Source organism: Streptomyces sp. NPDC048560, from assembly GCF_040650955.1.
In the GTDB taxonomy this organism is placed as follows: Bacteria; Actinomycetota; Actinomycetes; order Streptomycetales; family Streptomycetaceae; genus Streptomyces.
On the sequence record NZ_JBEZIJ010000001.1, the window covers coordinates 1,341,029 to 1,394,207 of the forward strand.

General features: G+C 69.2%; 54 protein-coding genes, 1 tRNA gene and 2 pseudogenes (1 of these 57 only partly in view). 22 read left to right on the plus strand and 35 right to left on the minus strand.

The features are described from left to right. Positions 1 to 207: 207 nt before the first annotated feature. Positions 208 to 726 (plus strand): GNAT family N-acetyltransferase, encoded by a 519-nt coding sequence (locus tag AB0C82_RS06075; RefSeq protein WP_362836693.1) that lies wholly within the window; start codon positions 208 to 210, stop codon positions 724 to 726. Positions 727 to 750: 24 nt separating this feature from the next. On the opposite strand, the gene AB0C82_RS06080 is transcribed toward AB0C82_RS06075, so the two are convergent. From AB0C82_RS06080 to AB0C82_RS06090, 3 genes are all read right to left on the minus strand, one after another. Then, positions 751 to 2,154: a M1 family metallopeptidase gene (locus AB0C82_RS06080; RefSeq protein ID WP_362837083.1), complete on the minus strand. Its 1,404-nt coding sequence runs from the start codon at positions 2,152 to 2,154 to the stop codon at positions 751 to 753. Between the two features lie 119 nt (positions 2,155 to 2,273). Further along, complete coding sequence (locus tag AB0C82_RS06085; protein ID WP_362836695.1) at positions 2,274 to 3,446, minus strand: hypothetical protein; 1,173 nt, start codon at positions 3,444 to 3,446, stop codon at positions 2,274 to 2,276. A gap of 193 nt (positions 3,447 to 3,639) precedes the next feature. Continuing rightward, a complete protein-coding gene (locus AB0C82_RS06090) occupies positions 3,640 to 4,197 on the minus strand; it encodes a heme-binding protein (protein WP_362836697.1) in 558 nt (185 codons plus the stop codon). Positions 4,198 to 4,439: 242 nt separating this feature from the next. On the opposite strand from AB0C82_RS06090, the gene AB0C82_RS06095 reads away from it, so the two are divergent. The 3 genes from AB0C82_RS06095 to AB0C82_RS06105 all read left to right on the plus strand — a co-directional run bounded on the left by AB0C82_RS06095 (position 4,440) and on the right by AB0C82_RS06105 (position 7,098). After that, a complete protein-coding gene (locus AB0C82_RS06095) occupies positions 4,440 to 5,741 on the plus strand; it encodes a sensor histidine kinase (protein ID WP_362836699.1) in 1,302 nt (433 codons plus the stop codon). Continuing rightward, on the plus strand, positions 5,738 to 6,376 hold the full coding sequence (locus AB0C82_RS06100) for a response regulator transcription factor (protein WP_362836701.1): 639 nt from the start codon (positions 5,738 to 5,740) through the stop codon (positions 6,374 to 6,376). The genes AB0C82_RS06095 and AB0C82_RS06100 overlap by 4 nt, the downstream gene beginning before the upstream one ends. A gap of 221 nt (positions 6,377 to 6,597) precedes the next feature. Then, a complete protein-coding gene (locus AB0C82_RS06105) occupies positions 6,598 to 7,098 on the plus strand; it encodes a hypothetical protein (RefSeq protein ID WP_362836703.1) in 501 nt (166 codons plus the stop codon). A 40-nt stretch (positions 7,099 to 7,138) separates the two neighbouring features. Here the strand turns inward: AB0C82_RS06105 and AB0C82_RS06110 are convergent, their stop codons facing one another. Continuing rightward, a complete protein-coding gene (locus tag AB0C82_RS06110; RefSeq protein ID WP_362836705.1) occupies positions 7,139 to 7,852 on the minus strand; it encodes a pentapeptide repeat-containing protein in 714 nt (237 codons plus the stop codon). A 117-nt stretch (positions 7,853 to 7,969) separates the two neighbouring features. On the opposite strand from AB0C82_RS06110, the gene AB0C82_RS06115 reads away from it, so the two are divergent. Together AB0C82_RS06115 and AB0C82_RS06120 are read left to right on the plus strand one after the other, a co-directional pair. After that, positions 7,970 to 9,163 (plus strand): NAD(P)-binding protein, encoded by a 1,194-nt coding sequence (locus AB0C82_RS06115; RefSeq protein ID WP_362836707.1) that lies wholly within the window; start codon positions 7,970 to 7,972, stop codon positions 9,161 to 9,163. Positions 9,164 to 9,246: 83 nt separating this feature from the next. Then, positions 9,247 to 10,248, plus strand: coding sequence for a zinc-binding dehydrogenase (locus AB0C82_RS06120; RefSeq protein WP_362836709.1), 1,002 nt, complete (start codon positions 9,247 to 9,249; stop codon positions 10,246 to 10,248). Positions 10,249 to 10,355: 107 nt separating this feature from the next. Here AB0C82_RS06120 and AB0C82_RS06125 read toward each other — a convergent pair whose 3' ends face one another. Then, complete coding sequence (locus tag AB0C82_RS06125; RefSeq protein WP_362836711.1) at positions 10,356 to 10,832, minus strand: GNAT family N-acetyltransferase; 477 nt, start codon at positions 10,830 to 10,832, stop codon at positions 10,356 to 10,358. Positions 10,833 to 11,034: 202 nt separating this feature from the next. Between AB0C82_RS06125 and AB0C82_RS06130 the strand changes: the two genes are divergently transcribed. Further along, positions 11,035 to 12,435: an FAD-dependent oxidoreductase gene (locus tag AB0C82_RS06130; protein WP_362836713.1), complete on the plus strand. Its 1,401-nt coding sequence runs from the start codon at positions 11,035 to 11,037 to the stop codon at positions 12,433 to 12,435. Between the two features lie 2 nt (positions 12,436 to 12,437). Here the strand turns inward: AB0C82_RS06130 and AB0C82_RS06135 are convergent, their stop codons facing one another. From AB0C82_RS06135 to AB0C82_RS06145, 3 genes are all read right to left on the minus strand, one after another. Further along, positions 12,438 to 12,995 (minus strand): DUF1990 domain-containing protein, encoded by a 558-nt coding sequence (locus tag AB0C82_RS06135; protein ID WP_362836715.1) that lies wholly within the window; start codon positions 12,993 to 12,995, stop codon positions 12,438 to 12,440. A 54-nt stretch (positions 12,996 to 13,049) separates the two neighbouring features. Further along, on the minus strand, positions 13,050 to 13,211 hold the full coding sequence (locus tag AB0C82_RS06140; protein WP_362836717.1) for a hypothetical protein: 162 nt from the start codon (positions 13,209 to 13,211) through the stop codon (positions 13,050 to 13,052). A gap of 214 nt (positions 13,212 to 13,425) precedes the next feature. Beyond that, entirely contained in the window at positions 13,426 to 14,004 is a 579-nt protein-coding gene (locus AB0C82_RS06145; protein ID WP_362836719.1) for a TetR/AcrR family transcriptional regulator, read from the minus strand. A 91-nt stretch (positions 14,005 to 14,095) separates the two neighbouring features. On the opposite strand from AB0C82_RS06145, the gene AB0C82_RS06150 reads away from it, so the two are divergent. Next, positions 14,096 to 14,542 carry a DUF1772 domain-containing protein gene (locus AB0C82_RS06150; protein ID WP_362836721.1) on the plus strand — a complete coding sequence of 149 codons (447 nt, stop codon included), beginning with the start codon at positions 14,096 to 14,098 and terminating at the stop codon, positions 14,540 to 14,542. Between the two features lie 216 nt (positions 14,543 to 14,758). Here AB0C82_RS06150 and AB0C82_RS06155 read toward each other — a convergent pair whose 3' ends face one another. Further along, positions 14,759 to 15,676, minus strand: coding sequence for an NADP-dependent oxidoreductase (locus AB0C82_RS06155; protein ID WP_362836723.1), 918 nt, complete (start codon positions 15,674 to 15,676; stop codon positions 14,759 to 14,761). Positions 15,677 to 15,801: 125 nt separating this feature from the next. On the opposite strand from AB0C82_RS06155, the gene AB0C82_RS06160 reads away from it, so the two are divergent. Then, a complete protein-coding gene (locus AB0C82_RS06160) occupies positions 15,802 to 16,251 on the plus strand; it encodes a helix-turn-helix domain-containing protein (protein ID WP_362836725.1) in 450 nt (149 codons plus the stop codon). Between the two features lie 122 nt (positions 16,252 to 16,373). On the opposite strand, the gene AB0C82_RS06165 is transcribed toward AB0C82_RS06160, so the two are convergent. Continuing rightward, positions 16,374 to 16,447, minus strand: a tRNA-Thr gene (locus AB0C82_RS06165). Positions 16,448 to 16,626: 179 nt separating this feature from the next. On the opposite strand from AB0C82_RS06165, the gene ugpC reads away from it, so the two are divergent. The 3 genes from ugpC (at position 16,627) to AB0C82_RS06180 (ending at position 19,172) form a co-directional block, all read left to right on the plus strand. Continuing rightward, positions 16,627 to 17,763: a sn-glycerol-3-phosphate ABC transporter ATP-binding protein UgpC gene (gene ugpC / locus AB0C82_RS06170; RefSeq protein ID WP_362836727.1), complete on the plus strand. Its 1,137-nt coding sequence runs from the start codon at positions 16,627 to 16,629 to the stop codon at positions 17,761 to 17,763. A gap of 237 nt (positions 17,764 to 18,000) precedes the next feature. Further along, positions 18,001 to 18,417 carry a hypothetical protein gene (locus AB0C82_RS06175; RefSeq protein ID WP_362836729.1) on the plus strand — a complete coding sequence of 139 codons (417 nt, stop codon included), beginning with the start codon at positions 18,001 to 18,003 and terminating at the stop codon, positions 18,415 to 18,417. A gap of 35 nt (positions 18,418 to 18,452) precedes the next feature. Further along, positions 18,453 to 19,172, plus strand: coding sequence for a nucleotidyltransferase family protein (locus tag AB0C82_RS06180; protein ID WP_362836731.1), 720 nt, complete (start codon positions 18,453 to 18,455; stop codon positions 19,170 to 19,172). 105 nt (positions 19,173 to 19,277) lie between these two features. Here AB0C82_RS06180 and AB0C82_RS06185 read toward each other — a convergent pair whose 3' ends face one another. Then, complete coding sequence (locus tag AB0C82_RS06185) at positions 19,278 to 20,876, minus strand: DoxX family protein (protein ID WP_362836733.1); 1,599 nt, start codon at positions 20,874 to 20,876, stop codon at positions 19,278 to 19,280. 161 nt (positions 20,877 to 21,037) lie between these two features. On the opposite strand from AB0C82_RS06185, the gene AB0C82_RS06190 reads away from it, so the two are divergent. Continuing rightward, positions 21,038 to 22,519 carry a hypothetical protein gene (locus AB0C82_RS06190; protein WP_362836735.1) on the plus strand — a complete coding sequence of 494 codons (1,482 nt, stop codon included), beginning with the start codon at positions 21,038 to 21,040 and terminating at the stop codon, positions 22,517 to 22,519. A 34-nt stretch (positions 22,520 to 22,553) separates the two neighbouring features. Beyond that, entirely contained in the window at positions 22,554 to 23,186 is a 633-nt protein-coding gene (locus tag AB0C82_RS06195) for an NUDIX hydrolase (RefSeq protein ID WP_362836737.1), read from the plus strand. A gap of 31 nt (positions 23,187 to 23,217) precedes the next feature. Here AB0C82_RS06195 and rlmB read toward each other — a convergent pair whose 3' ends face one another. From rlmB to AB0C82_RS06220, 5 genes are all read right to left on the minus strand, one after another. Beyond that, positions 23,218 to 24,174: a 23S rRNA (guanosine(2251)-2'-O)-methyltransferase RlmB gene (gene rlmB, locus AB0C82_RS06200; protein ID WP_362836739.1), complete on the minus strand. Its 957-nt coding sequence runs from the start codon at positions 24,172 to 24,174 to the stop codon at positions 23,218 to 23,220. 106 nt (positions 24,175 to 24,280) lie between these two features. Then, the gene (gene cysS, locus AB0C82_RS06205) at positions 24,281 to 25,681 is read right to left on the minus strand and encodes a cysteine--tRNA ligase (protein WP_362836741.1); all 1,401 of its coding nucleotides are present in this window, start codon (positions 25,679 to 25,681) and stop codon (positions 24,281 to 24,283) included. Between the two features lie 196 nt (positions 25,682 to 25,877). Further along, entirely contained in the window at positions 25,878 to 26,381 is a 504-nt protein-coding gene (ispF, locus tag AB0C82_RS06210; protein ID WP_362836743.1) for a 2-C-methyl-D-erythritol 2,4-cyclodiphosphate synthase, read from the minus strand. Continuing rightward, positions 26,371 to 27,135 (minus strand): 2-C-methyl-D-erythritol 4-phosphate cytidylyltransferase, encoded by a 765-nt coding sequence (gene ispD, locus AB0C82_RS06215; protein ID WP_362836744.1) that lies wholly within the window; start codon positions 27,133 to 27,135, stop codon positions 26,371 to 26,373. Before ispD ends, ispF begins: the two co-directional genes overlap by 11 nt. Positions 27,136 to 27,425: 290 nt before the next feature. Further along, entirely contained in the window at positions 27,426 to 27,908 is a 483-nt protein-coding gene (locus AB0C82_RS06220) for a CarD family transcriptional regulator (RefSeq protein WP_006380568.1), read from the minus strand. A 573-nt stretch (positions 27,909 to 28,481) separates the two neighbouring features. Here AB0C82_RS06220 and AB0C82_RS06225 point away from each other — a divergent pair. Continuing rightward, positions 28,482 to 29,153 (plus strand): DUF461 domain-containing protein, encoded by a 672-nt coding sequence (locus tag AB0C82_RS06225; protein WP_362836746.1) that lies wholly within the window; start codon positions 28,482 to 28,484, stop codon positions 29,151 to 29,153. Positions 29,154 to 29,355: 202 nt separating this feature from the next. On the opposite strand, the gene AB0C82_RS06230 is transcribed toward AB0C82_RS06225, so the two are convergent. Then, on the minus strand, positions 29,356 to 30,036 hold the full coding sequence (locus AB0C82_RS06230; RefSeq protein WP_014047499.1) for a response regulator transcription factor: 681 nt from the start codon (positions 30,034 to 30,036) through the stop codon (positions 29,356 to 29,358). Continuing rightward, on the minus strand, positions 30,033 to 31,295 hold the full coding sequence (locus AB0C82_RS06235) for an ATP-binding protein (protein ID WP_362836748.1): 1,263 nt from the start codon (positions 31,293 to 31,295) through the stop codon (positions 30,033 to 30,035). Before AB0C82_RS06235 ends, AB0C82_RS06230 begins: the two co-directional genes overlap by 4 nt. A 201-nt stretch (positions 31,296 to 31,496) precedes the next feature. On the opposite strand from AB0C82_RS06235, the gene phoU reads away from it, so the two are divergent. Then, a complete protein-coding gene (phoU, locus tag AB0C82_RS06240; protein ID WP_362836749.1) occupies positions 31,497 to 32,180 on the plus strand; it encodes a phosphate signaling complex protein PhoU in 684 nt (227 codons plus the stop codon). 464 nt (positions 32,181 to 32,644) lie between these two features. Here phoU and AB0C82_RS06245 read toward each other — a convergent pair whose 3' ends face one another. Further along, the gene (locus AB0C82_RS06245) at positions 32,645 to 33,958 is read right to left on the minus strand and encodes an MFS transporter (RefSeq protein WP_362836750.1); all 1,314 of its coding nucleotides are present in this window, start codon (positions 33,956 to 33,958) and stop codon (positions 32,645 to 32,647) included. A gap of 203 nt (positions 33,959 to 34,161) precedes the next feature. Between AB0C82_RS06245 and AB0C82_RS06250 the strand changes: the two genes are divergently transcribed. Then, positions 34,162 to 34,923 (plus strand): phosphoglyceromutase, encoded by a 762-nt coding sequence (locus AB0C82_RS06250; RefSeq protein WP_362836751.1) that lies wholly within the window; start codon positions 34,162 to 34,164, stop codon positions 34,921 to 34,923. Positions 34,924 to 35,476: 553 nt separating this feature from the next. On the opposite strand, the gene AB0C82_RS06255 is transcribed toward AB0C82_RS06250, so the two are convergent. The 8 genes and pseudogenes from AB0C82_RS06255 to AB0C82_RS06290 all read right to left on the minus strand — a co-directional run bounded on the left by AB0C82_RS06255 (position 35,477) and on the right by AB0C82_RS06290 (position 41,141). Beyond that, a complete protein-coding gene (locus AB0C82_RS06255) occupies positions 35,477 to 36,724 on the minus strand; it encodes a site-specific integrase (RefSeq protein WP_362836753.1) in 1,248 nt (415 codons plus the stop codon). Beyond that, positions 36,724 to 36,924, minus strand: a complete 201-nt coding sequence (locus tag AB0C82_RS06260) for a helix-turn-helix domain-containing protein (protein WP_362836755.1) — start codon at positions 36,922 to 36,924, stop codon at positions 36,724 to 36,726. The genes AB0C82_RS06255 and AB0C82_RS06260 overlap by 1 nt, the downstream gene beginning before the upstream one ends. Before the next feature lie 2 nt (positions 36,925 to 36,926). Continuing rightward, positions 36,927 to 38,300: pseudogene (repSA, locus tag AB0C82_RS06265) on the minus strand (replication initiator protein RepSA). A 128-nt stretch (positions 38,301 to 38,428) separates the two neighbouring features. Then, complete coding sequence (locus tag AB0C82_RS06270; protein WP_362836757.1) at positions 38,429 to 38,725, minus strand: SpdD-like protein; 297 nt, start codon at positions 38,723 to 38,725, stop codon at positions 38,429 to 38,431. Between the two features lie 23 nt (positions 38,726 to 38,748). Then, positions 38,749 to 38,904 (minus strand): hypothetical protein, encoded by a 156-nt coding sequence (locus tag AB0C82_RS06275; RefSeq protein WP_106972203.1) that lies wholly within the window; start codon positions 38,902 to 38,904, stop codon positions 38,749 to 38,751. Between the two features lie 12 nt (positions 38,905 to 38,916). After that, positions 38,917 to 39,108: a mobile element transfer protein gene (locus AB0C82_RS06280; RefSeq protein ID WP_014047488.1), complete on the minus strand. Its 192-nt coding sequence runs from the start codon at positions 39,106 to 39,108 to the stop codon at positions 38,917 to 38,919. 18 nt (positions 39,109 to 39,126) lie between these two features. Beyond that, on the minus strand, positions 39,127 to 39,792 hold the full coding sequence (locus tag AB0C82_RS06285) for a DUF2637 domain-containing protein (protein WP_362836760.1): 666 nt from the start codon (positions 39,790 to 39,792) through the stop codon (positions 39,127 to 39,129). Between the two features lie 74 nt (positions 39,793 to 39,866). Continuing rightward, complete coding sequence (locus AB0C82_RS06290; protein WP_362837085.1) at positions 39,867 to 41,141, minus strand: FtsK/SpoIIIE domain-containing protein; 1,275 nt, start codon at positions 41,139 to 41,141, stop codon at positions 39,867 to 39,869. 365 nt (positions 41,142 to 41,506) lie between these two features. Between AB0C82_RS06290 and AB0C82_RS06295 the strand changes: the two genes are divergently transcribed. Beyond that, positions 41,507 to 42,424, plus strand: a complete 918-nt coding sequence (locus AB0C82_RS06295) for a hypothetical protein (protein ID WP_362836762.1) — start codon at positions 41,507 to 41,509, stop codon at positions 42,422 to 42,424. Positions 42,425 to 42,904: 480 nt separating this feature from the next. Further along, the gene (locus AB0C82_RS06300) at positions 42,905 to 44,941 is read left to right on the plus strand and encodes an AAA family ATPase (protein WP_362836764.1); all 2,037 of its coding nucleotides are present in this window, start codon (positions 42,905 to 42,907) and stop codon (positions 44,939 to 44,941) included. 196 nt (positions 44,942 to 45,137) lie between these two features. Here AB0C82_RS06300 and AB0C82_RS06305 read toward each other — a convergent pair whose 3' ends face one another. After that, entirely contained in the window at positions 45,138 to 45,404 is a 267-nt protein-coding gene (locus AB0C82_RS06305) for a hypothetical protein (RefSeq protein ID WP_362836766.1), read from the minus strand. Positions 45,405 to 45,616: 212 nt separating this feature from the next. Here AB0C82_RS06305 and AB0C82_RS06310 point away from each other — a divergent pair, with 212 nt between their 5' ends. After that, positions 45,617 to 46,018: a hypothetical protein gene (locus tag AB0C82_RS06310; RefSeq protein ID WP_362836768.1), complete on the plus strand. Its 402-nt coding sequence runs from the start codon at positions 45,617 to 45,619 to the stop codon at positions 46,016 to 46,018. Positions 46,019 to 46,236: 218 nt separating this feature from the next. Then, complete coding sequence (locus tag AB0C82_RS06315; RefSeq protein ID WP_362836770.1) at positions 46,237 to 46,527, plus strand: hypothetical protein; 291 nt, start codon at positions 46,237 to 46,239, stop codon at positions 46,525 to 46,527. A 279-nt stretch (positions 46,528 to 46,806) separates the two neighbouring features. Here the strand turns inward: AB0C82_RS06315 and AB0C82_RS06320 are convergent, their stop codons facing one another. The 3 genes and pseudogenes from AB0C82_RS06320 to AB0C82_RS06330 all read right to left on the minus strand — a co-directional run bounded on the left by AB0C82_RS06320 (position 46,807) and on the right by AB0C82_RS06330 (position 48,748). Beyond that, entirely contained in the window at positions 46,807 to 47,142 is a 336-nt protein-coding gene (locus tag AB0C82_RS06320) for a hypothetical protein (protein WP_362836772.1), read from the minus strand. Next, positions 47,139 to 47,870 (minus strand): GntR family transcriptional regulator, encoded by a 732-nt coding sequence (locus AB0C82_RS06325; protein ID WP_362837087.1) that lies wholly within the window; start codon positions 47,868 to 47,870, stop codon positions 47,139 to 47,141. Before AB0C82_RS06325 ends, AB0C82_RS06320 begins: the two co-directional genes overlap by 4 nt. A gap of 600 nt (positions 47,871 to 48,470) precedes the next feature. Beyond that, positions 48,471 to 48,748: pseudogene (locus AB0C82_RS06330) on the minus strand (hypothetical protein). A 77-nt stretch (positions 48,749 to 48,825) separates the two neighbouring features. Here AB0C82_RS06330 and AB0C82_RS06335 point away from each other — a divergent pair. Continuing rightward, a complete protein-coding gene (locus tag AB0C82_RS06335) occupies positions 48,826 to 49,581 on the plus strand; it encodes a GntR family transcriptional regulator (protein WP_362836774.1) in 756 nt (251 codons plus the stop codon). A gap of 38 nt (positions 49,582 to 49,619) precedes the next feature. Here the strand turns inward: AB0C82_RS06335 and AB0C82_RS06340 are convergent, their stop codons facing one another. From AB0C82_RS06340 to AB0C82_RS06355, 4 genes are all read right to left on the minus strand, one after another. After that, positions 49,620 to 50,378 (minus strand): hypothetical protein, encoded by a 759-nt coding sequence (locus AB0C82_RS06340; protein ID WP_362836776.1) that lies wholly within the window; start codon positions 50,376 to 50,378, stop codon positions 49,620 to 49,622. Positions 50,379 to 50,701: 323 nt separating this feature from the next. Next, positions 50,702 to 50,977, minus strand: coding sequence for a ribosomal protein L7/L12 (locus tag AB0C82_RS06345; protein WP_362836778.1), 276 nt, complete (start codon positions 50,975 to 50,977; stop codon positions 50,702 to 50,704). 136 nt (positions 50,978 to 51,113) lie between these two features. After that, positions 51,114 to 51,524 carry a hypothetical protein gene (locus AB0C82_RS06350; RefSeq protein WP_362836780.1) on the minus strand — a complete coding sequence of 137 codons (411 nt, stop codon included), beginning with the start codon at positions 51,522 to 51,524 and terminating at the stop codon, positions 51,114 to 51,116. Between the two features lie 247 nt (positions 51,525 to 51,771). Next, on the minus strand, positions 51,772 to 53,179 hold the 3' portion of the coding sequence (locus AB0C82_RS06355; RefSeq protein WP_362836782.1) for an MFS transporter. It continues 200 nt past the right edge of the window; 1,408 of the gene's 1,608 nt are visible here — the last part of the coding sequence; the start codon falls outside the window, past its right edge; its stop codon occupies positions 51,772 to 51,774.

Here is a 53,179-nt window from a genome sequence, read left to right on the forward strand (position 1 = left end):
CTGTCGGCCGGGGGCTCCCGCGCGTCGGCCCTTAAGGGCTGTCCCGTAACTCCTGGTGGATCAGCGCGCGGCGTCAGATGCGGTGCATCGCAAGGCGGAGGGACGTCCGCATACTGGATGTATTCGGGCGTTCCGACAACGCGGCGAGGTGCCGTAGCTGTCGTCGTGCGCCCGCCAGGGGTTACGGGACAGCCCTAGGGTGCCCACATGATCATCGAACCGCTGGTGCCGGCCGACCACGACATCCCCGGCCCGCTGCTCACCGAACTCACCGCGCTGTACGCGTCGAACCGGGCGTTCCAGCAGCTCAGCGGGGACTTCCCGGACCCGGACGACATCCGGCCCGCCCAGGTCGCCGTGGCGCTCGCCGAGGAACTGGCCCACCCGGACGCCGAAGTGCTCCTCGCCCGCTCGCGAGGCCGTCTGGTGGGCATCGCGATCACCCTCGCGCACCACCCCGACCCGGCCGACCCGGATCCGTGGATCGGACTGCTGATGGTCGACGCCGGTCAGCACCGGTCCGGACACGGGAAGGAACTGGCGGAACGCGTCGAGGACCGCTTCCGGGCGGCGGGGCGGGACGGGGTGCGGCTCGCGGTCCTGGAGAACAACCCGAAGGCGCTCGCGTTCTGGACGGCCCTCGGCTACGAGGTCATCGCCCACCGCCCCGACCTGCGGAAGAACCGCCCGTGCGCGGTCCTGCGCAAGCCTCTCGGGGCGCGATGAGCACCACGGCGTGAAGGTGGAGGGTCAGCGCGTGACCGGGGCGTCCGGGTCGTCCGGGCGCCCGTCGCCGTACAGCCAGACCTTCCACAAACCGCTCAGGTCCCGCCCCGTCCGCTCCTCGGCGTAGGCGGTGAAGTCGTCCGTCGACGCGTTCGCGTGCCGGTGCGCCCGCGCCCAGCCCTTGAGCAGGGCGAAGAACTCCTTGTCGTCGTCCACCGCCTGCCGGAGCTTTTCGAGCACCATGGCCCCGCGGCCGTACACCGGAGGACCGGAGAGATCCGCGGCGCTCGGCGGATCCGCGGGCGGAAAGTCCCAGTTGACGTCGGCCTGGAAGGCCGCGTCGAAGCTCACCCGGGTCGGGGTGTCCTCCATGTCCTCGGCCCAGAGCCACTCCGCGTACGTGGCGAAGCCCTCGTTGAGCCACATGTCCTGCCAGGTCTCGGGCGTGACCGAATCCCCGAACCACTGGTGGGCCAGCTCGTGGACGAGGAGCCCGGTGGCGGGAGGGCCGGGGAAGACCGGTCTGTTCTGGGTCTCCAGCGCGTACCCGGCGTCCCCCACGCGTTCGATGATCGCGCCGGTGGAGGAGAAGGGGTACGGCCCGAACCTGCCGGCCGCCCACTTCATCACCTCGGGGATACGGGCCAGGGCCGAGGCACTCCCCCGCGCCACCTCCGGGTCCACGGCGGTGAACACCTGAACGCCCTCGGGGGTCTTCGAGCTCTTCGTCGTGTAGCGGCCGATGGCGACCGTCGCCAGGTAGCTCGCCATCGGCTCGGCGGTGCGCCAGCGGAAGACGGTGCGGTCGCCGGCCGTCCGGCGGGACACCGGTTCGCCGTTGGAGACGGCCGTCAGGCCCTTCGGGACGGTGACGGCGATGTCGTACGCCGCCTTGTCGCTCGGGTGGTGGTTGCCCGGGAACCATGCCATGGACCCGGTCGGCTGGCCGAGGGCGAGTGACCCGTCCGCGGTCTTCAGCCAGCCCTCCTTCGACCGGTCCCGGTCGATGACGGTCTCGGGGGCGCCGGAGTACCGCACAACCGTGCGGAACGTCCGGCCCGTGCGCAGCCGGTCCTCGACGGCGGCGTCAGGGCGCAGGGTCACTTCACTGCCCGCGCGGTTCACGGCTGCCGGGCGGCCCTCGACGCTCGCGCTCCTGACGTCCAGGCCGGTCAGGTCGAGGTTGAAGGAGCTGAGGTCCTGGGTGGCGCGGGCGGTGATCGTCGCGGTGCCGCGCAGATCGTCCCGGCCGGGGCGGACGTCCACGTCCAGGTCGAGGCCGTAGTGCGTGACGTCGTAACCGCCGTTGCCGAGCCTCGGGAAGTAGGGGTCGCGCAGCCCGGCCGCACCGGGCTTGCCCTCCACCCCGGCGGTGACGGCGGTGACGGCGGTACACGCGGTGGCGAGGGTGATCAGCACGACCAGCATGGCCGCCGCGGGCGCCGTGCGCCGTATCGGAGTTCGCTGATCCACACCCATGATCCTATGTGCGGAATGTCGGGTCGCGCGCGTCCGCGCGGTCCCCGCACGGGCTCCGCGGCCAGTGGTCAGAGCACGGCGATGCCGAGGGGGCGCTCGCCGCCACGGATCCTGACCGGCTCACGGTCGCCCGTGAGGTCGACGACGGTGATTCCGTTCCAGTAGCCGTCACGCGTGAACCCCCCGGTGACGTACGCCGTCCGGCCGTCCTCGGACACCGCCACGTCCTCGTGCGGCCCGTCCAGGGGGACGACGCGCTCCTTGCCGTCCGGCGCGCGGACGGTGAGGGATGCGGCCCGGTCGTCGGAGGCGATCGGGCCGGTGCCGACGACGAGAAGGGTGCCGTCAGGGGTGAGGGCCGCGCCGTGCTGATGGGTGCCGGCGGTCATGCCCTCGATCGCGACCTTCCCGGTGCGCGGGTCGAGAACGGCGAGCCGCTCGCCCTCGAAGGGCAGGAGCAGCTTGCCGTCGCCGGGGCGTACGACGGCGTAGTGCGGCTTGAGCCAGGAGGCGAGGCCGCCATCGGTGCCGTACGGGGCGACCTCCATGCGCCGGCTCTTCAGGGTGTCCGCGCGGACCGCCGTGACGTCGAAGGAGTCGTGGCCGGTGGCGTACACCTCGCGGCCGTCGGCCGAGACGTCCACGTCGAAGGGGCGGCGGCCGACGGGGACGGTGCCGGTGACCTCGCGGGTCGCGGTGTCGATGACCTCCAGGGTTCCGTTGCCGCCGGGGACGTTGACGCCGACGTAGACGTGTTCGCCGTCGGGGGCCATCGCGATGCCCATGCCGCCGCCCCGGTACTCACCGGTCGTGACCGGTCCGGTATCCGTCTCGTACGGGATGAGGGCGAGCCGGGTCCGGGTGGCCGTGTCGACGACCGCGACGCCTTCCGCGGTCGCCACCCAGGCACGTCCGTCCTTGCCGACTGCGAGGCCGTACGGGGCGGTGCCGGCCTCGACGGACTCCTCGGCGAACCCGTCGGTCCCGGGCGTCAGGAACGTGACCGTGTCACTGCCGAAGTCGGTGACGAGGAGGGGGCCGTCCGGCGGCTCTCCTGGGGCCACGGTGGCGGACGCCGTCGGCCCGGAGGCACCGGGCGCCTCCGTCGAGCTCGCGGCGGTCCTCTTCGGCGTACCGGCGGTTCCCGTCGCCGGGTCCGCCGCCCCGTCCGTCGTGCCCGCCGCGCACCCGGCGAGCGCCGCCGCCAGCACGAGGGAGGCCACGGCACGGCGGGCGCTCATCGGGCGCTCCCGACGTCCCGGAGCAGCGGGGAGCGGGGTACGCGACTCCTCCGCGCGACCGCCGACGCGCGCGCCGCCCCCGATCGCGGCGCGCACACCGTCGCTGTCGCCGGTGCGGGCTGCTCCGGCAGTTCGTGATCGAGGGCTTTCACGCGTCTTCTCCCTGGGTGTCGCGGTCCTGTGCGGGCAGCCCTCAGCCGGTGAGGGAGGCGACGCCCGCCCGGGCGAACTTCTCGTCGAGGTCGCCGCTCGGGGCGCCGGCCACACCGATGCCCGCGACCGGGGCGCCCTTGACCTGGACCGGGGCACCGCCGCCGAGGAACAGGGTGCCGGGGATGTCCTTGAGCGTGGGGGCCTGCTCCAGGCGCTTGACCAGTTCGGAGGTCGGCGCGTTCCAGGAGACGGCGGTGAACGCCTTCTTCTCGGCCGCCTCGTACGACTGCGGGCCCGCGCCGTCGCCGCGCAGCGTCACGAGGGTGTTGCCGTTGCGGTCGACCACCGCGACGGACACCCGCTGGTTCTCCTTCTTCGCGGCGTCCAGCGTCGCCTGCGCGGCCTTCGTGGCAGCGGCCACGGTGAGGTGCGTGGTCTGCTGGAGGTTCTTGTCGGTGGCGTCGGCCGCGATGGCCGCGGCGGGGGCCGCGGCCGGGGCGGAGGCGCTCGCGGACATCGCACCGAAGGTGCCGGCGCCCAGGGCTGCGACGGCGACGCCGCCGGTCAGGACTCGGGTGCGCATCGACATCTTCTTCATGGTGGTCTCCTCGGGTTACGTCGTTCGGCGGTTTCGCTCTGCTATCGATCCTCCGGCCGGAACCGGCCCCGTGCCGTCGGCGTACCGGCTCGACGAAGTGCCCGGGACGGTTGACGGCCCCATCGGCCGATCGGTTGATGCGGGAGTCGCCCCAAGGGGTCACCATGGAGGTGTCTGCGCAGGTCAGCGCCGGAAACAGCGGTCAGTCACAGGGCGATACGCGGCAGGGACGGGGTAACGCAGTGCAGCACCGGAGCGAACCCGACCTGAGTGCGGACCCCGACGCGCGGTGGCTGGCGCTCCTCATGCATGCGGCGTTCTTCCTGCTGCTGAGCGCGTCGCTGGCCCGTTTCCTGCTCCGCCATCCCGGCGAGGCCCGCACCCCGTGGATCATCGCGCTGTCGGTCGGTCTCGCCGTGCTGTATCTCCTGGGCCCGGTGCTCGGCTCCCGCCCGACCCCGCGCCGGCTGGTCTGGCTGAGCGTCCTGGTCGTCGTCTGGATGATCCTGGTCATCCTGGCGCCGAGCTACGCGTGGTGCGCGGTGCCGCTGTTCTACACCGGGCTGCGGATCCTGCCGCCCCGCGCGGCGTACGCCCTCGTCGTCCTGCTGACCGTGTTCGTGGTCGTCGCGCAGCTGAGCCTGGCCAAGGGCTTCGATCCGAACCTCGTGTTGGCCCCGCCCGCCGTCGCGGCCGTCGCCACCGCCGTCTTCGTCCACATGCGGCGCCAGGCGGCACGCCAGCGTGAACTGGCCTTCCAGCAGCGTGAGCTGATCGACGCCCTGTTGCGTACGCGGCGCGAACTCGCCGCCACCGAGCGGCGCGAGGGCACCCTCGCCGAACGCCAGCGGCTGTCCATGGAGATCCACGACACCCTGGCCCAGGGCCTGTCGAGCCAGCAGATGCTGCTCCAGGCCGCGGACCGCACCTGGGACGCCGACCCGTCGGCCGCCCGCCGCCATGTCCTCACGGCGACGGGCATCGCGGAGCGCAACCTCGCCGAGGCGCGGCGCTTCGTCCACGATCTGGCCCCCGCCGACCTGGCGGAGGGCGGCGGCCTGGAGGAGGCCCTGCGCGCGCTCGCCGCCCGCGAGACGGTCCAGGGACGGATCACCGTCCGCTGCCATGTGGAGGGCACCCCGCACACGGCGCTGCCGGACCGGGTCCAGTCCGCGCTGCTGCGGATCGCGCAGGGCGCGCTGTCGAACGTCCGGGAACACGCGGAGGCGTCCGCGGCGGCCGTGACGCTGACCCACCTCGACGATCGGGTCGTCCTCGACATCGCCGACAACGGCCGCGGCTTCACGCCATCCGCTGCGGAGGTCCGCCCCTCCGGCGGCCTGCGCGGGCACGGGCTGCCGGCCGTACGGGCCCGCCTCCAGCAGCTCGGAGGGAGTCTGACGATCGAGTCAGCACCGGGCGAGGGCACGGTGCTGACGGCGACGGTCCCGCTGTACCCGGCCCCGGCGCCACCGCCCGCGCCCGCGACCCCACCCCTGTCACCGCCCCCGTCACCGCCCACGTCACCGGAGGAACCCGCATGACCTCGAACGCCCCGGGATCGGTACGCATCCTGCTCTGCGACGACCACGCCGTCGTACGGGCGGGGCTGCTCGCCCTGCTCGGCAGCGAACCGGACATCGAGGTCGTCGGCGAGGCGGGCAGCGGTGAGGAGGCCGTCGCGCTGGCCGCAAGGCTCACCCCGGACGTCGTGCTCATGGACCTGCAACTGGGCGAGGGCATCGACGGCGTCGAGGCCACCCGCCGTATCGCGGCCACCGGCGGCGTCCACGTCCTCGTCCTCACCACGTACGACACGGACGCCGACATCACGCGGGCGATCGAGGCGGGCGCCACCGGCTATCTGCTCAAGGCCGAGCGCCCGGAGGAGCTGTTCGCGGCGATCCGCTCGGCGGCCCAGGGCCGTACGACGCTTTCCCCGCCGGTCGCCAGCCGGGTCATGGCCCGGATGCGGAAGCCGCTGCCGACCCTCACCGAGCGGGAGCTCGACATCCTTGGCCAGCTGTCGCGGGGCCTCGGCAACCGTGACATCGCCCGCGCGCTGTTCATCAGTGAGGCGACGGTCAAGACCCACCTGGGCCGCATCTACGACAAGCTCGGCGTCGACACCCGCGCGGGCGCGGTGTCCGTGGCCAAGGAGCAACGCCTCCTGCCCTAAAGGGCTGTCCCGTGATCCTGGTGGATCAGCGCGCGGCGTCGGATGCGGTGCATCGCAAGGCGGAGGGACGTCCGCGTACTGGATGTATCCGGGCGTTCCGACGACGTGGCGAGGTGCCGTAGCTGTCGTCGTGCGCCCGCCAGGGGTTACGGGACAGCCCTTAAAGCCGGTGCCGCGCCTCGTGGCCGGGGCCACCGCGCCGGGCATGACACCATCGACAGGTGCTCGACATCGGCTACTCCCTCTCCCGACGCTTCCCCGATCCTCCGCAGACCGACTACCGCCGCGCGGACGTCCGCGCGCTGCGGCACGACCTGTTCTCCGGGGACGTCTATCTCGCGGACACCAAGGCGGACCGCGAGCTGTCCACAGCCTGGGGATGGGTTCCGGTGCTCGACTTCGCGTGGGCGCTGTGCGACATCGTCGAGCAGATCGACCAGGACCCGCGCGGCAACCGCTCGCACCGGCAGCAGTACGCCGAGCTGGACTTCACCGAGTCCTCGGACCGGATGATGTTCGAGCGCCGCTTCGGCTGGGTGGACGTCGAGGCCGACTGGATGCCGGGCGACGAGCCCCCGCTGACCTTCAGCCACTCGCTCCTGCGCCGTGAGGCCCGCGACTTCCTGCACGACCTGATCGCCGACCTGGCCGACATGCACGAGGGCCTCGCCGACAACCCGATCGTCTGGGACCTCCAGTCCCGCTTCCCCCGCCTGCGCTGACCGACGCGCCCCGGGGCGCCCGCCCCCGCCGGTCACCCCGTCACGCCTCGACCCGCACCCCGATCTGGGCCGCGAACGCCGGGGCCAGCTCCATCAGCTGCGCCGGGCTGATCACCGCCCCCGCCAACTGCTCCACGCCCCGCGCGATATCCAGCTCGGCGACCGTCCGCAGGTCCACCGACTCCATCCGTACGGCGCTGAAGTCGGCCCGCTTCAGCACGCAGTCCCGGAACTCCACCCGCACCAGGTGAGCGCCGCCGAAGTCCGGCTCGGAGAGCACACAGCCCTCGAAGACCACGTCCTTGAGCCGCGCCTTCCGCAGATTCAGGTAGTCGATCTTCCCGCCGCGCACCAGCACCCGCTCCAGCACCGCGCCGTGCAACTGCACCCCGCCCAGCCGGGCGTCCACGATCTCCACGTCGCGCAGCGAAGCGCCCGCGAGGTCGGTGCCCACGCCCCGTACGCCCGTCAGCACCGAGTCGATGAACCGGGATCTGGTCAGCTCCGTACGGTCCAGGGCGCAGCCGTCCAGCGCGCAGTCCATGAAGCGGGCGCCCGGACCCGACTGGTCGGCCAGGTCCACCGCCTCGAAGCGCACGCTGTCGTAGTCCCCGTCCGGCTCAAGCTCCTCCCCGCCGTGCGCGACGAGCGGCGGCAGCCGGACCTCCGCCCGCCGCGCCGCCGCGATGCCGTCCTTCCCGCCCCTGCCGCCGCCCCTGCTGCCCCTGCTGCCCCTGCTGGTGGTTCCTGCCATGCCCCCATCGTGACGTACCCCACTGACAACGCCCCGGCGCGGATGTCACAAACCGGGCCCGAGAACCGTCACATGCGCAGCACGCCCCAGTCGCCCCACGGTCAAGGAGCTCCGGCCATGCAGCGCATCCACGTCGTAGGCGGAGGTTTCGCCGGTCTCACCGCGGCCGTCACCGCCGCGGAGTCCGGTGCCCTCGTCACCCTCCACGAGGCCCACCACACCCTCGGCGGGCGGGCCAGGACGGCCGAGGGCCCCTACCTCACCAACGAGGGACCGCACGCCCTGTACCGCCGAGGCCCGCACTGGACCTGGCTCGGGCAGCGCGGCCTCCTGGGCGCCATCGCCTCGGTACCGCTCCTCGAAGGCGCCCGCTTCCGCTTCCGCCGCGACGGCGTCAGCCGCAGGACGCCGCCCCTGGCGATGCTGAGGCTGAGCCGCCGCAGTCCGCGTGAGGCCCCGGTCGACCGCGATTTCCTGGGCTGGGCGACGGAACAGGCCGGCGAGGAGGGTGCCCGCGCCGCCGCGCACTACATGGCGGTGGCGCTCTTCCACCACGACCCCGGTGCGCTCTCCGCGGCGTTCGTCCAGGAGCGGCTGCGCCGGGCGACCGCGCTGCCGCCCGAGGCGCGCTACCCGGTCGGGGGCTGGGCGCAGGTCATCGACCGGATGGCCGGTCACGCCTGGAACCTGGGCGTACGGATCGAGACCACCGAGCGCGTGGACGCCACCGCGCTCGCCGCCCTCGCGCAGAGCGGCCCCGTGATCGTCGCGACCTCCCTCGACGCCGCCCGCACCCTGCTCGACGACCCCACGCTCGCCTGGGAGAGCGGCCGTACCGCGCTGATCGACCTGGCGGTGCGGGCCCGCCGGGGCGACGCGTTCGTGGTGTCCGACCTCGACGCGCCCGGCTGGATCGAACGCTTCACCGCGCAGGACCCGACTCTCGCACCGGCGGGCGAGGAGCTGATCCAGGGCCAGATCCCCCTCGCGCCCGGCACCCCGAAGGCGGAGGGCACCGCCCGCGCCGAGAGCCTCCTCGACCTGGGCTTCCCCGGCTGGCGCGAGCGCACAACGTGGCGGCGCGAGGCGCTGGCGACCGGCCGGACCGGCGCCGTAGACCTGCCCGGCACGACCTGGCGGGACCGGCCGGCCATCGACCGGGGCGACGGGATCTTCCTGGCGGGCGACCAGGTCGCCGCCCCCGGGCTGCTCAGCGAGGTGTCGTTCAACAGCGGGATGGAGGCCGCGGTGCTCGCCCTGAAGAGGGTGGAACGGCGCTCGGGGCGGGGACTTGACCTCAAGTGGACTTGAGGCCGGAGGGTGGGTGCGACGACCGGGAAGCAGTCGGATCCGACGCGTCGACACCACCACCGACACAGAACCGGGGAGACCTCATGCACGCCATCCGCCTCCACGCCTTCGGCCCCGCCGAGAACCTCACGTACGAGCGGACGCGGGACCCCGTACCCGCCCACGGCCAGGTCCGGATCGCGGTCGCCGCGGCGGGCGTGCACCTCCTCGACACCGCCCTGCGCGAGGGCATGACCGGCCCGTACCCGGCCCCCGTGGAGCTGCCCACGATCCCGGGGCGCGAAGTCGCCGGAACCGTCGAATCGCTCGGCGGGGGAACCGATCCCAGCTGGCTCGGCAAGCGCGTCGTCGCCCACATCGGCATGGCGCCGGGCGGGTACGCCGAACTGACCGTCGTCGACGCCGACAAGCTGCACGAGATCCCGGCCGGCCTCGGCGAGGCGGAGGCGGTCGCCATGATCGGGACCGGGCGCACCGCGATGGGCATCGTCCAGTTCACCGAGCTCGGCCCCGGCTCCGTGGCGATCGTCCCGGCCGCCGCCGGCGGCATCGGCACCCTGCTCGTGCAGTACGCCAAGAACGCCGGGGCCACCGTCATCGGCCTCGCCGGCGGCCCCGCCAAGGTCGCGGCGGTCCGGGCGAACGGCGCGGACCTCGCGGTCGACTACACCCTCCCCGACTGGCCCCGCCAGGTCCGCGGCTACCTCGACGCGCTGGGCCGCGGTGCCACGGTCGTCTACGACTCGGTGGGCGGGGCAACCGCCCGCGCCGCCGTGGACCTCCTCGCCGAGGGAGGTCAGCACATCGTCTTCGGCTGGTCGGGCGAAGGGATCCTCGCGGGCCAGGCCCTCACCTTCACCCCGGAGGAGCTCGCCTCACGCGGCATCACCTCGGAGAGCGTGCTCGGCCCCGTCATGCTGGAGAAGGCGGGCGGCCTGCGCGCCCTGGAGGAGCGCGCCCTCACCGAAGCGGCTGCCGGCCGGCTTCGCCCCGCGGTCCAGCGCCACCCGCTCGCGGATGCCGCCGCCGCCCACCGCGCTCTGGAGAACCGCGGCACGACGGGCAAGGTCGTCCTGGTCCCGTAGCACCGGGGGGCCCGCGCGACGGGCCGGCAGCCCGGATGACGGGCAGCCCCCGACCGGACGGCCCGACCGGACGGCCCGGCCGGACGCAGCCCGTACGACCGCGTACGTCACCTACCGCCGAGCTCCGCCAGCGCACCGTCCGTCAGCCGGTAGACCGTCCACTCGTCCTGCGGCCGGGCACCCAGGGACTCGTAGAAGGCGATGGACGGTGCGTTCCAGTCGAGGACCGACCACTCCAGGCGCTCGTAACCCCGCTCCGCGCAGATCCGCGCCAGCTCCGTGAGCAGCGCCTTCCCGTGACCGCCGCCGCGCCGCTCGGGGCGCACGTACAGGTCCTCCAGGTAGATGCCGTGCACCCCGCGCCAGGTGGAGAAATTGAGGAACCACAGCGCGAACCCGACGACCTCACCGTCCTCGTCGGACACGGCGATGTGCGCGTACGCGGCGGGCCGCTCACCGAACAGCGCCTCGTGCAACTGCTCCTCGGAGGCGTTGGCCTCGTGCAGGGCCTTCTCGTAATCGGCCAGCTCACGGACCATGGCGTGGATGGCGGGGACATCGGCGGGGGTAGCGGTACGAATCATGGGGGCAGCGTAAACACTCGCCCCTGGAACACTCGCACGGATTACCGCCCCACCAGCCGTACCGGCGCACACACGCCGTACCGACCGGCCTCGCCCGCTACCCCCTCGTACGCGCACCGCCCCGGCGCGATGCGCGACGGGCCTCCGCGCAGTAACGTCCCCGCACAGAAGCTCGGCTGAACACCGGACAAGCAGGGGAAACATGAGCACCGTCAGTACCGTCAACGGCGGCATATCGTTCTGGTACGCGCAGGAGGGCACCCCCGCCCCCCGCGAACCGCTGCCCGGCGACATGAGCGCCGACGTCTGCATCGTCGGCGGCGGATACACCGGACTCTGGACGGCGTACTACCTCAAGAAGGCCGTCCCCTTCCTCAACATCACCGTCCTGGAAGCCAAGTTCTGCGGCTACGGCGCCTCCGGGCGCAACGGCGGCTGGCTGTACAACGGCATCGCCGGCCGCGACCGCTACGCGAAGCTCCACGGCCACGACGCGGCCGTCCGCCTCCAGCAGGCGATGAACGACACCGTCGACGAAGTCGTCCGGGTCGCCGCCGAGGAGGACATCGACGCGGACATCCACCGGGGCGGCGTCCTCGAGGTCGCGTACACACCCGCCCAGCTCGCCCGCCTCAAGGCGTTCCACGCCGTCGAGATCGCCTTCGGCGAGAAGGACCGCGTCCTGCGCGGCGCCCGCGAGACCGCCGAACGCATCAGGATCACCGGAGCCGTCGGCTCCACCTGGTCCCCGCACGGCGCGCGCCTGCACCCCGTCAAGCTGGTCAAGGGGCTCGCCGACGCCGTCGAGGCCCTCGGCGTCACGATCCACGAGTCGACCCCGGTCACCGAGATCAAGCCGAAGCACGCCATCACCCCGTACGGCACGGTCCGCGCCCCCTACATCCTGCGCTGCACCGAGGGATTCACCGCCAACCTCAAGGGCCAGAAGCGCACCTGGCTCCCCATGAACTCCTCCATGATCGCCACCGAACCGCTCCCCCGGTCCGTGTGGGACACCATCGGCTGGGAAGGCCGCGAAACCCTCGGCGACATGGCGCACGCCTACATGTACGCCCAGCGCACCGCCGACGACCGCATCGCGCTGGGCGGCCGGGGCTTCCCGTACCGCTTCGGCTCCGCCACCGACAACGACGGGCGCACCCAGCCCGCCACGATCGAGGCCCTGCGCGACCTGCTCGTCCGCTTCTTCCCCACCACGGCGGGTGTCCGCATCGACCACGCCTGGTCCGGCGTGCTCGCCGTCCCCCGCGACTGGTGCGCCACGGTCACCCTGGACCGCTCCACCGGCCTCGGCTGGGCGGGCGGTTACGTCGGCTCCGGCGTGGCCACCACCAACCTCGCGGCCCGCACCCTGCGCGACCTGATCCAGCAGGACTCCGGCCAGGCGGGCCCCACCGAGCTGACGGCCCTGCCCTGGGTCAACCACAAGGTCCGCCGCTGGGAGCCGGAGCCCTTCCGCTGGCTCGGCGTGCACGGCATGTACGCGGCCTACCGCACGGCCGACCGCCGCGAGACGACGTCCCCCCGCCCCGGCACGGACCCCCTGGCCAGGGCGGCGGACCGGATCGCGGGCAGGCACTGAGGTCAGCGGCGCCGCGCTTCGCCGCCCCGGAGCGCGCGCCGGTAACGGCCGCGGTACACCCGCTGCGCCACCAGCAGCAGCGGGAACAGCCCCCTCCACACGCCCCCGGGCGCCCGGCTCGTCAGTGACCGCAGGGTCAGGGTCACCCGGCCGTCCGGGCTCCGGCTCACGACGAAGGCCTCCTCGCCGGAGACCGGGTGGCCCGGCAGGGTGCCGTACGCGAATCCGCACCGGTCGGGTGTGTCGACGACGGCGACGACCCGGACCGGCTCGTGCACGGCGAGCGGGCCCCAGGCCGCCGTGATGCGGTACTCGGCGCCTTCGGACACCCGCTCACCGGCAGCTCCCACCGGCGTGACACCGAAGCCGCTCCGCCGCTTGATCCCCCACCGCAGCACGGCCTCGGACGCCGCCCGCCAGTCGTCGTCCCCGTGGCCGATGACGACGGACCCCTCGTAACGCCGGTAGCCCGCCACCCCGCCCACCCAACGTTCCGCACCCGGACACGTCGCACCGGCCGGAGCGTAGGTGAGGGCGCCCACGGGGCTGTCCGAGGACATGAGAACTCCTGTCAGAGGGCGGTGGATCACGGCGGAAGCACGGGCGGGAGACGCTCAGAGACCGTCCAGCACGTTGTTGACCAGGTCGACGACCCGGTACTTCACCTGGTGCCACCGGCTGCAGTACCGCTTCGGCCGCCACCAGCGGCCCTGCTTGATCGGCCGTTTGCACCACTTGCACGGCTTCAGCCGCAGCTTGACGTCCGTTCCCCCCATGCCGCGACCTTAGCGGCCCTCCGTAAAGCCCAGCAGAACCGGGCGCGCGCCGGGGCCGGCGACCTGTGGGAGGAGACGGACGTGGGACACCCGACCACGGGTCGCAGCGTGCCCGGCGCCGCCGACGCTTCCGCGACAACCAGAAGTCCCGGCTCGGAGCGCATCCGAGCCGGGGCCTTGTTGGACCAGCGGCGGAGCCCGACGGGACGGGGTGTCAGACCACGGCGAGCCGGTCCACCAGCAGTTCCACCCTCTGCGCGGCGTCCTCCGGCAGCAGCCGTCCCGCCCGGGTCAGGGTCGCCAGGCCGTGCAGGGACGCCCAGAACACCTCGGTGAACAGCCCCGGATGGACGCCGTCCCCGGCGACCTCGCCGAGAGTCTCCAGCAGGGCGGCGAAGGCGTCCTTCAGCGGCTCCGGGGTGTCCTCGTCCGCGAAGGCCAGGCCGCCGTCGAGCTGGAACAGGGCGTCGTAGACCGCCGGGTTGCGGGCGGCGAAGTCGAGGTAGGCGCGGGCCAGGGCGGTGACCCGCTCGCGCGGGCCGTCCTCGGCGAGGGTCGCGGCACGCACGGCCGCGGCGATCTCCGCGGCGCCTTCGAGGGCGACGGCGCCGATGATCTCGCGCTTGCCGCGGAAGTGGCTGTAGAGGACGGGCTGGCTGTACTCGATGCGCTCGGCGAGCCGACGGGTGGTGACCGCGTCCCAGCCCTGCTGCTCGGCGATTTCGCGGGCCGTCGCCACGATGAGGCGCTCGCGCTCCGCCCGTTCGCGCTGCTTGCGTTCCTGTACCGACATGATCCGACCCTAGCACCGCTAGACAATCGAGCGGCAGCAGTACTAGCGTTGCATCAACACCTAGCGGCGCTAGATCCCAGGAGGGGTCATCATGCTCAACGCACTCGAGGTCATCACCACCGTGGTCGTCGGCGTGATGGTGGGGGTGGAGTTCTCCGTCGCCTTCGTCATCAACCCGATCCTCAACGCACTCCCCGAGGACAGCGGCCAACTCGGCCGCGCGCACGGAGGCAGGATGCTCGGCGCCCTCATGCCGGTCTGGTACATCGGCTCGCTCGTCCTCGTCACGGTCTGGGCCACCACCGGATGGCACCACCACGGCACCGGCCTCGTCGTCACCGCCGGCGCGCTGCTGATCCTCAGCGTGATCATGTCGCTCCTGCTGCTCGTCCCGATCAACAACCGGAGCAAGACGTGGACCCCCGACAACCGGCCCGAGGACTGGAAGGAGCAGATGAACCGCTGGGACCGCTTCCACTACGTCCGCGTCGCCGTCATCATCGCCGCCTTCGCCCTGCTCGTCACCGCCCTCGCCTGAGCCCGCGGGCCGGCACCACGCCGGCCGCACCACCCCCACTCCCCAGGCGGCATCCGACAACCGGAATCCCGACATCCGGGATGCGGCTGCCACTCAGATCCCACGCCGATGTTGGTCGCAGCCGAGGGCCGGCTGCGCAGCAGGGGCCGGCCCCCGGCGTTCGAGGCTTCCGGCGGGCAGGTGCCGGTGATCGCGGCCGACGGCGCGCCGGGCGGGTCAGGGGCAGATGATGTAGCGGCCTCGGAGGCCGCCCTTGGCGGTGGCCCGGTGGGCGTCGGCGGCCTGGTCCAGGGGGACGACCGCGTGGACGCGGGCCGGCAGTCCGCCAGCGGCGGCGCGGGCGAGGAGGTCGACCAGTCGGGTGCGGTCGGAGGCGGTGACCACGGAGGTGACCGAGATTCCGCGCTCGGTGGGGGGTTCGAGGCCGGGCCGCAGGCCGACGTAGGCGCCGCCGTCGCGGACCAGCCCGAGGGCCTGGTCATTGAGTTGTGCGGGGTCGACGACCGCGTCCCATCCCGGCGCGGCGTGCGAGGTGAAGTCGGCCCCGAGTCCGCGGACGAACTCCTCGTCGCCGGCGCGGGCGAGCCCGGTCACCTGCCAGCCGCGTTCCCGGGCGAGGACGGTGACGTTCGCCCCGACCGCCCCCGCGGCGCCGGTCACCAGCAGCCGGCCGGCCCCCGCCGGCGCGTCGCCGAGCAGGTCGACGACCTGCGCAGCGGCCAGCCCGTTGAGGGGGACCGTGGTCGCGGCCAGCAGGTCCAGCCCGTCGGGGACCAGGGCGACGTCGGCCGCCGCGACCATGATCTGCTCGGCGTATGTGCCGTAGTCGCGGTCGAATCCGGCCACCAGACCGGCCACCCGGGTGCCGACGGCCAGCTCGGCGCCCGGCCCGGCCGCGTCGACGACGCCGGCGAACTCCCAGCCCAGGCCGGTGTGTTCGGGCTGCTGCACCATCCCGATCGCGTGGAAGAAGCCCGCTGCGACGCCGAGGTCGGCGGGGTTGACCGTCGCCGCGGCGATGGCGACGCGGATCTGGCCGGGGCCGGGCTCGGCGACGGGCACCTCGATGATCTCGATCGAGTCGGGCCCGCTCGGGACGCGGACGACGGCGGTGCGGAAAGTGGCAGCACTCATGGCTTTTGTTCCCTTGCGGTGGGTGATCGCTCGCTTCCGAACTCCATGCTGCTTTCGTTAACCTCCTGACGACAGAAGGCACTTGAAGGTGCGTATGCCACCGCCGGGTACCGAAGGAGCGATCGATGCCGACGCAGACGGCGGCCCAGCAGCGGGCCGAGGAGAAGACGAGCTACAACGCGTTCATGGCGGGCTGCCCCAGCCGTCAGCTGCTCGAACGGATCTCCGACAAGTGGGTCGCGCTGATCCTCGCGGCGCTCGGCAGCGACGGCCCGCACCGCCCCGGGGTCGACCACGAGGACGGCCCCCGGCCGATGCGCTACTCCGAACTGTCCCGCCGGCTCGCGGGCGCCAGCCAGAAGATGCTCACCCAGACCCTTCGCTCCCTCGAAGGCGACGGCCTGGCCACCCGGACCGTCACGCCCACCGTGCCCGTCACCGTCACATACGAGCTCACCGAACTCGGCCTGTCGCTGAACGGCGTCATGGCCGGCCTCAAGGACTGGGCCGAAACACACATGACCGACGTACTGGCCCACCGCGCGGAACACCACCGCGCCGCAGCCGAACTCTGAGCTTGCTGCCTGAACGGCTCTCCGCTCACGCAAGCCACCCACGGCGCCCCGGCCGGCGACGCGTCATGCCCCCGAGCAAGCGAAAAGGCCAGGTCACGGGCTATGTGACCTGGCCTTCGCGGAGCCCCCTATCGGATTCGAACCGATGACCTACGCATTACAAGTGCGTTGCTCTGGCCAGCTGAGCTAAGGAGGCATTCCGGAGCAGTGTAACCAACGACGCGGCCTGGACCGGACGGGATATTCGAGTGTTCTGGACTACTGACAGATTCGAAATGGCCAGGTAGCGTCGCGGAAGGTTCACTCCGGTGGACCACACCACTCCCATACTCGGATCGTCCGGCACGTTCCTGCCGGTTGAGGAGAAGTATCGCCATGGCTTCAGTCACGTTCGACAAGGCGTCCCGCGTCTACCCCGGCTCCACCAAGCCCGCGGTGGACCAGCTCGAGATCGACATCGAGGACGGCGAGTTCCTCGTCCTCGTCGGCCCCTCCGGCTGTGGCAAGTCGACCTCCCTGCGCATGCTCGCGGGTCTCGAGGACGTCAACGGCGGCGCGATCCGCATCGGTGACCGCGACGTCACGCACCTGCCGCCCAAGGACCGGGACATCGCCATGGTGTTCCAGAACTACGCGCTCTACCCGCACATGTCCGTCGCGGACAACATGGGCTTCGCGCTCAAGATCGCCGGCGTGAACAAGACCGAGATCCGGGCGAAGGTCGAAGAGGCCGCCAAGATGCTCGACCTCACCGAGTACCTGGACCGCAAGCCGAAGGCGCTCTCCGGTGGTCAGCGCCAGCGTGTGGCGATGGGCCGCGCGATCGTGCGTGAGCCGCAGGTCTTCCTCATGGACGAGCCGCTGTCGAACCTCGACGCCAAGCTCCGTGTCTCCACCCGTACGCAGATCGCCTCCCTGCAGCGCCGCCTGGGCATCACCACGGTGTACGTCACCCACGACCAGGTCGAGGCCCTCACCATGGGTGACCGCGTCGCGGTCCTCAAGGACGGTCTCCTCCAGCAGGTCGACTCGCCGCGCAACATGTACGACCGCCCCGCGAACCTCTTCGTCGCCGGCTTCATCGGCTCCCCCGCGATGAACCTCATCGAGGTCCCGATCACCGACGGTGGCGTGAAGTTCGGCAACAGCGTCGTCCCGGTCTCGCGCGCGGCCCTCAGCGCCGCAGCCGACCGCGGTGACACGACCGTCACGGTCGGCATCCGTCCGGAGCACTTCGACATCGTCGAGCACGGTGGCGCGGCCGCGAGTGCCCTCACCAAGGACTCGTCCGACGCCCCGGCCGGCCTCGCCGTCTCGGTCAACGTCGTCGAGGAGCTCGGCGCCGACGGCTTCGTCTACGGTTCCTCCCGCGTCGGCAGCGAGGTCAAGGACCTGGTCGTCCGCGTCGGCGGCCGCGCCGTTCCGGAGAAGGGCACCGAGCTGCACGTCGTGCCGCGCCCGGACGAGCTGCACGTCTTCGCGACCTCGACCGGTGAGCGCCTCACCGACTGACGTCGCCCCTGACACAGCGAACCGCACGGCCCCCGCACCCCGTATCGCCCGGGCGCGGGGGCCGTTTGCGTGGTGCGTGATGTTTGGGGTTTCGATCTCGACCGAGGCCAAATACCCCGGCACATCGGGCATTTCGCCCACATTCGTCAACCCGTGATTCGAAAAGACTCCTCGAACCATCCCTCGCGAGGGTGACGAAATGTCGCCAAATCATCACTGACCGCTACGCTCGCCTGCGTGACCCACACCGCGCGCCGCATCGGCCGAACTCTCGCTCTCGTCCTGCCTGTCGTCATGGTCCTCTCCGGGACCCTCGCGGTGACCCGCGTGCCGTGGGCGGCGGCCAACCCCGAGTCCCAGCTGCTGACCGCGGCATCGGAGACCCTGTCCAAGCAGCCCGCCAAGGCCCGTACGCCGCAGGACGTTCTGCGCGACAAGCTGCTCGTCGAGCTCCAGGAGAAGGACCCGGCCGTCGCGCTGACGGGCCTCCAGCGCGCCGTCGAGGCCCGCCCCACCCTCGCCCGGCACTGCATGTCCATCGCCAAGGCGCTGGGCAAGGCCGCCGTCGAGCAGTACGGCCCGACGCGCGCCCACCGCTTCTCCCGCCCGGTCTGCGACACCTCGTTCGCCTCGGGTGTCGCCCAGTTCAGCTGACCGCCGACGCGCGGGCGCGGCATATCGTGCCTCGCATGCATACGTATCCGACACAGGCCGTCATCCTGGCGGGTGGCCAGGGCACGCGGCTTCGCCCGTACACCGATGACCGCCCCAAGCCGATGGTCGAGATCCCCGGAACGGGGACCCCGATCATCGGCCATCAGCTGTCCTGGCTGGCCGCCGAGGGCGTCACCGACGCCGTGGTCTCGTGCGGCCATCTCGCCGAGGTGCTCCAGGAGTGGCTGGCCTCGGCCGTCCTCCCGCTCAACGTGACGACGGTCGTCGAGACCGAGCCACTGGGGCGCGGCGGCGGCCTCAAGTACGCCGCCGCACGGCTGCCGGACCCGGATCAGCCCTGGTACGCCTCCAACGGCGACATCTGGACGCGCTTCTCGCTGCGCGAGATGGCCGCCTTCCACGCCGAACGCGATGCCACCGCCACCCTGGCCCTCGCCCGCCCCCGGATTCCGTGGGGCGCCGTGGAGACGGACGCGTTCGGGCACATCACCGACTTCATCGAGTCGCCGCCCTCCCCGTATCTGATCAACGCGGGTGTGTACGTCTTCTCCCCGACGTTCACCACGCTGCTGCCCGAGCGGGGCGACCACGAGCGGACGACGTTCCCCGGACTGGCCCGCGAGCGCCGCCTCGCCGGGTACCCGCTGCCGCACGGGGCCTACTGGCGGGCGATCGACACCGCGAAGGACCTCACCGAGGCGGCCAGGGAACTCGGGGCCCACACGAGCGGATAACGGCTCCCACGGGTACGTAGCGGCAGACACAGGAGGGGCGTTCACCGGATGTCCGGTGAACGCCCCTCCTGTCCGTGCGCTGTGGTGCCGCTGTACGTCCCGTCCTCAGCCGAGCAGGCCGCCGATCGGGTTGCGGCCACCGCCGCCGCTGGTGCCGCCGCCGGTGGTGCCGCCGTCCGTACCGCCCGTGGAGCCACCCGTGCCGCCGGTGCCGGCGGCGCCGGACGACGTCGGCCCGGCGCTGGTCGTCGGGGGCGCCTCCTGCGGAGTGGTCTGCTGCGGGGGCGCCTCCTGCTGGACGGCTCCCTGCGTCTGGCTGGGCTGTCCCGCTCCGGCAGCCGACCCGGACTCGCGGACGGTGCCCGCGCCCGGCGTCGTCTGCGCGGCCGAAGGCGTCGCGGCAGCGCTGGAGCTGGACGGCGCGGGCCGCCGCTCCTCCGGCGTACGGGACGCCTGGCGCTTGCCGGTGGACTCCTGCGGAAGCGGGGAGCCGGGAAGCTGGTTCGTCGGGTAGTCGTGCGGGCCCGGCACGGTCACGACCTCGCTGGAGCGGACCGCGCCGCCCAGCAGGGAGCCGACCAGCAGGGTCAGACCGACGACGACGGTGGCGACGACCGTGCCGCGACGCAGCACACGGCCGCGCAGGTCCCAGATCGTGGACCGCGGGCCGAGCTTGCGCCAGGCCTCTCCCGCGAGACGTCCGTCGACCGAGTAGACCGGTGCGCCCGCGATGATCAGTGGGCTCCAGGCGGCGAGGTAGATGATGTCGGGCGCGTCGTAGACGGCGACGGTGCGCCAGCTGACCGTGACCAGGAGGGCCGCGGAGAGCAGGGCCCCGACCGAGGCGGCGACACGCTGCCAGAGGCCGAAAACAGTCAGCACTCCCACGACCACCTGAAGGAAGGCGACGGTGAGTCCGGCGCCGACGGGGTGCGAGAGCGCGAAGTCGCGGAGCGGTTCCGCGAGGGCCCACGGGTGCAGCGAGGTCAGCCACTTGACCATCGAGCCCCGGTCACCACCGTCGAAGTAGACGGGGTCGCAGAGCTTGCCCATGCCCGCGTAGATGGTGATGAAGCCGAGGAAGACGCGCATCGGGAGCAGGACGACCCCGAGGTTCATCCGGCGGCCCGGGTAATAGGCGTGCCGGACGGCGTCGTTGCCCTGGCGCCGCTCCTGCGCGGAGCCGTCGGCCTCCTCCTCGTCGTACCGGTCGCGCGGACCGGTGTCGACCGTGTCGTACGCGCCGACCGCCTGCCGCATCGGGGGCAGCAGAGGTCCACCGCGTCCCCGGTCGGGCTGCGGGGCGATCAGTACGGGGTTGGGCTGCGTCTCTTCGAGGCGCGGGATGACCTGCGTGGCGCCCGCCGCGTGCCCGCCGGTGAGCTCTGCGCCGAGCCCTCCCTCGAGCCGGCCCGCGGTGGAGTTCCGTACCGCCTGGAGGAGTCCGCCGGCACCGGGATCACCCGGCTCGGACCTTCCGCTCCAGACGACGGGCGCCCTCCTGCGACGGCCGGCGGCACCGCTCATGGCAGGAATCCGGGCCGTGTCGGCGGTGCCGCCGACCAGCCGCGCACGCTGTCCCGGGGCGAGCTGCACCCGGAAGCTGGCGTGATTGACGATGACCTGCGCGGGGTCGCAGTCCACCTTGGTCATGCTCAGGGCGGGTTGGTCGTCGAACCGAGGCGTTCTGGTGTCCACACTCATCTAACCGAGTGATGTGTGTTTAGGACACTGCCTTGACGCACCCGAAGTGTCCGAGACCCGTCAAGATCCGGCCATTCTCCGTTCCCTGGGAACCTTTGTTCAGGTACCGGGCGTCAACTAGCCCTGGTGTGCCGACTATTCACCTACGGGGACAGGGATACATGGCCGGACAGTTGCTGACCTTCAAGGACCTCACCAGATACCCGGTGATGGCGCAGGCTCTGGACAACCAGTGGCTGCCCGGAGACCTGGCCGCGGCCCGGCAGCGGGCCGGCGCCCCGCCCGGCCGTTCACCCGACGACGTGGCGGCCTCCTCTGCCGAACTGCGGCGGGCCCTGGTGAACAGCGGCACCCTGGTGGTCAACCGGGCGTACTTCCTCAACAACGAGGCCGTGTACGCCAACTACCTGCCCGACGCCGAACCCTCCGAGCGGCAGGCCTTCGTACGGCTGCTGAACGACCAGGCGCTCGTCCCCTTCCTGTACACGGAACGCGACCCGGCGGCACGGTTCGCCTGGACGTACGACGAGCAGGTCCACCGCGCCTGGGGACGACTGCTCGCCGACGACGCGGAACCGACGCTGGTCCGCTTCGACTGGGACGACGAGGCCAACCGCGAGGCGACCGCGGAGGTCAGCCAGTTCTTCTCCCGCCAGCTGCCCACGCTCCCGCGGCTCCACGAGGCCCCGCTGAGCAAGCAGTTGAACATCTCCGTCAAGCTGGCCCGGGCCATGAAGGAGGGCATCCTCACCGACATCGCCGTATGGGCGGTCCGGCAGGACCTGTACACCCCCATCACGCGGGAGACCGTGTACCGGGAGTTCCTGACCCGGCCCGGCACCGAGGTGCGGCACGGGCTGCTGCGGGAGGGCAAGCACATCGTGCCCGCCAAGCAGCTGATCGACCTCCTGTACAACCTGGGTGTCCCGAAGGCGAGCAGGATCACCGCGCTGACTCCCCCGGGCTCGCCGCCCAGGTCGACGCTCCAGGAACTGCGGGACGACGTCCGTCCGCAGGAGACCGATCCGGAGTCGATCGGCCTCCTCCTGCGGGACGTCTTCGCCGACGCCCTGCACCGCGCGGTCGACGGGCCCAACTCCTACGGCTCGCTGTCCCTCGCGGACGTGGCACGGCTGCGCACCACGGAGGAGTGGCACTCCTACGTGGACTCACTGGACTCCTTCGTCCTCGGCAGCTTCCGCGACGGCCGGATGCCCTCCCCGCAGGAGTTCCGCTCGGGCACCGCCGACGTGGCCAGGCTGCACCGCGGCATGTTGCGGGCGGCGCGCAAGGTGAGCGGGGGCGGGCTGGGCTTCCAGCGTGAGATGAAGGTGGCGCTGGTCCTGGAGTCCACGGGCATCGCGCTTCAGGTGACCGCGGGCGAGGAGGTGTCGCTGCTGGCCGGATCGCTCCAGCTGGCGACGGCCTTCGCGGGGGCGCTCAGTATGAGGCTGGAGTTCTTCGACCGGAGCGGCAGCGGAGCCCGCAGCGGGCTCGGGCATTCCCTGACATTGCCCTCGCTCCAACTGGGCAGTGTCAAGAGGGACTGGGCGAAGATCCTCAAGGCGTACGGAGGCCGGATCGAGGAGACGGGCACACAGCCGCCCAGGCACCAGGCCGATCAGCAGTCGCCGTTCGCGTGAGCGACGGCGGGTCCAAGGGGAGCACGACAGACCTATGAGCACCGAGCACTACGAGCAGCTGCGCGCGGAGCGCCCCGACCTGTTCCGCAACGAGCCCGGAGGCATCGAGATCCTCACCGATCCCGACGCGGTCTCGGCGGCGGGCGGCGTGCTCTACCAGGACCCGTACGTCCTGCTCGTCCGTGATCCCGTGCGCTTCCCGGACGGGACGGAGGGGACGTACATCCGCTCCCTGAGCCCCACCGCGGAGCAGGGGTGCGTGGTGCTCCCCCTGCTGGACGGCGACGTGGTGCTCATCGAGCACTTCCGCCATGCGACGCGCTCATGGCACTGGGAGGTGCCGCGCGGCTTCGGCACGGCAGGCCTGTCCGACGAGGAGAACGCGGCGAAGGAACTCCGGGAGGAGATCGGTGCCGTGCCCGACGAGGTGATTCCGCTCGGCGAGGTGCATCCGGACACCGGTACGACGGGTGATCACGTGTCGCTGTTCGCCGCCCGGATCAGCGGGACGGGCCCGCTGGACGGGGCGGAGGGCATCCGCCGGTGCCTCACCGTGCCGTTCGCGGAGGCGGAGGCCATGGTGGGCGACGGCCGGATCACCGACGCGTTCACCATCGCGGTACTGATGCGGGCACGGCTGGCAGGGGTGGCGGGCGGGGCGCGCTGAAGCCGCCCCGCCCGGCCGGACCCGGAAGGGGTCACGCCCGGCGGCGCGCCACCTCGTACAGCACGATGCCGGCCGCGACGCCGGCGTTCAGGGACTCGGCGCCGCCCGGCATCGAGATCCGCACGCGGTAGTCACAGGTCTCGCCGACGAGCCGGCCGAGGCCCTTGCCCTCGCTGCCGATCACGATGACGACCGGACCCGCCAGGGCCTCCAGGTCCTCGACCGTGTGCTCGCCGTCGGCCGCCAGGCCCACGACCGTGATCCCGGCCTTCTGGTAGCCCTCCAGGGCCCGCGTCAGGTTGGTGACACGGGAGACCGGGGTGCGGGCCGCCGTACCGGCGGACGACTTCCAGGCACCGGCGGTCATTCCGGCCGCGCGGCGCTCGGGCACGACCACGCCGTGGCCGCCGAACGCGGACACGGAGCGGACGATGGCACCGAGGTTGCGCGGGTCGGTGACGCCGTCGAGGGCGACGATCAGCGGGTCCTCGCCGTTGTCGTACGCGGCGGCGGTGAGGTCCTCCGGGTGCGCGTACTCGTACGGCGGGACCTGGAGGACGAGGCCCTGGTGGTTCAGGCCGTTCGTCATCCGGTCGAGCTCGGGGCGCGGGGCCTCCATCAGGTTGATGTTGCCGCGCGCGCCGGCGAGCTGGAGCGCCTCGCGCACCCGCTCGTCGTTGTCGATGTACTGCTGGACGTAGAGCGTGGTCGCCGGGACACCGTCGCGCAGCGCCTCGAACACCGGGTTACGGCCCACGACCATCTCGGACGCGCCCTTGGCCCCGCCGCGGCGGGGAGCCGGACGACGGACGGCGGCGTGCTTGGCCTTGGCGGTGGCGATGCGGTTCTTCTTGTGCTTCTTACGGGCTTCGGCGGGCGGCGTCGGTCCCTTGCCTTCGAGACCACGGCGTCGCTGACCACCGCTGCCGACCTGCATGCCCTTCTTGTTGGACGTGCGGCGGTTCCTGCGCTGGCTGTTCCCGGCCATGACCTACCTGTTTCGTTGCTTCAGAAATATGTCTTCAAGTGAAAGTGTGCCGCCCGGAACCCCGGGCGGCACATTTGCGCCGGTCAGACCGGTGCGGAGGAGCCTGCTAGCGCGGCCCGAGGGTCCATCGGGGACCGTTGGGGCTGTCCTCGATGACGAGACCGGACTGGTTGAGCTGGTCGCGGATCGCGTCGGCGGCGGCCCAGTCCTTGCGGTCGCGTGCCGACTGACGCTGATCGAGAACGAGACGTACGAGGGTGTCGACGACGCCGTGCAGATCCTCGCCGCGGTCGCTCTCGCCCGCCCAGTGCGGGTCGAGCGGGTCGAGGCCGAGGACTCCGAGCATGGCACGTACCTCAGCGAGGCGGGCCACGGCGGCTTCCTTGTCGTCGGCTGCGAGGGCGGAGTTGCCCTGGCGGACCGTGGTGTGGAGGATCGCCAGCGCCTGCGGGACGCCCAGGTCGTCGTCCATCGCCTCGGCGAACGCGGGCGGCACCTCGGTGGCGGGCTCGACGGTCTCCCCCGCCTTCTCGGTGACGCGCTGCACGAAGCCCTCGATCCGCGCGAACGCGGACTCCGCGTCGCGCAGTGCCTCCTCGCTGTACTCGATCATCGACCGGTAGTGCGGGGTGCCGAGGTAGTACCGCAGCACGATGGGGCGCCAGGCGCCGACCATCTCGCTGACCAGCACGGAGTTGCCGAGCGACTTCGACATCTTCTCGCCGGCCATGGTGACCCAGCCGTTGTGCACCCAGTAGTTCGCGAACGTGTCGCCGTACGCCTTGGCCTGGGCGATCTCGTTCTCGTGGTGCGGGAAGATCAGGTCGAGGCCGCCGCCGTGGATGTCGAAGGCCGCGCCCAGGTACTTGTGCGCCATGGCGGAGCACTCCAGGTGCCAGCCGGGACGGCCGCGGCCCCACGGCGTCTCCCAGCTGGGCTCACCGGGCTTGGTGGCCTTCCACATGGCGAAGTCGCGCTGGTCCCGCTTACCGGTCTCGCCCTCGCCCGACGGCTGGCGCAGATCGTCCAGCTCCTGGTTGGAGAGCTCCAGATAGCCGGGGTACGAACGCACGTCGAAGTAGACGTTGCCGTCGGACTCGTAGGCGTGACCGCGCTCGATGAGACCGCGCATCATCTCGACCATCTCGGTGATGTGGCCGGTCGCGCGCGGTTCGTACGTGGGCGGGAGGCAGCCGAGCGCGTCGTAACCGTTGTTGAACGCGCGCTCGTTCTCGTACCCGATCGACCACCAGGGGCGGCCCTGTTCGGCCGACTTGTTGATGATCTTGTCGTCGATGTCGGTGACGTTGCGGATGAACGTGACGTCGTAGCCGCGGTATTCGAACCAGCGGCGCATGATGTCGAAATTCAGGCCCGATCGGATGTGCCCGATGTGGGGAGCGGCCTGCACGGTCGCGCCACAGAGGTAGATCGAGACACAGCCCGCTGTGAGCGGAACGAAATCACGGATCTTCCGGGCGCTGGTGTCATGCAGGCGAATAGTCACTCCTCAAGGGTAGTGGGCCCACGGCAGTGCGCGTGCCCCTGGCGGGCGTTCCGTTATGCCCGGTCCTCGGGCGCCGGTTCCGTCCAGCCGGGCCGGACGGGCCGCGGTGCTGCGCCCCGGCCAGGTCCGGACCGCCCGAACCGGCCCAGGACCGGAGCGGGCCGCCCCGGTCCGGACGACCCGGGACCGCGCTCCGTCAGGCCGGTACGCGGTACACCAGCGCTGTCGCGATGCCCGCAAGACCCTCGCCGCGGCCGGTGAAGCCGAGGCCGTCGGAGGTGGCGGCGGAGAGGGAGACCGGGGCGCCGACCGCCGCGGCCAGGACCTTCTGGGCCTCCTCGCGGCGCTTGCCGATCTTCGGCCGGACGCCGACGACCTGCACGGCCACGTTGCCGATCTCGTACCCCGAGGACCGCACGATCCGCGCCGCCTCGGTGAGCAGCGTGACGCCCGAGGCTCCCGACCACTCGGGGCGCCCCGTACCGAAGTGACGGCCGAGGTCGCCGAGGCCCGCAGCCGAGAACAGCGCGTTGCAGGCCGCGTGGGCGACCACGTCCGCGTCGGAGTGGCCGGCCAGGCCCGGGCCCTCGCCCTCCCACAGCAGCCCCGCGCACCAGAGGTCGCGGCCCTCCTCGAACGCGTGGATGTCGGTCCCGATCCCGACCAGGGGAATCACGGGAGCGGGGGAATCAGAACGCATCGTTCGCCCTCCGGCGCGCGAGAACCGCTTCGGCCAGCAGCAGGTCGAGCGGCCGGGTCACCTTGAACGCCTCTTCGTGCCCCGGTACGACGACGACCTGCACCCCGAGCTGCTCCACCATGCCCGCGTCGTCGGTGGCACCTTCGCCGTCGACGGCCACGGCCGCGTGGGCGCGGACCAGCGTCTCGCGGTCGAAGCCCTGCGGCGTCTGCACCGCGCGCAGCCTGGCGCGTACGGGAGTGGCGAGCACCGGTTCCGGCTCACCCGGGGCCCCCGGCTCGACCTCCTTGACGGTGTCGGCGAGCGGCAGGGCGGGGACGACGGCGGGTGCCCCGTCGCGTACGGCCTCGACCACCGCGTCCACGGTGTCGACCGGGACGAGCGGGCGCGCCGCGTCGTGGACGAGGACGACGGCGATGTCGGCGGGCAGTGCGTCGACGCCGATCCTGACCGATTCCTGGCGGGTCTCACCGCCGGGCACGACGAGGTAGTCGGTGCGCTCGGGCAGGGAGTGCTCGTCGAGGAGGTTCTTCACCTCGGGCGCGCCGTCCGGCGGGGCGACCACGACGACCAGGCTCACGGCGCGGGACGCCGCCATGGCCCGGACTGCGTGGATCAGCATCGGGGTCCCGCCGAGGGCGCGGAGCGCCTTGGGCGCGCCCGGTCCGAGACGCACGCCCCGGCCGGCTGCGGGAATCACCGCGGCGGTGCGGGGAGGGCGCGATTCGTCGGGCGTCGGTGACATCGGTGACATCGGTAGCACTCCGAAGCTTCGGCAGGTTTGTTTCCACGGCCGACATGGGTATGGCCCCAGCGAGCCGGGCGGGACGCTTGACTTGACCGGGCCCCTTCCGTGACACCTGGTCGAACAAGCCTCACCGGCCGCTCAATGCGCGCGCATGGCTGAATTGAGCTGGTGAAGAACGGCTGATTAAAGGCACCACATTTGGAGCCGAACATGCCGCAGCGCCCGGCGACACAGCGTAAATACGGCTGGTCAGCGGGCACCGCGGCACATTATTCATACGACCGGTGCGATCCGGTTCAGGACGCGAGGACCTCGTCGAGCAGAGCCTCGGCCTTGTCCTCGTTCGTGTTCTCCGCGAGTGCGAGCTCACTCACCAGAATCTGGCGGGCCTTGGCGAGCATGCGCTTTTCACCTGCGGAGAGACCGCGCTCGCGCTCACGACGCCACAGGTCACGCACGACTTCCGCGACCTTGATGACATCGCCGGAGGCGAGCTTCTCGAGATTTGCCTTGTAACGCCGGGACCAGTTCGTCGGCTCTTCGGCGTACGGTGCGCGCAGCACCTCGAAGACCCGGTCCAGTCCCTCTTGCCCGACCACGTCGCGCACTCCGACGAACTCCGCGTTGTCCGCCGGTACACGAACCGTCAAGTCACCCTGGGCGACCTTGAGCACCAAGTAGGTCTTGTCCACGCCTTTGATCTGGCGAGTCTCAATAGCCTCGATCAGCGCGGCCCCGTGATGGGGATAGACCACGGTGTCGCCAACCTTGAACGTCATGTGACAGGTACCCCTTCCGTGGCTATCCAGAGTAACACGAGAACAGCATCTCCTGAATGGCGTTTTCGCAGGTCAGGGCATATCTCGGGGCTTGACAACAGCAACAGGAACGTGCTGCGGAAGGCTTCCGGAACGCGGTATTCGCAGGTCGGAGCGGCTGTGCGGCCGAGGTGAAACACAGCCGTCACACCTGTCGGAACCTGTTCCGAAGGTGGCGAACGTCCCGTTTTGCCGGATTCCAGATGATGAACTTTCCCTAGTCCGTTCGGACATCGATCACCCGTACGGACGTAAGTGGTCGATGGTCAATGAAATTGATCATCGACCCCACGCGTTCGGCGCGCGTGAGGATTATGTGCGCGGAATGCGTCGCGCCCCGGAAATTGATCACCGGGGTTATGCGAACGGGGGATGAATCGGCGCGGGCACGGCCCGCAGGTCGTGCCCGCTCGCCGTAGGAGGCGGGTCGGGTGCGGGACGGGGAGCCCGGCTCGGTAACCTGAGCGCGCTGACACACACTTAGGGCGGCTTTACGCCGCTCGCCCTCCGATCGTTCAAGGAGTTGCCGCCGCCGTGAGCCGCAGCCTTCGACACGGCGCCCTCGCCGCCACTGCCATCGTGTTCTCGATCGCCTCGATGTCCGCGTGCAGCGCGGGCAACGACGCACAGACGCTCCAGGTCAGGCCGGACAACGCAGCCACTGCCGTGGACAACATCAAGATCCAGAACGCGAACGTCATCACCCAGCCCGAGCACGGCGCCGAGGGTCCGGCCGTCGTCTCCGCCCTGGTGTTCAACAACGGCACCAAGAGCGAGACTCTTGAGGCCATCACGCTGTCGGGCAGCAACACCCCGGTGAAGCTGCACGCCGCCAAGGGCAGCGGCCCGGTCGTCGTACCGGCCGGCGGCTCGGTCCTGCTCGGCGGGAAGGGCAACGCCGCCGCCGTGATCGAGAGCGGCCACGAGGCCACTCGCAACGGGGACGTCCAGACGGTCGTCTTCAAGTTCAGCGAGACCGGTGACGTCGAGCTGGGTGCCTCCGTCGTCCCGGCGACCAGCTTCTTCAAGGGCTTCGGCCCGAGCTCGCTACCCGCGCAGGCCAAGCCCACGCCCACCCAGCCGGCTTCGCCCGCCGCGTCCGGTACGCCGGGCGCCGCGTCCGGTACGCCCACGGAGCCGGTGCCCGGTGCGACGACCCCGGCCGCCGACGCGTCCGCCTCGGAGACCACGGCGACGGGTCACTGACCCTTCGTACGTACATGTGAAAAGGGGCGCCCCCCGGCAGGGAGGCGCCCCTTTCACGTACGGCTTCGTTCAGCTGTCGGTCAGCGGCCGGGCGCGTATCCGTGCCCCGGTCAGCGGGCCGGGCTCGGTATTAGCGCCCCGGTCAGCGGGCCGGGGTCGGTATCCGTGCCCCGGTCAGCGGGCCGGGGGTGTCCGTGCCGGTTTACGGCTCGAACTTGTAGCCCAGGCCACGGACCGTGACCAGGTAGCGCGGCGCCCCGGGGTCCGGCTCGATCTTGGCGCGGAGCCGCTTGACGTGGACGTCGAGGGTCTTGGTGTCGCCGACGTAGTCCGCGCCCCAGACCCGGTCGATCAGCTGCATACGGGTCAGTACGCGGCCCGCGTTGCGCAGCAGCATCTCCAGCAGGTCGAACTCCTTCAGCGGCAGGTCGACCTTGCCGCCGGAGACGGTGACCACGTGCCGGTCCACGTCCATCCGCACCGGGCCCGCCTCCAGGGCGGCCGGTGTGACCTCCTCCGGCTCACCGCGGCGGCGCAGGACCGCACGGATGCGGGCGACCAGCTCGCGCGAGGAGAAGGGCTTGGTCACGTAGTCGTCGGCTCCTATTTCCAGCCCGACGACCTTGTCGATCTCGCTGTCCTTGGCGGTCACCATGATCACCGGAACGTTGGACCGGACGCGCAGCTGGCGGCAGACCTCGGTACCGGGCAGGCCCGGCAGCATCAGGTCCAACAGGACGAGGTCGGCGCCGTTGCGCTCGAACTCGTCGAGTCCGTCGGGGCCGGTCGCCGCGATGGCGACCTCGAAGCCTTCCTTGCGGAGCATGTAGGACAGGGCGTCGCTGAAGGATTCCTCATCCTCGACGACAAGCACTCGGGTCACGGAAGAGCCTCCGGGGCAGGGAATGGTTCAAAGGAGTCGGTCTCGAACGGTGCCTCGTCGTCGCCGTTGACGATAAGCGGTCCGCCGGTGGTGCGCTCCCGTACGACGCCCGATTCGGGCAGTCGCAGGGTGAAGGTGGAGCCCTGACCCTCGGAGCTCCAGACCGTGACCTCCCCGCCGTGCGAGGCGGCCACGTGCTTGACGATGGCGAGGCCGAGACCGGTGCCACCGGTGGCCCGCGACCGGGCCGGATCGACGCGGTAGAACCGCTCGAAGACCCGCTCGCGGTCCTTCTCGGAGATGCCGATGCCCTGGTCGGTCACGGCGATCTCGATCAGATCCCCGCCTGGTGCCACGATGCGGCGGGCGGCGATCCCGACGCGCGTGCGGGCGGGGCTGTAGTTGACGGCGTTCTCGACGAGATTGCCGAGAGCCGCGGCGAGCTGCCCGCGGTTTCCCCATATGAAGAGGTCCGCGGTTCCGCCCGAGGCCATGGTGATCTGCTTCGAGCCGGCCTGTTGCCGGCAGCGGTCGATGGCCTCGTCGACCAGTTCGTCCACGCGGACGGGCTCCGCGTCCTCCAGCGGGTCGTCGTTCTGCACCCGCGAGAGGTCGATGAGTTCCTGTACGAGGTTGGTGAGCCGGGTCGCCTCGATCTGCATCCGTCCGGCGAACCGCTCCACCGCCTCCGGATCGTCCGAAGCGTCCATGACGGCCTCGGAGAGCAGGGAGAGCGCGCCGGTGGGAGTCTTGAGTTCATGGCTGACGTTGGCGACGAAGTCACGTCGTACCGCCTCTATGCGGCGGGCTTCGGTGAGGTCCTCGACCAGCAGCAGCACCAGGCGGGAGCCCAGCGGTGCGACCCGGGCGGAGACGGCGAGCGCCTCGCCACGGCCCGTACCGCGCCGGGGCAGGTCCAGCTCGACCTGGCGTATCTCGCCGTCCCTGCGGGTGTCCCTGGCCATGTGGAGCATGGCGTCGACGGAGAGCCGGCCGCCGCGGACCAGACCCAGCGCGTACGCGGCGGAACTGGCCTTGACGACGCTGTCGCTCTCGTCGAGGACCACGGCGGACGAGCTGAGTACGGAGAGGACGGTGTCCACTCCGGGGGGCAGTGCTGCGTTGCTGTCGGGCCGCAGGGACGTGCGCGTGGGTCTGTTCTGTTCGCGCTCGCTCCAGCGGAACGCCAGCATGGCGATCACACCGGTCAACAACCCGGCGATCGCGGCAGCTGCGGCGACCGCCGCGTTCACGTCCATGCTTCAAGGTTATGCGGGGTGGACAACTCCCTCCCAGCCATCCGGGTGCCATCTCGAACACTCGTCGCCCAGAGTTCACCGAGGAGCAAGTACCGGTTCACTTCCGCGGTCGGATCCCGACGCGTTCCCCCCGCACCGTGGGAGCGTGGGGGTCGGTCCAAGAGACCCCGGCCTCAGTAAGGAAACTGGAGAGGGACTTCCATGCGCGACGCTTACCACGAGGAACTCGACTCGATCGGCGAGGGCCTGGTCGAGATGGCCCGGCTCGTCGGATCCGCGATCGGGCGGGCCACCACGTCCATGCTCGACGCCGACCTGAAGCTCGCGGAGAGCGTCATCGCCGCGGACCAGAAGGTCGACGACCTGCAGCACGACCTGGAGGCACGCGCCATCGCGCTCCTCGCCCGCCAGCAGCCCGTGGCGACCGATCTGCGGATCGTCGTCACCTCGCTGCGGATGAGCGCCGACCTGGAGCGCTCGGGCGACCTCGCCCAGCACGTCGCCAAGCTGGCACGGCTGCGTTTCCCGCAGTCGGCGGTGCCGCACGACCTGCACGCGACCATCCTGGAGATGGGCCAGCTGGCACAGCGCCTGATGGCGAAGGCCGCCGAGGTCATCATCACGAAGGACGTCGACCTGGCGCTCCAGCTGGAGCAGGACGACGACGAGATGGACCTGCTGCACCGCACGCTGTTCCAGCACCTGATGGACGACCGCTGGAAGCACGGCATCGAGACGGCCGTCGACGTGACGCTGCTCGGGCGCTATTACGAGCGCTTCGCCGACCACGCGGTGTCGGTGGCCAAGCGGGTCGTCTACCTCGTCACCGGCGAGCACGCCGACGACCTCCAGGCTTCGACTCCGGGTCCGGTGGAGAGCGCGTAGCTCCCGCGCTCCCCCCGTGCACCCTGCCGGGTGCGCGGGTCGCACACGTGTTCTGCATGTGTGCGCCGTTGATGCGCCCGCAGGAATGGGCATCCAATGGGTTGGGGGCGGCACACCATGTCCGTACGCCCTCGTGAGCGCGTACGCCCTGAGGAGGAAGCATGGCCGATTCCCCCGTCAACGAACCCCAGCCGGAGGCACCGACCGAAGTGGTGCACCTGTCTGTGCTCGCCGCTTGCGGCTGCGGGTCGGGCTGCGGGTGCGGCTGCCAGTCCGGCGGCCCGTGCCAGTGCGGTGGCTGCTCCGGCTGACGGCCAGACGCGTGCGCCCCGCGACGGATTCCGTCGCGGGGCGGTGCGTGGTGGTCGTGATCAGTGTTGGTGCCCTGTGGCGCGGGCGTGGTGGTCAGTGTTGGTGCCCTGTGGCGCGGGCGTGGTGGTGCGGTGCAACGATGCCGCCGCGGCTCAGGCGGTGGGCTGCCCGGCCTTCGTGTCGTGCACCGGCAACGCCGCGACGGCCACCGTGGGGGTGCCACTCTCCACGATCGTCGCCTCCCCCGCCGCGTACTCGCGCGGCAGGTTCCGAGTCAGCAGCCAGTAGCCCGCTGCCGCGACCGTGCCCAGTGCGGCGCACGCTCCCCAGAGCCACTCGGCGCCGTACCGGTCGATCATGAAGCCGGACATCAGCGGTGCGACCAGGGCCGCCGCCGACCAGGACATCGTGTACATCCCCTGGTAGCGCCCGCGGCCGTGGGCCGGTGAGAGCTGGACGACCAGGCCCGTCTGCGTCGGCGCGTTGACGATCTCGGCGAGGGTCCACACGCAGACAGTCAGCGCGTACGCGGCGATCGATCCGGCGAACGCGGTCAGCCCGAACCCGTACCCCGCGAGCAGCGCCGAGATGACGAGCAGCTTGCGCGGGTCGCGGTGCTGGATGAAGCGCGTGACCGGGATCTGGAGCGCCACGATCAGCACACCGTTGACGAAGATCACGGACCCGAAGTCGGAGGGGGAGAACCCCGCCTCGCCCATGGCGAGGGGCAGCCCGATCGATCCCTGCTGGAAGATGAGGGCGATCACGAACGACAGCCCGACGACGCTCATGAACCGGCCGTCGCGCAGCACGGTGGAGAGCCGGACCTCGTCCTGGACCGCGCCGGCGCCGGGTGCGACAGGCGTCTTCTCCGGCCGGGACTCCGGGACCTTGATGTAGACGAGGACGGCGCAGACCAGCGTCATCAGGGCCTCACCGATGAACCCGGCGAGGTAGCTGTACTCGGCGATGAACCCGGCACCGATCGACGAGACCGCGAAGCCGAGGTTGACGGCCCAGTAGTTCAGGGAGAACGCCCGCACCCGGTCCTTCGCGGGGACGATGTCGGCCATCATCGCCTGCACGGCCGGCCGTGAGGCGTTGCTCGCCATACCGACGACGAACGCGACTCCCGCGATGGCCACCGGGTGGACCATGAAGCCGAGGAGCGCCACGGACAGCGCCGTCGACACCTGCGCGATCAGCATGGTGGGCCGTCGCCCCAGCCGGTCCGTCATCACCCCGGCGCCGAGCGAGGAGATGACGCCCCCCAGCCCGTGGAGGGCAACGACAAGACCGACGTACGACGCGGAGTACCCACCCTCCAGCGTCAGATAGAGCGTCATGAAGGTGGCGACGAAGGCCCCGAGGCGGTTGATGAGGGTGCTCGTCCACAGCCACCAGAACTCTCTGGGGAACCCGGAGACCGTCTCGTGGGCGGCCCTTCTGAGACCGTCGAAAGACATGCGGAAATTCCCCCCGGGGCATACGGAACCAGTGTGGACCGTAAGTGGCCCGCTCGTGATCCGCATATTACGAAGCCAGGATTTACGTCCGCCAGTCGATTGACGCCTCCCGTCAATCGACGCCCCGCACCCCCTCCGGCGGCCGCTGTCCGACCCGTGGCCGGTAGCGCGCGGGCCACACGGGTTCGATTACGCTCGGACCCATGGCCGACGCACCGTACAAGCTGATCCTCCTCCGCCACGGCGAGAGCGAATGGAACGCGAAGAACCTGTTCACCGGTTGGGTGGACGTAGACCTCACCGACAAGGGCGAGAAGGAGGCGGTCCGCGGCGGTGAGCTGCTCAAGGACGCCGGCCTGCTCCCCGACGTCGTGCACACCTCCCTCCAGAAGCGCGCGATCCGCACCGCCCAGCTCGGGCTGGAAGCCGCGGACCGCCACTGGATCCCCGTACACCGCTCCTGGCGCCTGAACGAGCGCCACTACGGCGCACTCCAGGGCAAGGACAAGGCGCAGACCCTCGCCGAGTTCGGCGAGGAGCAGTTCATGCTCTGGCGCCGCTCGTACGACACCCCGCCGCCGGCCCTCGAGGACGGCACCGAGTTCTCGCAGTCCGAGGACGCGCGCTACGCGACGATCCCGAGCGAGCTGCGCCCCCGCACGGAGTGCCTCAAGGACGTCGTCGAGCGCATGCTGCCGTACTGGTACGACGGCATCGTCCCCGACCTCCTCGACGGCAAGACGGTCCTGGTCGCCGCCCACGGCAACAGCCTCCGCGGCCTGGTGAAGCACCTGGACGGCATCTCCGACGAGAAGATCTCGGGCCTGAACATCCCGACCGGCATCCCGCTCGTCTACGAACTGGACGCCGACTTCCACCCGCTGAAGCCGGGCGGCACGTACCTGGACCCGGACGCGGCGCAGGCGGCGATCGAGGCAGTGAAGAACCAGGGCAAGAAGAAGTAAGCAACCAGCTGTAAGCCCCCCACCTGCAATGTCTTCGCCCGGTGGGGGGCTTTTCGGTGCGCTGGGCCGTCTGTGGGCCGTCAGGCACTGTTTCAGTTCCTGGACCCACAGTGGTCCGTCCCAAGAATCAGCACGCAAGGGGTGGCGGATACCAATGGCTTCTACCGACGACGCGGAGCTCGGGAAGCAGCACGCCGAGATGCGTCGGTACGTCACAACCGTTGTCGAGGCTCTCCGAAGCGTCGGGGCTCCCCCGAGTGAGCGGTGGGACGAGGCACGAGCCAGTGCCTTGTACTGGGTTGAAGGCGAATCTGCCCTCGACGGCGGACCGTGGAGGCACGGGGCAGTCGTGTTCTGGCGAATGACTGACGGCTGGCACTGCGCACCTCTGAACGCACGCGGCGACGCCGAGCGGGATGCCGCCCGACCCTTGCCGCTCAATCCTGCAGTCGCACCCATCGTCCTTGCCGAGTTCGTGGTCCGACTATTGCGGTCAGGCATGACCGACCAGGCGGGTCACGATGCAAAGGAGGGAGAGTGCGGCCCAGGGACCTCAGACGGATTCAGCAGCTGACTGCGCTTCGCCGAAGACGGCGGCCACAGCCTTACGGGTGCGCTCTTGGCTCGACGGCATCAGATGTGCGTACACCCGCAGCGTCAGCCCTGGGTCCGAGTGGCCCAGGTACTCGGCGAGCGCCTTGACGTTCTCCCCGGCGTCCAGCAGGACCGACGCGTAGAAGTGCCGCATCGCGTGCATGCCGTTCTCGCGTGACTCAACGTGCGGAGCGCCTGCCGCCGGGACAGGGATGACTCCGCCCGAGGCCAGAGCCGGTTTCCACGCCTCCTCGTTCAGCGAAGTTCGCCAGACGTGACCACCGCGCGGTGCCGTGAAGATCAGCCGCTTGGTCACCAGCGGTCCGCCTGCGACCTTCCACGGCAACGTGATCTCGACCGGTGGGAACTGCTTCATGTGTGCCCGCAGTGCGTCAGCGACAGGGCCGGGGAGCGGTACGTCCCGCAGCTTGCCGCCCTTGGGCGGAGCGAAGACAGGCTTGCTGCGGCTCAGCTTGAGCTGCTGGACGACGTGCAACGTGTCCGAGCGAAAGTCGATCGCGTCCACCGCGACACCCAGGATCTCGCCTTGCCGGAGGCCGCAGCCGCCGCCCAGGTCGACCATCGCTTGGTACCGGTCGGGCATACCCGCGCGCACAGCGAATAGCCGCTCCGTCGTCCAGGGCGTGACGCGCTTCGTGTCCACGGTCGGCGGCCGTACCGAGCGAGCAGCGCAAGGGTTCCGAGGAAGGTGCCCGTCATCCACGGCCGCACTCAGAGCCGCCCGCACATTGGAGTAGATCGTCCGGGCATACGAGCCGCGGACACCGTTCGCCTGGAGCTGCTGCACCCAGTCGCGGATGTGCGCCGGCTGGAACGATCCCAGCGGACGCGTGCCGAGGTACGGGAACGCGTGCAGCCGGAGCTGCGACTCCATCGAGGCTTGCGTGTTGGGGTCGGCCCCTTGTGTGGACACCCACCCCTCCGCGTACTGCTGGAATGTGGTCCGGGCGGCGCGAGGGTCGATGTACTGCCCCCGCGCCATGTCCGCTTCGGTGTGAGCCAGCCACTGATCAGCGAGCCGCTTCTGTCGATCCGGAAAGCTCTTGGACTTCTCCGTACCGTCCGGACCGACGTAGCGCGCCCTGTAGCGAGCTCCGGAACCGTAGCGCTCCGACTTCACCTTGCGCGGCTTGCCGTCAGAGCCGGTCACGGTCACGAACCAGCGGTCCTGGACGTGTCCGGCCATCAGGCAGCCACCTCGCCCCGGCGGGAGTCGACCCAGGCCCGTACGTCGTCGGGGTCGAAGCGGAGGTGTCTGCCGACACGGAAGCCGCGGGGACCGGTCCGCTTCCGGCGCCACTGGTAGACCGTCTCGACACTGGGCAGCTCGAACATCTCGACCAGGTCGTCAGGCGTCAGGTAGCGGCTCGGCAGAGGATGCGCCATGGTCACCACTCCCCCTCGTCGACCAGCTCTGCCATGGCTTCACGGACGGTCTCGCGATTGAGCTGGAGACCACGGGCGATGGTCGCGGCGAGGACGGATTCGCCGGGCGAGTGGCCGTGGCCGGCGTACTGTCAGTCGGCCAGAACGAGCACGGTGTCCGGGACGCGGTCCTCCAGGCCGAGGGACTGTCGTTCCTGCGCGGCCCGGAAATCGGCGCGGGCCTGGCGAAGCTCGCCGAGGGTGGTCGAGTACCGGCGGGATTTCGAGGAGAAGTGCCCCCGGAACCCGAGCATGTGCGCCCAGGCCCACAGCCGACGTTCGGGGTAGAGCGGATCGAGGAGGTGGCAGGCTGCGATGAGGCGGCGGGCATGGTCGGGAACGCTGTGGCGATCGAGTTCGGAGAGCTCACCGATGCGGCGGTCCAGGGTGCCGGTGTTCTCCGCCGCCTTGGTGGCGTACTTCGCAACGTAGGACGCCACAGCCTGTTCGGTGACATCGGAGCCGTCGCCGAAGGCGGTGACCGGGCGGACGTCGAGTTGTGTGCCCCAGCGGAAGGTACGAGCAGGCTGGTCGTCGGCGGCGGGAGCGGACACCGAGGTGTAGTTGTGGCGAGCGGCTGCGTGGATTGCGTCGGTGAGCAGGTCGACGGTGGCCCAGGACGGAGGAGGAGTGCCGGGCCCGTCGGGTCCGTCGATCCGCATCACGGCGTGGAAGTGGATCGCCCCGCGCTTCTGGAACTCCGCGACCTTGCCGTACGAGAGCCGGGCTGATTCCTTCAGTTCGGTCTGCGTGAGTCCGGCGCGCGCCGCTATCTCCCGTCGGAGGCGAGTGGTGAACCGCATCCAGAGGTCGCCCGCGTGGTTGTTGAACAGGACCGATCCGACGTAGTCGTACGTCTCGGGATCCAGCGCGGTGCCGAGTTCGGGTGCGTCGGCGGAGTGCCGGCCACCGCAGCGGCAGGTGCCATGGTCGGGACGGTTGTGCACGGGGCCGAAGGACGGAGCGGTGAGGGTGACGAAGACGCGGGGGTGGTCCCGCACGGTGGCGGGGACGTCGCGGCGGTCGTCTCCGGCCAGGCCCGCGCGGATCAGATGGAAGGTGTCACCGGCGTACGTCCAGGCGCAAGAGGGGCAGCGGGAAGCGCGGCGGTTGCCGCAGGCGAGGCGGAGACGTCCGCCGGGTTCGGTCTCGGTCGAGTAGTGGTGAAGGGTCTCGCCGGTGATCTTGTCCTTGGTGAGCGTCCATCCGGTCAGGTGGATCGGGTTGGAGCAGCCACCGGTACGGCGGATCTGATCCTCCCAGCGGCGGAACTCGGGGGCAGAGGCCACCCTCAACAGGTCGCCGAGGGTGAGCCGGTCGAGCAGCGACTCAGGCACGTGCACTCCCCCGACGGCGGGCGGTGCGGTCGGTCATGATGGTGCTTCCTTCCGGATCTGTGGTTCGGGCAGGAGCACGGCTTCCGGGCGGCGGATGCTTGGCGGTATCGAGGCCGCCCGGAAGCCGGTCAGCGGTGGTTCTGCGACGCCATGAGCGACCTGATGACCAGGGCGCTGATGGCGAGCGACGCGGCGGTGACGGCGACCGCAAGGAGCATGGAAACCAGGACCGCGCCGACAACCAGCACCACGGCCGTGCCGCCACCGATGACGGCGACGACGGCACCGGGCGTGAGCTGAACCGTGGGACGTACGGGAGCCGTAGGGGCCGGGGTCTGGTGGGGCACGGCGGGGACGTCGCTCCGGGCGGTTCCAGTGACGATTCCGGTCGGCAACGGATTGGTGGGGATCTTCGGGCGGAGCATGGCGGTTCTCCCTTCGGTGGGGGTTACTTGACGGCGGTGTCGATCACGGGGGTCAGGAGGCTGTCGGCGAGGAGATAGCCGCCGAGCAGCAGCACGAGCACGAGCCACCAGGGCGGGCGGATGAGCTTCACGCCGAGCCAGCCGACGACGATCAGGGCGAGCCAGAGCGGTACGTCCATGGCGGGTCTCCTTCAGCGGACCTTGCAGCGGTGGGTGCGGGCGGCGAGCTGGGCGGCGGACCGGCTGCTGAAGTCGGACGACCAGCCGCAGCGATCGGCGGTGCACACGGCGGCGTGCTGGGTTCGGCCGTGCCGGTCGCGGTGGGTACCGATCTGCACCGGTCCGATCCGCATCACGGAGTGGAAGTGGTCGCGGGCGGGCATGGCGGGTCTCCTCTCGGGTCAGGCGAGCTGGGCGGCTATGGCGGCTGCGAGTTGGGGCGGGACTCCGAGGCGGGCGCGGAGGGTGTCGGTGTCGATCGGTGAGCCGGTACGGGTTCGGTGGTCGTCGGCGACCTTCCGGGCGTGGTCGACGAGCGCGGCCGGCACGGGCGGAGATGTGTCGGCAGGAGGCAGGACCGGAGACTCCTCAGCGGCAGGAATCGGCGCTGGTGCCAGCTCCGGGTCCTGTTCCTCGGTGACGAGCTCCGGCGCCGAGGGATCAGCCGCAGGCGCCGCCGGAACGGGCATCCGGTCCTCAACCGGGGACCCGGTGTGGGCGAGGAGTGTCCCGCCGAGGAAGGCAAGCGCGGGCCAGCCGGCGATGCCGAAGCGCAACCAGGCCGGAGGGTGCGCGAGATCGAGGAATCCGGCGGTGGCGACGTTGGCACCGAGCGAGGCGACGAGCGCGATCAGGAACCAGCACCAGGCGAGCCGGGACGGACCGTCCTTTCGCAGCCGACGCCAGGCAGCGACCAGGAGCAGATCAACGCTGATCGGGTAGGCCCATGCCTTCCAGCCGTCCTGGCCCGCGGCGGCGGCGAGGTCGTGGAGGTGGGCGAAGGAGAGCGCGCCAGCGATCACGGCTTGGATCAGTACGGCGTCCACGCGCACGGAGGGACGGGCCATCGGACTTCTCCTTTTCGGCATGGACGGGTAGGGACTTGGCGCGGGAATGGTCACGCCGACCGGTGAGCGGGAGGTCAGGAGGTGGTGGGCACGGCTTTGGTGAGCGGCGCGGTGGCCGAGGCCAGGGGTGCGACGGCGGGCCGGAAGGCCGCGAGGGCGGGCACATCCGGAGTGCGGTCGGCGTGCCGGTTGCAGATGTTCACGGCTTGGCGCAGTGAGGTGTGTGGTGCCCGGATGCGGGTCCATCCGCCGGTCGAGTCACCCGAGACCGCGATGCCGGGGACGTCGGTGGGAATCTGGATCGCGGCAAGGACGGCGTCCGGAGCAATGTCTCCAAAGGCCATGTTGGCGCTGGACTCGTCATTGACGCGGTGGGCGGTCCGCCCCGTGAGTTGGGCACGGAGCATCGTGATGCCCTTGCCAAGTTCGGAGCCGAAGCGCTGGCCACAGATCTCCAGGTAGATCCCCGCGGCACGGCCGAGCTGGGCGAGGCGGACCAGAGCCGTGACGATCCGGTCGCGGCGCTTCTCTTCGTCCTTGGTGGCGAACAGTGCCAGCTCGGCAACCTCGTCGACCAGGACCACGACCGGAGTCGGGCGTATGTCGGCCGGCAGGTCCCAGATGTCAGCGGCTATGTCGGCGTCAGGAACGTCGACTGTGATGCGCTGAGCGGAGCGGATGAGCTGGTAGACGTCCTCCATGTGCTGCACGAGGGCTTCGAGGAGGTCGAGCGCGGTGTCCGGGTTGTCGGCGAGGGCGGAGAAGCGCCGAGCCAGGGGGAAGAGCTCGACGCCTTGCTTGCAGTCGATCCCGACGAGCGCGACATCGTGCGCCGCGAGGCCGGCGACCAGGTTGCGCTGATAGACGGACTTGCCCGACTCGGTCGCGCCGAGCGTCAGCCCGTGAGGCACAGTCCGGTAGTCGCGGTAGTGGACGGACCCGTCCTCGCGCAGCGCGACAGGGATACGCATCGGCGCGGGATCCGTTTCTGCAGGCATCTGCACCCGCTGGAGGACGTCGTATCCCGTCATCCGTAACTCCACTACTCCCGAACGGAGTTCGCGGGAGGTGACTCCGTACATCCCGAAGGAGTGCCGGAGGCGGTCGGTGGCCGAAGCTACGTCGAAGGCATCCTGACCAGGGCGGAGCTTGAGCCGCAGGACCAGCCCGGTACGAGTGGGCCGGAGCCGAAGGATGCGTGGTGCCCTCGACTCGGGAACAGGGCGATTCGCCATCCGGGCGAGGGAGAGACGCCAACGGGAGGGTGGAACGGTGAGCCCGCAGGCGTCCATGACCGACGCGTATCGGACCGCGACCCGCAGCGCGGCGAGGGTGACCCCGAAGGCCATCCAGTACCAGGCGGGGCGCCGCCACCGCAGGATCACGGAGAAACCCCGCTGTGGCTGGGGCGGTCGGCTCCACGGCTTTAGCCACCTCCCCGGTTCGGGTCCCGCGTCGAGCAAGACCAGGGGGCCACTCGTTCAAATTCCGGGCAGGATCACAGCCTGCCCGAGTTGCCGGCCAGCGTACGGCCCCCTGATCATGCTCGACCCCAAACCGGGCAGGACACCGGCCAAACCCGCTCCGCCGACCTTATGAATCAGCGCAGAACGGCATTGCAGCACAGCAAACTAACTATCATGACCTGGGGTTGGGGGGCGGTCAGCCCCTGCAACGAGCGTTGGGCAGTAGTCCACAACCGCTGGGGGTTTTGTTGGTTGCAACTCATCAGTACTCAGGGGATGAGTGGGAACAGCACTGCCTCCTACTTGCCCGTCGGCACTATGGAGCCGATCAGGTACAAGAGGTCCCAGCGCGCCACGGTGGTGACCTAGGTATCGAGGCTTTCACCTTCAGCGGCCGAGCCTTCCAGTGCTACGCGCCGGTTGAACCTCTGTCGACCAGTGAACGTTACGACAAGCATAGGGACAAGCTTTCCACCGACCTCAGAAAACTGGAAACAAAGCAGAAGGATCTTGTTGCCTTGCTGGGCGGCGTGATTATCCAGCACTACATCTTTCTCGTACCCATTTTCGATTCGGCCCAACTCGTTAAGCACGCGTCTTCCAAGACAATCGAGATGCGCGAAAAGAAACTTCCCCACCTCGCCCCTGACTTCAAAATCACCGTGGCCACCGATGCCATGTACGCAAAGGAACGTAACGAAGTACTTGAGCGAGCTATCTCGTTGGTAAATTTGGTACCTACACCACCCGCCGATGTCGGCACTTGGATTACTGGCAACCATGAGCTTACAGAAAAGGCACTAGAGAAACTGTCCCGCCTCAAACTCTCATCAGCATCTAGGGCTTCCTATCTGGAGCAGCTAGTGAATCAGTTCCTCGATTCCGAGAACGCCCTCGATCGACTGAGAGAAAAGTACCCAGACCAATGGGAAGCAGCCATCGATACGCGCACCCGAAAGGAGCGCAAGCTGGTGCTTGAGTACCCTCCGGGGAGCACGAGCACTCCTGCCGACGTGAACGGAATCGTAAATTCCCTCAAAATGGACCTCATCAGGCAGGTCCCCACCCTGGATGAGCCTCTCGCAGACGCAATGTCTTGGGGGGCCGTTGCGGATTGGCTTATGCGCTGCCCTCTGGACTTTGAGACTATTGAGAGCGGATCATGAGCCAAACACTCCAAGGATTCTTTGCAGGCATCTCTAATTCAGTCGTCTTCACTCGCCGACCTGATCCAATTCCTGGCGACTTGCGCATTTCTTGGCGCCTCGCTTCCCTGGCACTAACCCTGCGACGCTGCAGGGCGAACACGGCAAACATCGAGCAGATCCACGTGCTCACGTGGGGGCTCAGGTCTACCCATGGGAGAAAGGTGATCAGCGAATGGTTCGTCAATGGCCGAAAGCCACATGACTTAGTCATTCGCCACGACCCTTCTACATCACGCACAATCAATTTGGCTATTGCAGCAGGACTAGCGAAGCGCAACCCCAACACTACGGTCTCACTTACTCCCACAGGCGAGCGCTGGGCAAACAAACTCTGGTCGCAAAAAACGGTCCTGATTCCGGAGAAGAACTTCCTGTCGACCCTCCCAACCCGAATCACGCAGAAGTCCGTTAGCGATCTTCTCGACTGGAGCTAGCCTTATGCTGAAACTCAGGAAACTGAAGCTCCTGGTGCAGACAGCCGGACCGGTGTGCGGGACTGAACTAGAATTTTCCCCCGGTCTCAATATTCTGCGCGCAGACAATTCAAGCGGAAAATCCACTTGTCTGCAATCCATCATCTATGCCTTGGGGCTCGAAGGCATGTTGAGCCCGAGCCGAGACGTACCGCTCCCTCACGCCATGACCGACTCTCTTGAGGTCGAAGGATCCGAATACCAGGTTCTTTCCTCGGAAGTCGCGCTAGAAATCCAAAACTCCCGCGATGAAATCATCACCGTGCGCCGCGCAGTACGCAGTGAAAGGTTCGACAGGACACTAATTAGGGTTACGCGAGGACCCGCACTAACAAATCCGTACGAGGAATACTCGACCCGCGACTTCTTTGTTCGGCGACAGGGGGCCGCTCAAAGGGAGGCCGGATTCCATCACGAACTAGCAAATTTCCTTGGGTGGGACCTCCCCCGCGTAACTCGCATGGACGGAAGCGAAGGACCGCTGTACCTAGAATGCCTGTTCCCGTACTTCTTTGTGGAACAAAAGCATGGATGGTCTGGCGTCCAAGCAAGGATTCCCACATATTTGGGAATCCAGGACGTATCTAAGCGTTCTGCAGAATTCATTCTTAATCTCGACGCCATGGAAACTATTCTTGAGCGCCAGAGGTTGGAATCTGCCGTGACTCTAATCGAATCCGACTGGAGGACTACAGAGGCCGGGATCGAGGACCTAGCTAGGCGCGGCGGCGTGCTGGTCCGCGGGGTGCCGAAGAAGCCAACGCGGGACTGGCGCCTGGACGACCGGGTGGCATCAGAAGTCGCCGCCGGCACAGGATGGATCCCTCTCTCAGTCGAAATTGATCGACTTGCAGAGAAGCTAGAAGCTGCTGCACAGCGCCGCGTAGCTTCAACAGGTGAGGCAGCACCAGAGATCGAGCGTGCCCTGCTGGAGAATCAAGAGCAGAGTGTCCAGCTCGCTCTGGTGCTATCCAACGCCCTGGAGGAACTTGAACAATCGAAGCGGAGATCCAATTCAATCGAGCTTCGGATTGAGGCGATGGAGGAGGATCTAAGGAAGCACAAGGATGCCGCCCTCTTGCGCCATCTAGGCTCCTCCGAGCACGTAGAAGAGCTGTACGAAAACTGCCCGACCTGCGGCCAGTCATTGCCTGATGGATTCGAGATTACAGACTTCCCTCTCTCGATCGAGGATAATATTTCGCATCTCGAAAAGGAGCTAGCAACCTTCCGCTCCATGGCTGAGGACGCCCGTCGGGTAGTCGCGCGAGAGCAAGTCCGCGCCGGGAGAATTCGGGAAGAACTCGTAGCGTTGCGTTCCACGATCAGGTCACAGAAGGATGCACTGGTGAGCCCCAGCGATTTGCCAGATGCAGCTACATTGGCGGAGCGTATCCAGCTTGAGGGCCGGCTCTCGTCCCTCCGTGGTCTACGAGACACAATCGATTCATCCCTCGAAGAACTCGCTTCGCTCTCGCAGACGTGGCGACGCAATAAGGACGTGCTTTCCCGGATCAGAAACCGCGACCTGAACGCAGCCGATGCAGCCAAGATTGAACAACTGCGCGGATCGCTTGTTTCACAACTCCGCAGTTATGGATTCAGGTCCATGGAACCTCATACCGTAGATATCTCAGAAAAGACTTACAGGCCAGTCCATGAAGGATTTGATCTTGGATTCGACCTATCTGCAAGCGACATGATCCGCGTTATCTGGGCATACCTTTTCTCCTTTATGGAAGTTTCAAGAGAGGCTGCTGGGAATCACCTGCAACTGCTCGTATTCGATGAGCCTCGCCAACAGGAAGCGGCTAGGCCGAGCTTTGAACAGTTGTTGCGGCGTGCCGCAATGAACGGCGCACAGGGGAGTCAAGTACTATTCGCAACTAGCGAGGAGGAGCGTGGCCTTGCCGAGATGCTCCAAGGATTGCCGCATTCCATGATGTCAGTACCGCGGGGTGAAAAGCTGATCCGCCCGTTGTCCCTACCGTTGCGTGGCTGATTCCCTCTCGTAGCCATCAGCGGTAGATGAAGCGCCCAGTGACCAGATGGCGGTCGTGCCAGGAGCGTGCCACTTTCCACGGTCAACTGGGGGCAGAGTCAAGGCTCGTGTAGTCGCCGTGGAAGGAGGCTGCCGGCCTTGGCGGGGGCAAATTGCTTCGAGAGGCAGTGATTCCCAAGATCAGGTCTTGGCGTCCTCAGTACGGCCGCGGGATCTCGTGCGCGTCCAGCGCGGCGGAGTAGCGCGTAAGCAGCGCGTCGAGGTCGGCCAGGAGAAGGCCGGCGGTTTCGCAGGCCTCAGCCACGTCACCTTGTTCGCAGGCCTCCAGCAGTTCGGCGACGTTGCTGCGAAGGATGGAGAGAGAGTCACCCTGGATCAGCACACCCGGGAACCGTCGACCCGGCAGGCGCACCACAGCGTTGTTCCCGCCGTCCGTGAACAGCTCAGCCTCAACACGTTCCATGAGGGCCATCCAACCTGACATCACCATCTGACATCAACGACAGCAGACAGGGATGGTGTTGGGCGGTCGTGAGTGGCCGGACCTTACACGGCCAAATGCGCTGTCAGGCACGCCCGATCGAACTTACAAGGCACGTGTCGGTGGCCAGCAGCCTGAGGCCGCCTGGTGAAGCTGTGTCGGTTGTGTCAGTCGTCCCCTGTACGGTCCGCGTCATGGCTGAGAGACCGACAACGAGCTGGCGTGAGGAGATAGCTGAGGAAGAGCGCGAGCTTGCTGCCGGCACGCTGGACCCTGAGTGTGTCTGCATGGCTGCGCTCTTCCCCGAAGCGCTCCTGGTGGCGACAGAGGAGGTGCTGGATGCGTTCGAGCAGGCCCTGCTCGGTATCTCAGAGGTTGTGGACGCATACGTCTTTGCTGCGGTCGAGCGCGTTGTCTTGGCACTAAACGCTGTGAACGAGGCACACGGTGGCTCGGCGTTCGAGACCGATGAGCGAGAGGCGCTGTGCGCCTACATCGACGAGGCGTTGACCGAGCATGGGGTGGATGTCGTAGCTCTGACGGCTCGCCACGGTCTAGGGCAGTACCAACTGACCGACCGGTGGCGTGATTGGTGACAGTCGGAGACGCGTGCCACTGTCGTGCCAGAACGACCGGCGGCTGACGGTCAGTCGGAGGCAATGGCGGGGCCAACTCGCCCACCACGCCTCACGTGCTCGCAGGTGCGACGAGCTGGGCTGATAGGCCATAGATCATCGCCAGGCTTACAAAGCAGTGGTCTCGGCACCCATTCTGCGGCGTAAGGGGCGTCGAGCGAACCGGCATGATTTGGAGCATGGTCTCCGAACGCAGTCGCGCGCCGTCCGCCAGCACCCACGTCACAACCACGACCGATGGTGTCGCGCAGATCTTCACCTGGGACGAGGACGCGCGCATCGAGGTGCGGAATCTTGGTGGCGAAGTCGTCATCGAGGCAAACGCCGCAGGGCTCAGAACACTGGCCAGCCATCTACTCACGCTCGCCCGGGACGGTGTTCCGGATGGGAGCCACCTGCATCTGGAGGACAGCAACGGCCTAGAGGGCGGGTCCGTCGGCTTGGTCCTGGAACGAAGCGACGACGAGTGACATGCGCGGGGGCAGGCATCTTCGGGAACTAAGCGCAACGCCAGTCATCGCCCCTACCGAATACGTGTCGCAGCGCGCCTACCTAGCCTCGACGACGGCATTCCCGCAGGTCACGGGAGTACGGGATCACCTGCACCAAAGCGCCTTCTCAGCGCTTGGCCTCAGGTTCGAACGCAGACGGTCTATTTCAGGCAGTTGGGTAACTCTCACCTGCTTGACGCGACCGCAGAGGTGGCGCAGGCGTCGCCTGGGCCACCTCTGCGGATCGCTGGAGGAGGGCTATTCGACGGTCACTGGGAGCTCGCCACCATCCTCAGGTTCCAATGCTTCGGTTGGCGGCAGGCGGCTACCGCGGCTGATCGCTACTCGAAGCGTGTCCCGCAGGGCACCGCTCATGTCTGCGGCCAGTTGCCGCAGCTTGTTCGGTTCCGTCTCCCCTTCGGCGAGCACCTCGGCCGCGTGGTCCAGGAGCTCGGCCGCTAGGCCCAGCTGTACCGCTTCGGTCGTGTCAGCCAGTCGGGACAGGTGGCCCCCGTTGTCGTCGGTGCTCAAGTAACAGGGTTTCCCCTCAGGGCCTGTCCACGGGAGAAGCCGCAACTCATAGTGGATCGTCATCGATCCTCCCCTCTCTCTCCGGTCATCGGGTGGGTGGTGAAGAGGGCGTCCGCGCGGTCGCCGGGGAGCACCAGGAGCGCCGCCTCGACAACGCGTCCCGTGTGGTCGGCTCCTACGCGGGTGATCGCGAGCACTGCCAGAGTCGGGCTGATCCGGAGGACCGCCGCCTCTTCGGGTGTGGGAGGGCGGGCGCTGACCCGTTCCTGGATCTCAGCCAGTGGTGGTCGGAGTGCCGCCACCTTCGCTTCAAAGCTCACACAGCAGAGCGGGCCGTCGGGCAGCTCGGTCGGAGCGAGGCCGCCGGGGATGTAGACGCGAGCCAAGCTGTGAGGCGATTCCCCTTCGTGGTTGAGACAGACCAACTCGGTCAGTGGGCTGTTCGCCGGCACCTTCAGCAGGCTGACGAGTTGCCCGTGCGCCAGAAGGCTGGTGGCGTGGACACTTATGCGTAGTGCCGATTCGTTCGAGGATTTCGTCTGGAGTGGCCAGCCACCGCCGACGTACGTGACCCTTTGGCGCGGGTAGCGGACGAAGTTGCCCTTGCCGTGGATCTTCTCGACGAGCCCTTCGCTCTGTAGGGCCGCGAGGGCGTTCCGCAGTGTCGGCGTGCTGACCCTGTAGTGGGACGCGAGCTGCGCTTCGGAGGGGAGACGGTCGTCAGTCTTGATGCGTCCGGTCAAGATCTGGGCCCGAAGGTCGTCGGCGATGACGTGACGGCGCGAAGGCATTGATTTCATCACCTGCGCCTCATTACCCGGAGGGCTACGAACTGGGCCCTGGCATGCATGGTGAGTGACTCACCCGAAGCGAAGCGCAGGCGCTTTGCCCCACCTGCGAGTTGGATGAGGTCGACCACGCGGCACGGGCAACCACCGACCTGGATGACATCGCCGCACCGCACGCTCGCAGAGGTGATCTCGACAGGGCCGGCCACTGCATCGCCTGGTGCCCAACTCTTCACCGCGGCACCTCCGCCCGGCTGGCGCTGTCGACTTCCACGGGATGGCAGGTGCAGCTGCACGACTCGTAGATCACGGGGATGCCGACCAGTGACGCCGACTGGGTCGACTGCACGCACTCGTGGTGCGTACCGATCAGGCATGAGCTCGACCGGTAGAGAGCGGCGTGCGTACGCGTGACACGAGGTTGCTGACGAGAAGGCATCAGGCGGCCTCTGCTCTTCCGAGCCGCTTGCGCCCGAACTGGTCGTGAGGCGCTAATACCGGCAGAACGGGTGTCGAGGGACGACGACTCCGGCTCGTCGGGGCGATCGGTTCACCGGTACCCGAGACGGGATGCCGGATGCGGTTGAACACGTAGATCAGCTCCTATCGATGATGGTCAGGTCCCCGGACGTCATCCGTCACGGGGCCTCTGTTCGTACGGCGGCCCATAACGTGCGGCCGTTCAAGCTGTTGGCGAGGAGCCCGAATCGGTCGGCCTCCCCTACCGCTTCCAATGCCTCCCGCCACGACTCAGCCGAGAGCGACTCCGGAACCTCCGCTTCGATCGCGACGGAGTGGATGTGCCGCTCCACGCGAGGAGCGAGCCCGACGGCGGACAGCCGCGCTGCGATGTCTTCGGCCCTTGCTTCCGAAGCGGGCACGGGCAGCCTCCGTTGCCAGCGATGACTTTGAGTGAAGCTAGTTAACTAGATTAGAGCTAGTGGACTAGATTTTCTATATGCCTGAGCAGCCGCCTTATCTCCGCGTCGCCGATGAGCTCCGGCGACGCATCGCGGAGCATGAGTGGGTGCCGGAGGACCGGCTCCCTTCACGCACGCAAATCGCCCAGGAGTGTGGCGTCGGCGAGAACGTGGTGCGCCGGGCTCAGGAGCTACTGATCTCCCAGGGAGTCCTAGAGGGCCGCGCCGGATCCGGTACGTACGTCGCCGCGCCTCGTCGGCGAGTCCGCGTTGTCCGCTCTTCGGCCCGCGAGCAGCCTGACGGCTCTCCGTTCCGCGCGGACATGAAGGCCGCGGGCAAGCAGGGGGATTGGGAGAGCCGCACCGAGGCGAAGGTGCCGGCACCGGCTGACATCGCGTCGCGCCTTGGGATGGCCGAAGGTGATCTCTGCGTCCGCACCGTCTACGAGTTCCTCGCCGACGGCAGGCCCGTGCAGCTGTCGACGAGTTGGGAGCCGTACGACCTCACCGCCGGAACCCTCGTCGTTCTTCCGGAGGGTGGTCCACATGCCGGGCAAGGCGTGGTCAACCGCATGGCCGAGATCGGCATCACGGTCAGCCACGCCGTCGAGCAGCCAGAGCCGCGGTTGGCGACCGCCGAGGAAGCGTCGCTCCTGGGCATCCAAAAATCTGCCCTCGTCACCCACATCAAGCGGACCTACTACAGCGACCAGGGGCAGCCAGTGGAGACGGCCGACATCGTCGTCCCCGCCGCTCTCTGCGAGGTCGTCTACGAGATCCCTATCAGTCGGTAGCGGGAGCGAGGCCCGAACCGACACAGAGCAACGCTGTGCTAGAGGCCGTCCTGCTCGATCAGCACGCCGTCAGGTCCCATCGTGTAGAACTTCGGCGGCCCCATCGCCTCCAGTGCTCTCCGCCTCTCCGCTTCCTTCTCTGCGAGGTCGGGGCCGTTCGGGTCTCGTACGACGAAGCCATGGAGTTCGATGTTCTCCGCGTCGACGTCGTCGGGCTCCGGCATGCCCTCCTGGATGAATCCGCAGAGCGCACGCAGCGCGTCTTCACCGAGCTCCAGAGGGTGGAAGGGCAGTGTGTACGGCTCCTCTTCCTCCCCCGGCCACGGAATGATGTCCGCCGGACGGTCCCCGGCCCAGTAGGGAAGTTCGAAGGGGAGCGGTTCCCCGATGTTCTCGATGATCCCGTCATCCGGTGACAGGCTCAGAGATCGGATGAGGCAGCCGTCCTCCCACACAGCGAACGCCAGCCAGTCGACCACGCTGTGCATGGCGTGCAGGACCAACCGGCGGCCTGCACTCGCCGCGACAAAATGCGCGGGGAGCTGGGACGGAGAATCGATCATCACGCGTCGATCGCAGACGATCTCCACGCCGGGCCAACTCGCCGCATAGGTAGTCCCGTCCGGGGGATACACGCCGTCGTACAGGCCAGAACCCCTACTCTCCTGAATCTCACACCCCGGGTTGAGGCGGCGCATCATCACGGACGTCCGCTCCAAGTCTGCCGCTCCTACGTGTCGCAGGCGGCCGGGCACATCGCCGTCGGCGTACACCAGCAGACCGGTTTTGGCTCCCAAAGCCCCTCCTCAAACGCAATGCGCGAACGTGGCTGCACCGTATCCCCCCGCTATGACACAGGAGCAGCGTCATCAGCGCGGCTGGTTGGGCCGTCTCTGGGCCGTCCGAGGTTGCTCAACAGCACCCGATGACAACCAATGGCGACTACTCACCCGCAGCCGATCAGCGTCTCCACCTGCGAAAACCCTGGTCGGCGAGATATCCCGCAAGACCCAGGGCAAGAAGAAGTAAGCAGAGCTGAAGAAGCCCCCCACCTGCGGGTTCTCCGCGTGGTGGGGGGCTTCTTGCTGCGCTGGGACGTCATCCGGTCGATCGCTTCGTCTCAGGACTTGAGGAAGCCCGGCTCCGGCTGTTCCCTCACCTGTGCCAGTGCTCCCGCAGCACTCAGGGCGGTGACCGCCGCCTCAGCGTCTTCCTGAGGTACGCCGACGAGGATCAGAGAGGGAACCCGCGTAGCCAGGACTTTGCTCCGCCAGAGACTCAGCCCGGTCAGCCGGCGCACGACCTGCGCGACGTCCAGCACGCGGATGCCGGGATCGGTGAGCACGACGTCATGGGGCACGTCGTCGCACACCAGCAAGAAATACGTGTCTGCCATAGAACTCCCCCTCCTCCCTGATCGAGAGCGTATGAGACAGCAGTTCGTAGGGAGCTGAAGAAGCCCCCTGCCCGCGGTTCCGGCCGCGGGGCAAGGGGCTTGTCGTTCTGCTGGGGGCCGGAGGTTTCGCACCCCGTTACGCGGTGGCCGCCGGGGGGCGATGCATCCCCTTCGCCTTGGCGATCACCGCGGTGGCTACAGCGGTCGCGAAGAAGCTGCCCATCATCACCATTCCCACGCCGATCACGAACAGGCCGCTGGCGTCGTCCGACCAGTCGTAGTACGCGGCAGCGGTGAGGCCGATCGTGGTGCCGACCACCGCGCCCACCATGTAGCGCCGGGTGGTCGCCCAGTACACCGCCACCATCAGGGTCAGCAGCAGTCCGATCACCTGCCAGGCACCGTACGGGCCTGTCGTCGAGCCGTCGGGGTGCACGTCGCGGTGCTGGTCCCAGCCGAGCCAGCCCGCCCATACCGCCGAGGCCGCCAGGGCCAGACCGAGAACGGCCGCGAGCTCGGGGATCAGATTCGTTCGTCGCTGTCGCATGACTCCAGAGTCCCGGCTCAGCCAGGAATCGAACAGGGCGAAGGTACTCAGTCGCGCCTGGTATCCGGTGACTATGCGGCAGCGACTCCATCGGCCGCCTGGGCCGGGACACGCCGGTCCGGGGCCGGTCCGGGGCCGGGCCGGGGCCGGGCCGGGCCGGCGGCGGGGGCGAATGTGCCGCCGCCTGCCACGGACCTTCGTGGAGCGGTCGGAGCGCTGTACGCAACGCTCCGTCCACGTTCCCACGTCACAGCGGGCTGCTGCCTGTTCCCACCCTCTGCTTCGCGCCGTCCGCACCGGAGGTGCGAGGAGCTTCGCTGCCCGAAGCCGAGGTCCCCCGCAGCAGTGCCAGGGACAGCGCCGCCGCCCCCGCCATCATCACCGCGGCGCCCACCGCCGCGTAGCTCATCCCGTGGGTGAAGGCGTCGCGGGCGGCGCCGAGGACCGCGTCCGCCGAGGCCTCCGGAAGGTGGGCGGCCACCGCCGAGGCGCCGCCCAGGGTCTCGCGTACCGCATCACCGTCCGCCAGGCCGGACGGCAGAGTCGCCGTCATGTCCCGGCTGTACACCGCCGCGCCGACCGAACCGAGGACTGCCATACCGAGGGCGCCGCCCAGTTCCTGGCCCGATTCGAGGACCGCCGCGGCCGAGCCCGCGCGCTCCGGCGGGGCTGCGCCCAGGGCGAGTTCGTTGGCCAGGGTCATGGCCGCGACCAGGCCGCCCGCGTAGACGGCGCCGCCGGTGAGGGTGAACCAGAGCGCCGAGTCGGGACGGATCTGGGTCAGCCAGAGGAAACCGCAGGCGGAGACGACGAACCCGCCGCCCATGACGTAAGCCCGGTCGAAGCGCTGCGCGAGCAGCGCCCCGGCCGGGGCCATCACCATGACGCCCACGGCGGGCACCAGGCTCCACAGGGCGGCTTCGAGCGGGCCCATGCCGAGGACGGACTGGAGGTACTGCGTGAAGAACACGGCCATGCCCACGGTGGCGAACATCGCCAGCAGGTTCGCGCCGACCGCGCCGCCGAACGCACGCTGTCGCAACAGGCCGAGATCGACCAGCGGGTGCGCCAGGCTCTTCTGGCGGCGGACGAAGGCGTAACCCAGTACGAGCCCACCGCCGATCCCGAGGGCGGGCAGGGGCGCGTAGCCGTGCCGGGCGAGTTCCTTGACGCCGTGGATCACCGGCAGGAGGGCGGCCAGCGAGAGCGCCGCGCTCAGCAGGTCGAACGGCTCGCGGTCCAGGGCCTTCGACCTGAACTCCGGTACGAGGAACGGGACCAGGACCACCAGGAGCAGCATCGCGGGCACGTTGATCAGGAACACCGAGCCCCACCAGAAGTGCTCCAGCAACAGCCCGCTGACCACCGGTCCCAGGGAGACGCCCGTCGTCATCACGGCCGTCCAGACGGTCACGGCCCTGGCGCGCCGGCGCGCGTCGTGGAAGAGGTTGCGGATGAGGGCGAGCGTCGACGGCATCAGGGCGGCGCCACCCAGGCCGAGCAGAGCGCGTACGGCGATGAGCGCCTCGGCGGATCCGGCGTACGCGGCCGGCGCCGAGGCGGCGCCGAACACCAGGGCCCCGGTGAGGAGTACGGCACGGCGGCCTAGCCGGTCGCCCAGTGCGCCCATGGTGATGAGGAGCCCGGCGAGCACG

Excerpts from the sequence above, each read along its gene's own strand:
- AB0C82_RS06260 (WP_362836755.1), bottom strand. The coding sequence starts at position 36,924 with ATGGCGCATCCTCTGCCGAGCCGCTACCTGACGCCTGACGACCTGGTC.
- ugpC (WP_362836727.1), top strand. The coding sequence starts at position 16,627 with ATGGCTTCAGTCACGTTCGACAAGGCGTCCCGCGTCTACCCCGGCTCC.
- AB0C82_RS06115 (WP_362836707.1), top strand. The coding sequence starts at position 7,970 with ATGCAGCGCATCCACGTCGTAGGCGGAGGTTTCGCCGGTCTCACCGCG.
- AB0C82_RS06280 (WP_014047488.1), bottom strand. The coding sequence starts at position 39,108 with ATGCCCGCCCGCGACCACTTCCACTCCGTGATGCGGATCGGACCGGTG.
- AB0C82_RS06160 (WP_362836725.1), top strand. The coding sequence starts at position 15,802 with ATGCCGACGCAGACGGCGGCCCAGCAGCGGGCCGAGGAGAAGACGAGC.
- AB0C82_RS06270 (WP_362836757.1), bottom strand. The coding sequence starts at position 38,725 with ATGCTCCGCCCGAAGATCCCCACCAATCCGTTGCCGACCGGAATCGTC.
- AB0C82_RS06130 (WP_362836713.1), top strand. The coding sequence starts at position 11,035 with ATGAGCACCGTCAGTACCGTCAACGGCGGCATATCGTTCTGGTACGCG.
- AB0C82_RS06275 (WP_106972203.1), bottom strand. The coding sequence starts at position 38,904 with ATGGACGTACCGCTCTGGCTCGCCCTGATCGTCGTCGGCTGGCTCGGC.
- AB0C82_RS06245 (WP_362836750.1), bottom strand. The coding sequence starts at position 33,958 with ATGTCTTTCGACGGTCTCAGAAGGGCCGCCCACGAGACGGTCTCCGGG.
- AB0C82_RS06195 (WP_362836737.1), top strand. The coding sequence starts at position 22,554 with ATGAGCACCGAGCACTACGAGCAGCTGCGCGCGGAGCGCCCCGACCTG.
- AB0C82_RS06090 (WP_362836697.1), bottom strand. The coding sequence starts at position 4,197 with ATGAAGAAGATGTCGATGCGCACCCGAGTCCTGACCGGCGGCGTCGCC.
- AB0C82_RS06080 (WP_362837083.1), bottom strand. The coding sequence starts at position 2,154 with ATGCTGGTCGTGCTGATCACCCTCGCCACCGCGTGTACCGCCGTCACC.
- AB0C82_RS06140 (WP_362836717.1), bottom strand. The coding sequence starts at position 13,211 with ATGGGGGGAACGGACGTCAAGCTGCGGCTGAAGCCGTGCAAGTGGTGC.
- AB0C82_RS06135 (WP_362836715.1), bottom strand. The coding sequence starts at position 12,995 with ATGTCCTCGGACAGCCCCGTGGGCGCCCTCACCTACGCTCCGGCCGGT.
- AB0C82_RS06235 (WP_362836748.1), bottom strand. The coding sequence starts at position 31,295 with ATGGACGTGAACGCGGCGGTCGCCGCAGCTGCCGCGATCGCCGGGTTG.
- AB0C82_RS06180 (WP_362836731.1), top strand. The coding sequence starts at position 18,453 with ATGCATACGTATCCGACACAGGCCGTCATCCTGGCGGGTGGCCAGGGC.
- AB0C82_RS06255 (WP_362836753.1), bottom strand. The coding sequence starts at position 36,724 with ATGGCCGGACACGTCCAGGACCGCTGGTTCGTGACCGTGACCGGCTCT.
- AB0C82_RS06285 (WP_362836760.1), bottom strand. The coding sequence starts at position 39,792 with ATGGCCCGTCCCTCCGTGCGCGTGGACGCCGTACTGATCCAAGCCGTG.
- AB0C82_RS06335 (WP_362836774.1), top strand. The coding sequence starts at position 48,826 with ATGCCTGAGCAGCCGCCTTATCTCCGCGTCGCCGATGAGCTCCGGCGA.
- AB0C82_RS06310 (WP_362836768.1), top strand. The coding sequence starts at position 45,617 with ATGGCTGAGAGACCGACAACGAGCTGGCGTGAGGAGATAGCTGAGGAA.
- AB0C82_RS06300 (WP_362836764.1), top strand. The coding sequence starts at position 42,905 with ATGCTGAAACTCAGGAAACTGAAGCTCCTGGTGCAGACAGCCGGACCG.
- AB0C82_RS06250 (WP_362836751.1), top strand. The coding sequence starts at position 34,162 with ATGGCCGACGCACCGTACAAGCTGATCCTCCTCCGCCACGGCGAGAGC.
- AB0C82_RS06190 (WP_362836735.1), top strand. The coding sequence starts at position 21,038 with ATGGCCGGACAGTTGCTGACCTTCAAGGACCTCACCAGATACCCGGTG.
- ispF (WP_362836743.1), bottom strand. The coding sequence starts at position 26,381 with ATGCGTTCTGATTCCCCCGCTCCCGTGATTCCCCTGGTCGGGATCGGG.
- AB0C82_RS06345 (WP_362836778.1), bottom strand. The coding sequence starts at position 50,977 with ATGGCAGACACGTATTTCTTGCTGGTGTGCGACGACGTGCCCCATGAC.
- AB0C82_RS06150 (WP_362836721.1), top strand. The coding sequence starts at position 14,096 with ATGCTCAACGCACTCGAGGTCATCACCACCGTGGTCGTCGGCGTGATG.
- AB0C82_RS06315 (WP_362836770.1), top strand. The coding sequence starts at position 46,237 with ATGGTCTCCGAACGCAGTCGCGCGCCGTCCGCCAGCACCCACGTCACA.
- AB0C82_RS06350 (WP_362836780.1), bottom strand. The coding sequence starts at position 51,524 with ATGCGACAGCGACGAACGAATCTGATCCCCGAGCTCGCGGCCGTTCTC.
- rlmB (WP_362836739.1), bottom strand. The coding sequence starts at position 24,174 with ATGGCCGGGAACAGCCAGCGCAGGAACCGCCGCACGTCCAACAAGAAG.
- AB0C82_RS06085 (WP_362836695.1), bottom strand. The coding sequence starts at position 3,446 with ATGAGCGCCCGCCGTGCCGTGGCCTCCCTCGTGCTGGCGGCGGCGCTC.
- AB0C82_RS06100 (WP_362836701.1), top strand. The coding sequence starts at position 5,738 with ATGACCTCGAACGCCCCGGGATCGGTACGCATCCTGCTCTGCGACGAC.
- AB0C82_RS06305 (WP_362836766.1), bottom strand. The coding sequence starts at position 45,404 with ATGGAACGTGTTGAGGCTGAGCTGTTCACGGACGGCGGGAACAACGCT.
- AB0C82_RS06290 (WP_362837085.1), bottom strand. The coding sequence starts at position 41,141 with ATGGCCTTCGGGGTCACCCTCGCCGCGCTGCGGGTCGCGGTCCGATAC.
- AB0C82_RS06125 (WP_362836711.1), bottom strand. The coding sequence starts at position 10,832 with ATGATTCGTACCGCTACCCCCGCCGATGTCCCCGCCATCCACGCCATG.
- phoU (WP_362836749.1), top strand. The coding sequence starts at position 31,497 with ATGCGCGACGCTTACCACGAGGAACTCGACTCGATCGGCGAGGGCCTG.
- AB0C82_RS06220 (WP_006380568.1), bottom strand. The coding sequence starts at position 27,908 with ATGACGTTCAAGGTTGGCGACACCGTGGTCTATCCCCATCACGGGGCC.
- AB0C82_RS06120 (WP_362836709.1), top strand. The coding sequence starts at position 9,247 with ATGCACGCCATCCGCCTCCACGCCTTCGGCCCCGCCGAGAACCTCACG.
- AB0C82_RS06185 (WP_362836733.1), bottom strand. The coding sequence starts at position 20,876 with ATGAGTGTGGACACCAGAACGCCTCGGTTCGACGACCAACCCGCCCTG.
- AB0C82_RS06145 (WP_362836719.1), bottom strand. The coding sequence starts at position 14,004 with ATGTCGGTACAGGAACGCAAGCAGCGCGAACGGGCGGAGCGCGAGCGC.
- AB0C82_RS06155 (WP_362836723.1), bottom strand. The coding sequence starts at position 15,676 with ATGAGTGCTGCCACTTTCCGCACCGCCGTCGTCCGCGTCCCGAGCGGG.
- AB0C82_RS06075 (WP_362836693.1), top strand. The coding sequence starts at position 208 with ATGATCATCGAACCGCTGGTGCCGGCCGACCACGACATCCCCGGCCCG.
- AB0C82_RS06110 (WP_362836705.1), bottom strand. The coding sequence starts at position 7,852 with ATGGCAGGAACCACCAGCAGGGGCAGCAGGGGCAGCAGGGGCGGCGGC.
- ispD (WP_362836744.1), bottom strand. The coding sequence starts at position 27,135 with ATGTCACCGATGTCACCGACGCCCGACGAATCGCGCCCTCCCCGCACC.
- AB0C82_RS06325 (WP_362837087.1), bottom strand. The coding sequence starts at position 47,870 with ATGCCTTCGCGCCGTCACGTCATCGCCGACGACCTTCGGGCCCAGATC.
- AB0C82_RS06320 (WP_362836772.1), bottom strand. The coding sequence starts at position 47,142 with ATGACGATCCACTATGAGTTGCGGCTTCTCCCGTGGACAGGCCCTGAG.